Below are 51719 nucleotides of genomic sequence, written 5' to 3'. Positions count from 1 at the left end.
GTCCGGCGCCGTGGCGGCGCCCGCCCGGACGATCCAGCCGGCGCCGGAGGCGATGTCCTGGATGCGGCGGGCCAGCTCGGCGCGCTCCGGGCCGCTGCCCAGCCGCTTCGACACCGCCACGTCGCGCCCCAGCGGCGCGTGCACCAGGAAGCGGCCCGGCAGGGTGATGTCCATGGTCAGGGACGGTCCCTTGGCGCCGGTGGCATCGGCCTTCACCTGCACCAGCACGCTCTGGCCGGTGCGCAGCAGGTTGCCGATCCGCTCGCCCTTGGCCTTCGGACGCCCCTTCGGCCCGCGGGCGTCCAGGGCGGACAGAAGGCCCGACTTGCCGGTGCCGAGATCGACGAAGGCGCCGTCCAGCCCCGTCGCGATCCGCTCCACCCGGCCCAGGAACACATGGCCCAGCAGGGACGGGCGCGCCGCATGATCGATGTAGAGGTCGGTCAGCCGCCCGCCGGTCAGCACGGCGGCCCGCGTCAGCGGACCGTCGCGGTCGATCAGAATTTCCGTTCCGGCACCTGCCGAAAGGCCGCTCACGGGAGCGGGAACCCCACGCCGCGCAGCAGAGCCGCCACTTCGAACAGGGGCAGGCCGACCACGTTGCTGTAGGAGCCGCCGATCCAGCGGACATGGGCCGCCGCCCGGCCCTGGATCGCATAGCCGCCGGCCTTGCCCTGCCACTCGCCGGAGGCGAGGTAGGAGGCCGTCTCCTCGTGGGACAGCGACTTGAAGGTCACATCGGTGCGCACCAGCCGTTCCGACCGGCGCGGCGCCTCCCCCTCCCCCACGGGCGAAAGCAGCACGACGCCGCCGAACACCCGGTGCCGCCGCCCGGACAACAGGCCAAGGCAGGCGCGGGCCTGCTTCTCCTCCTCCGCCTTGGGCAGGATGCGGCGGCCGCAGGCGACGACCGTGTCGGCGGCCAGCACGAAGGCGCCGGGATGGCGCGCCGCCACGGCGGCGGCCTTCTCGCCGGCCAGACGCAGCGCGTGCTGGGGCGGAAGCTCCCGCGGCAGGGGCGATTCGTCGATGTCTGCGGGATCGACCGCGTCGGGCACCACGCCGATCTGGCGCAACAGGTCGAGCCGGCGGGGCGAGGCGGACGCCAGCACGAGCCGGGGGGTGGGTTCGGTGCTCATAACGCGGGGAGGATGGCCGGCGGCGGGAACCGGTTCAACGGAGGAAACCGGTTCAATCACTTGAACCGGAACGTGATCCGGCCCTTGGTCAGGTCGTAGGGCGTCATCTCGACGTTGACGCGGTCACCGGCCAGCACGCGGATGCGGTTCTTGCGCATCTTGCCGGAGGTGTGCGCCAGCACTTCATGCTCGTTGTCGAGCTTCACACGGAACATCGCGTTCGGCAGCAGCTCGACGACGGTCCCGGAAAACTCGATCAGATCTTCCTTTGCCATAGCCCCTTAAGTCCGTAACAGTTTCGAGGCAATAACTGACCTCCCAAAGCCGCCCGGTCAAGGGGGATTCCACCGGAGGCGGTGAACCGCCGGCGCGGGGGTTGGCCAATGCCTTCCAGATGGAACGGAACCACCCGGCGGTTCAGCCGAGCGGGTTTCCGTCGCCGTTCTCATACTCCGCCGCGCCGTCCGCGTCCATGCCCGGCGTGCTGCCGAGCGTCGCGGATTGGAAAGAACTGAGCGGCGACGGGCCGCCGTCCAGCCGGACGCGGGGTTCCGCGGCCTGCGCGATGCGCTCGAACATCTCTTTCTGGTCGGTGTCCATGCGGCGCGTCAGCCGCGCGACGGTCTCCGACGCCGTCAGCGCCCGGCCCGACGCCCGGTCGTAGAACAGGCCCTGGTTGCTCCGCGCCGCCGCGGGCAAAAGCTCCGCCGCGGCGGCCCGCGGCGACGACTCGGCGGCGCGGAGCAGCTTGGCCGCCCCGCCCACGCCCAGCACATAGGCGATGCGGCTTTCCGTTTCCGACACCGGACGCTTCAACCGGTCCTCCAACCGGCTGCGCCCCTCGGACAGGTAGCGCGCGGCCATGCCGGCGGACAGGTCCACATCGTGGCGCAGCGCCAGGATCTGGCGGCGCACCGCCGGGTCCTTGACGGAGGGGATGCCGTTGCGGCTCTGGATCGCGCTCGCCAGTTCCCCCTGGCCATAGGCGGAACCATGGCGGCGGAACAGATCCAGCCAAGTGCGCTCCAAAAACTGGAACGGCCCGGCGGCGGAGCTGGAGCGGTTGCGGGCCGCCGGGTCCAGCCCGCTTTCCTGGGTCGCCTGGGCGAGGATGGCGGTGAAGCTGTGGCCCGACAGCCCGGCGACCTGCTGCGCCGCCAGCACCACCTGCCCGGCGGCGGGATTGCTCGCCAGAGCGGCACCGATGGCTGTCGATGGGGTGGAAGCCAGCGCGGTGGCGTCGGGCTTGCGGGTGGGAAAAGGCACGCGCGTCCCGTCGGCAAGCTGGATGGGCGCCTCCGGCTTCGTCCCCGGCAGGGGCGGCGGCTTCTGCCCGTTGGCCAGCCGCCCGCGGGGGAGCGGCTGGAATTCGGCGAGCGCGCTTTGGAACGACCCGCCCGACGCGGCGCCGGCGGAGGGCAGCGGCGCGGGGACATCCGGCTTGCGCTCGGGAATCGGGGCGAGTGGGGGCAGCGCGACCTTCATGAAACACCGGAACCATCATACCGGAACCGCCACGGCGGAACCCATCGCCGCAACATTAGCACGGAGCCGTTAATTTTACTTAATCATTGGCCGGGATCAACCAAGGATGATCGATCGCCCGGCGCACCGGCCAACCGGAAGGGTGCGGCGTCCACCACGGTCCGGCGCCCATTTCCGTTCCAATGGTCGACGGCGGCCAGAAGGCGGCTTTTTTCCAGCGGCTTGGCCAGATGATCGTCCATGCCGGCCTGCCGGCAGCGCTCCACCTCCACCGCCAGCACCCCCGCCGACAGCGCCAGGATCGGAATGCTGCCCAGCGGGCCGGGCAGCGCCCGGATGCGCCGCGTCGCCTCCAGCCCGTCCATCACCGGCATCTGCACGTCCATCAGGACGAGGTCGTAGGCGCGCTCCTGCACCGCGGCCAGGGCGGCGGCGCCGTCCGGCACCGCGTCCACATGATGGCCGGCCCGCGTCAGCATGGTGATGACCAGATCGCGGTTCATCACCAGATCCTCGGCCAGCAGGATGCGCGCGCCGCGGCTGGACGGTTCATGGGCATGCAGCGGCCCGCCGTCGAGATCGTCCAGTTCCGGGGCGCTGGCGGGTTGCAGCGGCAGGCTGAACCAGAAGGTGCTGCCGACGCCGGCGCGGCTTTCCACACCGATCTCGCCGCCCATCAGCTCCACCAGACGGCGGCAGATCGCCAGCCCCAGCCCCGTGCCGCCGCGCCCGCGGTCCAACTGGCTGAAACGCTGGAACAGCTCGCGCTGGCGGTCCTCGGGCACGCCGATGCCGGTGTCGCTGACGGTGAAGGTGTAGCGGCGCGCCCCGCCCTCGTCGCCCATGGCCTTGACGGTCAGGCGGACGCTGCCGGTGTCGGTGAACTTCACCGCGTTGCCCAGCAGATTCAGCAGGATCTGGCGCACCCGGTCGGGATCGCCCAGCACATAGCCCCGTGCCGCCGCGGAGACGGAGGTCTGCATCTCCAGCCCCTTCTGCTCGGCGGTCAGCCGCACGATGGCCTGGCAGCGGTCGGCCAGATCGTCCAGCCGGAAGGGCACGCACACCAGATCCAGCTTGCCCGCCTCCAGCTTCGACAGGTCCAGCACGTCGTTGATGACGGTCAGCAGGGAGCGCCCGGCCTCACGCACCTGGGAGGCGTAGCGGCGCTGCTCCGCCGTCAGAGGCGTCTCCAGGAGCATTTCCGCGAATCCGATCACGCCGTTCATGGGCGTGCGGATCTCATGGCTCATGGTCGCCAGGAAGTCCTCCTTGGCGCGGCTGCCGGCGCGGGCCTCCTCCATGGCGGCGCGCAACTCGTGCTCGCGCCGTTTCAGGCGGCCCGACATGTCGTTGAAGGCGTTCGCCACCAGCCGGATCTCGTCCGGGGCGCCGCGGGCCTCCACCACCGTGCCGACGTCGCCGGCACCGATCCGGGTCGCCGCCTGGCTGAGAACGCGCATCCAGCGCAGGACCGAGGCGTGCAGCAGCGACCAGAGCGCCGCCACGCTGAGCAGCCCGACGATGCCGAGCAGGACCAGACCGCGCATCAGGTCGCGCTGGGCGTCGGCCACGATCGGCCCGGTCGGCATGCCCACGGCGAAGACGGTGTCGGTTTCCGCGGAACGGCGGAAGGCCCAGATGCGGGTGCGCCCGTCGGCGCTTTCGCTTTCGAACGCGCCGCTGCCTTCGGTCAGCATACGCTTGATGTACGGGAACTCCACAAGGCTGCGCCCGACCCAGCCTTCCGGATCGGGCTGGCGCGCGATCAGCACCCCGTGGCGGTCCAGCACCAGGATGCGCGCGTCGTCCTGCTTCGTCACCTTCACCAGATCGGTCAGCCAGGCCAGATCGATGGCCACGCCCAGGACCCGTTCGATCTCGCCGTTCACCAGCACCGGCTGGACCGCCAGGATCAACGGCTTCCCCGACCGCTTGCCGATCACCACGTCGCTCAGCACGAAGGATCTGGTGTCCAGCGCCCGCTGGAAATACTCACGCTCGCGCAGGCTGATGCCGGAACCGGGGCCGGTCGTGTCGCAAATGATCAGGCCGTTCGGGTCGGTCACCCAGACGCCGGTGGTCCAGCGGTGCTGCCGCGGCATCGGTGCCAGCGTGGCGACGCAGGCATCGGTGTTGGCGTGGCTGGAATCGCGGACCGCCGGCACCAGGGCGAGCACGCTCAGCAGGTTCCGGGCCTCCCCGATCAGGTCGCGCTGGCGCTCCACCCCGTCCTCGGTCAGATGGCGCGCGAGTTCGCGGGCGCTGTCCAGGCGCTGGTCGAGCTGCTGCTCGAAGAAGTACAGCGCCCCGGCCAAGGGCAGGGCAAGGGACGCCAGGACGACGCCCATCAGGCGCAGGCGGAGACTCCGCAAGCCGGCGGCACGGAACAAACGGGACGGCAAACCGGCGGACATCAGGCGGAGGACCCTCTCAAGGATCGCAGGAGTCTATTGAGGCGAATGCGCTCGCCTCGATGATACATCTCAACTTTACCTCAACCCAGCCTTGAAAAAGGCTTCGCGGAAGTTCGCCGTCAAACCGTCGGGCCGCGGGACAGCGGAAAGCGCTCCCTGATCTTGCCCAGCAGCCCGTCGCGCACCTTGCGGTACGCCTCCAGCATGGCTTCGCGGTTGCCGTCGACCAGGGTGGGGTCGAAGGTGTTCCAGAACTCCACGTCGCAGGCCATGGTGCGCGTCATCTCGATGGCGCGGTGCTGCGCCTCCGGCGACAGCGACACGATCAGGTCGAAGTTCGTGTCCTCCAGATCCTCGAAGCTGCGGCAACGGTGGCGGGACAGGTCGATTCCCATCTCCTCCATCACCACCACGGCGAAGGGATCGACCTCGTCCCCCTCGCGCACGCCGACCGAGTCGACGTAGACGCGCGTGCCATGGAAATGCCGCATGATCGCCGCCGCCATCGGCGAGCGGATCATGTTGTAGGTGCAGGCGAACAACACGCTCGTCACGGGGAGCGGTTGCAGCACCGGGGCCATGCGCCGCCCGACCCCGTCAGCCGCGGATATGAAGGACGCAGATCAGCGTGAACAGCCGCCGCGCCGTCTGGAGATCCATTTCCACCTTCCCGGCCAGCCGTTCGCGCAGCATCTCCGATCCTTCGTTGTGCAGGCCGCGGCGTCCCATGTCGATCGCCTCGATCTGCGAGGGCGTGGAGCGCTTGATGGCCTGATAGTAGCTTTCGCAGATCAGGAAATAGTCCCGGACGATGGACCGGAAGCCGGTCACCGGCAGGGTGATCTTGTCCAGCCCGCTGTCGTCGTCGCGCCGGACGTCGAAGACCAGCCGGTTGTCCTCGATGGACAGGTGCAGGTGATAGGGGCCGCAGTCCGCGTGGTCGCAGGGAAAGAACTCGTTGTCTTCGAGCAGGTCGAAGATGGCAACCGCGCGCTCATGCTCCACCTCCGGCTTGCGCCGGATCACGGTCTTTTCGTCGAGCGTCACATGGACGATACGGCGGTTGCCTTTCGCGCTCACCCCTGACCTCCTCCCGGCAGGCGCAGCGCCACCGACAGCGCATGCGCGTCCAGACCTTCCGACCGCGCCAGCGTCACCGCCGCCGGCCCGATCGCCTTCACGCTGTCCGCATCGCAGGCGACGAAGGTCGTCCGCTTCATGAAATCCAGCACGTTCAGGCCGGACGAGAAGCGCGCGGAGCGCGCCGTCGGCAGGACGTGATTCGGACCGGCGACGTAATCGCCGATGGCCTCCGGCGTGTGGCGGCCGAGGAAGATGGCCCCGGCGTTGCGGACCTTCGCGGCCAGCGCGTCGGGGTCCTCCACCGCCAGTTCCAGATGCTCCGGCGCCAAGCGGTCGATCAGGGCCGGCGAGTCGGCCATCAGGTCGCGCACCACGACGATGGCGCCGTGCTCCCGCCAGCTTTCCCCGGCGATGGCGGCGCGGGGCAGCGTCTCCAGATGCGTGTCCACCGCCTTGGCCACCGCGTCGCCGAAGGCCGCGTCGTCGGTGATCAGGATCGACTGGGCCGACGTGTCGTGCTCCGCCTGGGACAGCAGGTCCATGGCGATCCAGGCCGGGTCGTTGCGGTTGTCGGCGACCACCAGGATCTCCGACGGGCCGGCGATGCTGTCGATGCCGACGGTGCCGTAGACCAGCCGCTTGGCGGCGGCGACGAAGGCGTTGCCGGGGCCGACGATCTTGTCCACCGGGGCGATGGTCGCCGTGCCGTAGGCCAGCGCCGCCACGGCCTGGGCGCCGCCGATGCGGTAGATCTCGGTGATGCCGCAGCGCTTGGCGGCGGCCAGCACCAGCGGGTTGATCGCCCCGTCCGGAGTCGGCACCACCATGACGATGCGCTCCACCCCCGCCACCTTGGCCGGCAGCGCGTTCATCAGGACGGAGCTGGGGTAGGACGCCGTGCCGCCCGGCACATAGAGGCCGGCGGCCCCGACCGCCGTCCAGCGGGCGCCCAGCCGCACGCCCTGGGCGTCGCGGTAGTCGGTCGTCTCCGGCACCTGGAGCCGGTGGAAGCTCTCGATGCGCTCCGCCGCGGTGTCGAGCGCCCGCAGCAACTCGTCGCTGCACTTGCCAACCGCCGCGTCCACCTCCTCCTGGGAGATGCGCAGGGTGGCGGGGGTCAGCGTCTGGCGGTCCCAGCGGGCGGTGTAGTCGATCAGCGCCGCGTCGCCGCGCTTGCGCACCTCGTCGATGACGCCGGCGACCAGGGCCTGCACGTCCTCGCTGGTCTCGCGCTTGGCGTGCAGAAGCCCCTCGAAGCCTTCGGCGAAGCGGGGGTCCTGGGCATCAAGCCTGACGGGCATTCACAGCCTCCCGGAAGCGGTCGATCCAGCCGGAGATTTCCTCGGGCCGCGTCTTGAAGGCGGCCCGGTTGACGATGAGGCGGGAGGTGACGTCGGCGATGTGCTCGATCTCCACCAGCCCGTTCGCCTTTAGCGTCGAGCCGGTGGACACCAGATCGACGATGCGGCGGCACAGGCCGAGGGTGGGGGCAAGTTCCATCGCGCCGTTCAGTTTCACGCACTCCGCCTGCACCCCGCGCGCCGCGAAATGCTTCCTGGTGACCTCCGGGTATTTGGTCGCGACGCGCACGTGGCTCCAACGCGACGGATCGTCGCTCTCCCCCAGTTCGACGGGCTCGGCGACCGACAGGCGGCACTTGCCGATGCCGAGATCGAGCGGCGCGTAGATTTCCGGATAGTCGAATTCCATCAGCACGTCGTTGCCGGCCACGCCCAGATGGGCGGCGCCGAAGGCGACGAAGGTCGCCACGTCGAAGGACCGGACGCGGATGATGCTGAGATTCGGGACGTTGGTCGCAAAGCGCAGGAGCCGGCTGTCCTCGTTGTCGAACTCCGCTTCCGGCACGATGCCGGCGTGGGTGAGCAACGGGCGCAGCTCCTTCAGGATGCGTCCCTTGGGCAGGGCCAGAACCAGCGGCTGACCGGCCGGCGCATGGGATGGCGCATCGGTCGGTGTGCCGGGCGCCGGCGCGCCAAGAGCACGGGTATCGGCGGACAAAGAACTCTCCTCGGGCTGAACCGCTGCCCGGATATACCACATTCCGCGCCGCCGTCACGGTCTTAGGAGGCATAGTGCGGCGCAGGGCCGCTTTGCCGGGTGGAGACGCCCTCCGCGGCCCCCACCCCGGCCCTCCCCCGCTGCGCGCGGGAGGGGGACATTCGCGAAGCGGCGGCAATCCCCTTCCCTGCGTTGGCGGGAGGGTCAGGGTGGCGGCCGGGCCGACACCGCAGCGCCCCCGCGGAGCAAAAACAAATCTACATTGTTATATACGTCTTTTCACAAACTCTCATTCATTTTCCGCCTTGACCGAATGCCCAGCGACATTGTAGATAAATTCCCGGACGCCCAAGGGGGGCGCCCCGCGGCAATTTGATCGTCAGCTTGCGCCGCGTCACCAAACGCTAAAGCGCCACGATACCGGTCGTGGAACTCTGGAAGGAGTGACCGGAATGACCATGATGCCTCCCCCCTCCCCCGCCGACCGGACCGGCACCGCGATGGGCCTGTGTTGCCGAATGCGCAGCACCTCGTGTCGCCGCTGACCCCAGCGCGCCGACTCACATCCAGCCCAGCACCCGATCCGATCCGCACCGTTCCCGCGCGCCGAAGCGCCGCGGGCCGAGGGAGAACACCGTCATGAGCAGCTCCAGCGCCTACGCCATCGAAGTCCAGGGCCGGTCCGCCGGCATCGTCGTCGCCGGTCAGGGCGGCTTCACCTTCTTCGTGTCCGATTGGTCCTTCAAGGACCTCGACCGCAAGATCTTCCGCAACGTCGGACAGGCCGAGCGCGCCGCCCATCAACTGGCAGCCCGGCGCACCGGCGTGCGGCGGCGTTGACGCGCCCGCATTTCACACCGGTCCATCGCCCGATTCCGATATTCCACACCGCCCACATAAGGACCCGTTCCGTGAAAGCCTTTCTGACGTCTACTTTCACTGCCGCCTTCGCCGCCGCCCTTCTCACCTTCGCCACCGGCGCCGACGCCGCGTCGCTGAAGCTCGGCGTGTCCGCCGGCCCCTATGGCGAGATCCTGGAATACACGGCGAAGATCGCCGCCAAGGAGGGTTTGAAGGCGGAGGTGATCGAGTTCACCGACTGGAACATGCCCAACGCGGCGCTCCAGTCCGGCGACATCGACGCCAACAACTTCCAGCACCAGCCCTTCCTGGACAACCAGATCAAGCAGCGCGGCTACGACATCGTGCCGGTCGCCAAGAGCATCGTGGTGCCCATGGGCATCTACGGCAAGAAGGTCCAGTCGCTGGCCGACCTGAAGGAGGGAGCCAGCGTCTCCATCCCCAACGACCCGACCAACGGCGCCCGCGCGCTGTTCCTGCTGGCCAAGGCCGGGGTGATCGGGCTGAAGGACGGGGCGGGCCTGAACACCGGCATCGCCGACATCGCCGCCAACCCGAAGAAGATCAAGCTGGTGGAGCTGGACGCGGCGCAGCTTCCGCGCTCGCTGGACGACGTGGACGCCTCGGTCATCACCCTGAACTACGCGGTCCTGGCCGGGCTGAGCCCCAAGACCGCACTGGTTCTGGAGGATGACCAGTCGAAGTGGCACCTCGTCTGGGCCGTCCGCAAGGACCGCGCCGAGGACCCGGCGATCAAGCGCTTCATCGAGCTGTACCGCTCCGCCGAGGTGCGGGACTTCATCAACACCCGCTTCAACGGCACCATCATCCCGACCTGGTGACCGCAATCTATCCCTCCCCTCTCCCGCCCCGGGAGAGGGTGGCCCGAAGGGCCGGGTGAGGGTGCTGCCGAGGATCAGTGCACCGATCCGTGGCGGCACCCTCACCCTTCCCTCTCCCGGGGCGGGAAAGGGGAAAACAATGGCCAGAAAAACATTTCTTTTTCAGGAAGTTCCGTCCATGACCGGCCCCTCCCGCGGCACCGCCTCGATCTTCGACCGCGACCTCGCCCCCGATCCCGCGAATCACGTCCCGCTCAGCCCGCTCAGCTTCCTGAAGCGCGCCGCGAAGGTCTATCCGGACAAGCCGGCCATCCGCCATGGCCGCCGGACCATCACCTACGCGCAATTCCTGGACCGGGTGCGGCGCTTCGCCGGGGCTCTGCTCCGGGCCGGGGTGGGCCGCGGCGACACCGTATCGGTGCTGGCGCCCAACGTCCCGGCCCTGCTGGAGGCGCATTACGCGGTGCCGCTGGCCGGCGCGGTCCTGAACGCGCTGAACACCCGGCTGGACGCCGCGGCCATCGCCTTCATCCTGGAGCACAGCGAAACCAGCCTGCTGATCGTGGACCGCGAGCTGTCGCCGGTCGCCAAGGCCGCTCTGAGCCAGACGGGGCGCCCCATCACGCTGGTGGAGATCGCCGACGAACTGGTGCCGGACGCCCCCTCGCTGGGTGCGGTGGAGTATGAGGACTTCCTCGCCGCCGCCGAACCCGCCCCCTGGCACGGGCCGGACGACGAATGGCAGGCCATCGCCCTGAACTACACCAGCGGCACCACCGGCAACCCCAAGGGCGTCGTCTATCACCACCGCGGCGCCTATCTGAACGCGCTGGGCAACGCCTTCACCCTGAACGTCCGGCCCGAGAGCGTCTTCCTGTGGACGCTGCCGATGTTCCACTGCAACGGCTGGACCTACAGCTGGGCGGTGACCGCCGCGGGCGGCACCCATGTCTGCCTGCGCCGGGTGGAGCCGGCGGCCATCTTCGACGCCATCGCCGACCTCGGCGTCACCCACCTGTGCGGCGCGCCGATCGTGCTGAACATGCTGATCCACGCCCCGGCGGCGGTGCGGCGGCGCGCGCCCCGCCCGGTGATCGTGGGGACCGGCGGGGCGGCCCCGCCCTCCGCCGTCCTGGCCGGCATGGCGGCGCTGGGTTTCGAGGTGGTGCACATGTACGGGCTGACCGAATGCTACGGCCCGGCCACCGTCTGCGCCCCGCAGCCGGAATGGGACGCGCTGGATTCCGACGGGCTGGCCGTCCAGTTCGCGCGGCAGGGGGTGAACCACGTCGCGGTGGAGGACGCCGCGGTCCTCGACCGCGAGACCGGCCGGCCGGTCCCCGCCGACGCCCAGACCATCGGCGAGGTCGCGCTGCGCGGCAACACGGTGATGAAGGGCTATCTGAAGAACCCCGCGGCGACGCGGGAGGCGCTGAAGGACGGCTGGTTCCGCACCGGGGATCTGGGCGTGCTGCACCCCGACGGCTATATCGAGGTGAAGGACCGCAGCAAGGACATCATCATATCCGGCGGCGAGAACATCTCGTCCCTGGAGGTGGAGGAGGCGTTGTACCGGCACCCCGCCGTTCTGGAGGCCGCCGTGGTCGCCCGCCCCGACGACCGTTGGGGCGAGAGCCCCTGCGCCTTCGTGACGGTGAAGCCCGGCGCGGAGCGCCCGTCTGAGGCCGACATAATTCAATGGTGCCGGGACCGCATTGCGCACTACAAGGTGCCGCGTACCGTTGTGTTCAGCGACCTGCCGAAGACATCGACCGGCAAAATCCAAAAGACCGTCCTGCGCGACGCCGCCCGCGAGCTGGGAGAGCGTCGGGAGGCCCAGAGCGTATGATAACCTTCGAACAGCTTCAGAAAACCTACCCCTCCCGCGGAACCGGCACGCCGGTGCAGGCGCTCGCCGACATCGACCTGACCATCGGGCGCGGCGAGATCTACGGCATCATCGGGCGTTCGGGCGCCGGCAAGTCCACGCTGCTGCGCACCGTGAACCTGCTGGAGAAGCCGACCTCGGGCCGCGTGCTGGTGGACGGGGTGGACGTCACCGCCCTGTCGGCCCGCGAGCTGCGCGAGGCGCGGCACAGCATCGGCATGATCTTCCAGCACTTCAACCTGCTGTCCTCGCGCACGGTGTTCGACAACGTCGCCCTGCCGCTGGAGCTGGCCGGGGTGACGAAGGCGCAGATCCGCGAGACGGTGGAGCCGCTGCTCGATCTCGTCGGCCTCACCGACAAGCGCGACCGCTATCCGGCGGAGCTGTCGGGCGGGCAGAAGCAGCGCGTCGGCATCGCCCGCGCGCTGGCCAGCAAGCCCAAGGTGCTTCTGTCGGACGAGGCGACCTCCGCCCTGGACCCGGAGACGACGACCCAGATCCTCCACCTGCTGGCCGACATCAACAAGCGGCTGGGGCTGACCATCGTCCTGATCACCCACGAGATCGCCGTCATCAAGGAGATCTGCCACAAGGTGGCGGTGATGGAGAACGGGCGCATCATCGAGCAGGGGCCGGTCTTCGACGTCTTCGCCCACCCGAAGCACGAGACGACGAAGACCTTCGTCGATCCGGTGATCAACCGCGGCATTCCGGACAGCCTGCGCGCCCGCCTGTCGCCGACGCCGGTGGCGGGGTCGAACATCGTGCTGCGCATCACCTTCACGGGCGAGCGCGCGACCTCCCCGGTGATCAGCGCGATCAGCCGCAAGCTGAACCTGGACCTGAACATCTGGCACGGCCAGATCGACGAGATCCAGGGCGCGCCTTTCGGAACGCTGGTGGTGGAGGCCATCGGCAACCCGCAGTCCATCGAGGCGGCCATCAGCCTCCTGAACGTCAACAAGCTCGGTGTCGAGGTGCTTGGTCATGCTGTCCCCGGAAATCTACGCGCTGCTGTTTAAGGCGCTTCTCGACACGCTCTACATGGTGGCGGTGTCGGGCCTTCTGGGCACGGCGCTGGGCCTTCCGCTGGGCGTGCTCCTGGCCGTCACGGGCCGGGGGGAGCTGCTGCAGAACCTCACCTTCAACCGGATCGCCGGCGTGCTGGTGAACATGACGCGCTCCACCCCCTTCATCATCCTGGTGGTGGCGATCATTCCCTTCACCCGGCTGATCGCCGGCACCTCCATCGGCACCGCCGCGGCCATCGTGCCGCTGACGGTCGCCGCCGTGCCCTTCATCGCCCGCATCGTCGAGGGCGCCGTGCGCGAGGTGGACCGCGGCCTGATCGAGGCGGCGCAGTCCATGGGCGCCACGCCCTTCCAGATCATCCGCAAGGTCCTGCTGCCGGAGGCGATGCCGGCCATCGCGCTGGGCCTGACGCTGTCGGTGGTCAGCCTGATCGGCTATTCGGCGATGGTCGGGGCGGTCGGCGGCGGCGGTCTGGGCGACCTCGGCATCCGCTACGGCTACCAGCGCTTCCTGCCGGAGGTGATGCTGGCTGTGGTGATCGTGCTGATCGTGCTGGTGCAGATCGTTCAATCGACGGGCGACTGGATCGCCCGCCGCGTCAACAAACGCAACCTGAAGTCCTGAGGAGTTGGAGATGTTCCGTACCCGTGTGCTCGGCGCGGCCTTCGGCCTGGTGGCCGGCATCGCGACCCTGGCGACCGCCTTCGGCGCGTCCGCGGAAGCCCTGAAGATCGGCGTCACCCCCGGCCCGCACGCCCAGATCCTGGAGAAGGTGAAGCCGCTGGCCGCCAAGGAGGGCCTCGACCTGACGGTGCTGGAGTTCTCCGACTACGTCATCCCGAACCAGGCGCTGTCGCAGGGTGACCTCGACGTCAACTCCTTCCAGCACCAGCCCTATCTGGACAACCAGGTGAAGGACCGCGGCTACGCGCTGGTCAGCGTCGCCAAGACGGTGATCTTCCCGATGGGCATCTATTCCAAGACGGTGAAGAGCCTGGACGCGCTGCCGGACGGCGCCAAGGTCTCCATCCCCAACGACCCGACCAACGGCGGCCGCGCCCTGCTGCTGCTCCAGGCCAAGGGGCTGATCAAGGTGAAGGAGGGCGCGGGCCTGAAGGCGTCGCCGCTCGACATCGCCGACAACCCGAAGAAGCTCCAGATCCTGGAACTGGACGCCGCCCAGCTTCCGCGTTCGCTGGACGACGTGGCCGTGGCGGTCATCAACACCAACTACGCGCTGGAATCCGGCCTGGACCCGAACAAGGACGCCATCGCCCGCGAGGCCAGCGAGAGCCCCTACGCCAACATCATCGCCATCCGCAAGGCCGACCAGGACAAGCCCTGGGTCGCCAAGCTGGTGAAGATCTACCAGAGCGACGAGGTGAAGCAGTTCATCCTCGACCGCTTCAAGGGCGCCGTGGTTCCGGCCTGGTAAGCGTTTCCGGTTCCAACGGAAAGGCCCTTCCTCCTGCCGGGGGAAGGGCCTTTTTCTTTGGCGGCGGGGGCGCTGTCTTCGGGACGTTCTGCCCCCACCCCCTCAGTTGACCACCCGCCAGCTTCCGTCCGCCTGACGGCAGGCGGTGCCGTAGCCGGGTTGCGCCACGCCGCCGACCATGATCGTCGTCTGATACTCGCGGCAGAGCTGGCCGTTGCGCGCCACATAGGCCGGGCCGGTCGGGGTGGCGTTGACGACGGGCGCCGGCGGCTCGCTGAAGATCACCGTGGGCGGTGGGGCCGGAACGGGCGCCGGCTGCACATAGACCACCGGCGGCGGGGGCGGCACCACATAGACCGGCGGCGGATAGCCATGGAAATGACGGTGCGGCGGCGGATAGTCCGGATAGACCGGCCCGACGGACAGGAAGACCGACGACCGGGCCTCGGCGGAACCGGGCAGCGCCGCCACCCCCGCCGCCAGCATCAGGCCGAACACCACGCCACCGCAAACCGCACCGACGCGCCCGGACATGGAACGCACTCCCCATCGAATTCAGGTGCAAAATACTCCTAAAGCTTGAGCCCCGCCACACCGTCGAGAATGGCGCCGTCCGACAGGGAGCGCAGATCCACCTTCGCCCCGAACATGCGGGCGTTGGTCAGGTCCGTCTTCGTCAGGTCGCAGCCGGACAGGTTGGCGAAGGACAGGTCGGCGCCCGCGAAGTTCACCTCGCGCAGGCAGGCGCCGCGCAGGTCGGCGTAGCGCAGCCGCGCTCCCGACAGATCGGAATGCATCGACCGCCTCTCGTCGAAATAGAGCGGACGGAGGTTGGCCTTGCGCAGGTCGGCGTTGTTCAGCTTCGCGTTGCGCAGATTGACCCCGCGCAGGTCGCCGCTCACCAGCTTGGCGAGGCGCAGGTCGCCCTTCTCCAGAACCGCGGCCTGGAGCTGCACGCTGGTCAGGTCCAGCCCGTACAGCGTCGCCCCCACCGCCCGCAGCATGGTCAGGCAGGTGTGGGCCAGCGACGGGGCATGCCGCAGGTCGAAGCCCGACAGGTCGAGCGCCGTGCCCTCCGCCCCGCTGGACCCGACCCAACGGATGTGGTCGTGCAGAAGCTCGTCCAGCGGACGCCCGAGTTCGGCGACGACGCGGCCAACCGGGTCGTCGGTCAGGGCATCCTCCATGTCGGCGTCGGTCAGCTCCGTCATGACCATGTTGGCGCCGGTCAGCACCGCGCCGCGCAGGCAGGCGCCGCGGAGATCCGCCCCCGACAGATCCGCACCCTCCAGGTTGGATCCGGTGAAGTTGGCCCCCCGCATGGTGGCGCGCACCAGCTTGCACCCGCGCATCAGCGCGTCGGTGAAGTCGGTGTGGATCGCCATGGCACCGGACAGCCGGGCGTTGGTCAGGTTGGCGCCGGACAGGTCGGCCCCCGACGTTTCGGTCGGCTGGGCCTCCACCTGGATGATGCGCAGACTGCCGTCGCGGTCCTTCTCGGCCAGCGAGCCGTCCCGCAAATCAGCCTCGAACAGGTTGGCGCCGATCAGGATCGCCCCGCGCAGGCAGGCGCCGCGCAGGTCCGTCTTGATGAGGCTGGCGTTCACCAGATTGGCCAGCCGCAGGTCCGTGGCGAACATCGACGCGCAGTCCAGCCGCGCCCCGGCCAGGTTGGCCCCGCGCAGGCTGGCCCCTACGAAGTCGGCGTGGGCGAGGTCGCGCCCCTCCAGGTCCAGCCCGTTCAGGTCGAAAAAGGACAGCGTCGCCCGCGCGCCGCCGATGCGGGCGTTCCGGAACATCTCGTGCCGACGCACCACCGCATCGAGCTGAACCTGATCCAGACGGGTGAGAGGACGCTGCTGCATGGCCGTGTTCGCCTCCGATCACGGTCTCAGGGTACGCGTTGCGGCCTTCACGAATGATTAATGTAACCCTCGATAGGCGTGTCTGCCGGGCCTGCACCACCGGAAGGGGGGCCGGACGGGGGCCGGAACCCGGTTCACGCCGCGGACGGCTGGGTCTGGCGGAAGGGCATGCGCTCCGCCCCCAGGGCGTTCAGCGCGTCGCGGAGCACGTCGGGGGTGACCGGCTTGTGCAGCAGGCGGCAGCCCGCGGCCACCGCCTCGCGGATGCGCTCGGGGGCGGTGTCGCCGGTCAGGATGATGCCGGGGATGGGGCGCCCCTCCTGCTCGGCCGCGCGGGTGACCGTCTCCGCCCCCGTCAGCGGCCCGGGCAGGCGGAAGTCCGACAGGATCACGTCCGGACAGCGCGGCGCCCCGCGCAACGCCTCCAGCGCCGACGGTCCGTCCACGGCCACCAGGACATCGTGCCCCCAGCTCTCCAGAAGGAGCTGCATCCCGGCGCTCTGCACCGGGTCGTCCTCCACGATCAGGATCAGGCGGGCCGGACGATCCTCCGCACGCCCGGTCGACGCGGGCGCCAGCGCCGCATCCGTCCGCGCTTCGCTGGCCGCCAGCGGGACCATGACGGAGAAGACCGACCCCTGGCCCAGACGCGAGCGGACCTCGACCGCGTGGCCCAGCAGGGCCGCCTTGCGGCGCACCTTGGACAGCCCCAGCCCCAGGCCGCGGCGGCGGTCGCGCTCGGGATTGCCCAACTGCACGAAGTCTTCGAAGATGGCGTCCAGATGCTCCGCCGCGATGCCGGAGCCGGTGTCCCACACCTCGATGCGCAGCCACTGGCCGCGCCGCCGGCAGCCGACCACGATACCGCCCGCCGGTGTGTAGGTGATGGCGTTGCGCAGCAGGTCGCCCAGCATCCGGGTCAGCAGCGTGGCGTCCGTCCGCACCATCGCGTCGCACCCGCGCACGCGCAGTTCCAGCCGCTTGTCCGCCGCCAGCCCCCGGAATTCCGACGCCAAACCGCCCAGGACGGAGGCGATGGCCACATTGGCGATGTTCGGGCGGACCACCCCGGCGTCCAGCGTGGCGACCTCCAGCAGCGCGTGCAGCAGCTTCTCCCCGCTGTCCAGCGCCTCCCCCATCTTCTCGGCGATGGACCGTTCGCGCGTGTCCTTCAGCCGCTCCATCAGCAGGTGATGGAACAGGCGCAGCGCCTGGAAGGGTTGGCGCAGGTCGTGGTTGGCCGCCGACAGGAAGCGGGCCTTGGCCTGATTGGCGCGCTCCTTCTCGGACAGGGCGCGGACCAGCTTCTGGTTCAGCGACCGCAGGTCGGCGGTGCGCTCCTCCACGCGCTGCTCCAGCCGGGCGTTGGCGTCGCGCAGGGCGTCGCGGGCCGCCGCCTCGCGCCGCAGGCTGGCCCAGCCGAGCGCACCGAGCCCGAACAGCGCGACGACGCTGACACCGACCATCAGGAAGCCGTGCCGCAACCGGCTGCTCCAGGGCTCCAGGACGATGCTGCGCGGCAGGGCCACCGCCGCCACCGCCGGGAAATCGCGCATCCGCTTCAGGCCGATGACCGCACCCCGTCCATTCACGGACCAGTGGCCGTCGGCGCTCTCCGCCCCGGGTTCCAACACGGGAAGGGGGCCGAGCCCGACGTCGCCGATGCCGGTCAGCCGCGCGCCGTCCAACCGGAACAGGCCGGCGACGCTGTACCGCCCGTCACCGAACACGTCGAGCACGGTGTGCAGACTGGAGGAGGGAAGCGCCAGCAGGACCGCGCCGTCGAGGACGCCCCCGCGCCCCAGGATGCGCCGGACCAGCAGAATGGAATCGACCCCGTCCACCCGCCCGTGCAGAAGCTCCAGGCCGCCCCCCGCACCTTGCAGCACGCTGGAGACGCCGCCGTCCGGGTGGATCGAGGGGCCGAACACGGTCCGGCCGCCGCCGTCCAGGATGGACAGCGCACCGAACCGCGACGCCGCCAGAGCCTCCCCCAGCGCGCTGTCGGCCAGCGTCGCCAGCCCGCCCTCCTCCAGCCGGTCGGCCACCCGCGCCAGCGCGGCGGCGCCGCCGTCCAGCACCGCGTCGGCGTGCCCCTCCAGAAAGGCCGCGGCCTGCCGGGTGCCCTGTTCCGCCCGGTCGAGCGTGTTGACGTAATCGGCCAGCGACAACGCACCCCAGGCCACTCCGCCCAGCAGGGTCATCGCCAGGACGATGGCCGCCAGGATGGCTTTTGGGTGGAAGTTCAGCAGGGCGTTGACCGAAAGCCGGATCATGGGCAGGCGCGTTCTGGTGGGGCGGGGTTGGAGCGTCGCTTCCGGTCCGCCGGATGCACGATACCGCCGGGCACCGGCAGCGCGTGCGCCCGGGGCGTTGGCCGATTTGGGTGGTTCAGAGGCCATGGATCGCAGGTTGCCGGAAAGCAAGCCGCCGATGGGCCGGAAGGACCGGAGAAGCCCCCCCACCAGCCCTGTTCTTCACCAATCTCTTCAGGCTTTCAGCCCCAAAGGAGCGGTGACGGCACGGCAAGGCGAAAGTTTTCATTTAAGCCGCATCCACTTCCATGGCCTTTCGTCGGATGACTTCCGACTATATCCCAGAGATTTACTTAACTTTATTGTTCGGAACCGATGATAGCACGTCATAATTATCGGCGCGACTCGCCATGGCGACTATGACCATGCTCATACCGGACCCATTCTTTGGGTGAATGAGGGCGACATGGTTCGGCCAAGAGTTGAGACGCCGGCAAACGTCGGAAATTGCGCCGATGTCTGGATCACCGGGGCGGCTTGCGCGTTCCTGTGCTGCTTCATGCCGCAACGCGCCCACACGAGGTTCAACCGTGAAGAAGCCGCCGTTCGCTCCGAAGGTTTTCCGCCAGTCCCGCATCCGGGAGGGCCTGCCCTACCCGCTCGGCGCCACTTGGGACGGGCTGGGCGTCAACTTCGCGCTGTTTTCCGCCAACGCCACCAAAGTGGAGCTGTGCCTGTTCGACCAGGACGGGCGCCGCGAGCTGGAGCGGATCGAGCTGCCGGAATACACCGACGAGGTGTGGCACGGCTATCTTCCGGACGCCCGGCCCGGCACCGTCTACGGCTACCGCGTGCACGGCCCGTACGAGCCCAAGGCGGGCCACCGCTTCAACCCGAACAAGCTGCTGCTCGACCCCTACGCCAAGCATCTGGTCGGCCCGCTGCGCTGGTCGGACGCGCATTTCGGCTACCGCGTCGGCTCGCCGCGCGGCGACCTCTCCTTCGACCGGCGCGACAGCGCACCGGGGATGCCGAAATGCGCGGTGATCGATCCGGCCTTCACCTGGGGCCAGGACCGGCACCCGGCGGTCCCCTGGGAACGGTCGATCTTCTACGAGACCCATGTGCGCGGCTACACCATGCGGCACCCGGCGGTGCCCCCGCAGTACCGCGGCACCTTCGCCGGCCTCGCCCAGCAGGAGGTGGTCGAATACATCCGCTCGCTCGGCGTCACGGCGGTGGAGCTTCTGCCGGTCCACGCCTTCGTGGACGACCGCTATCTGCTGGAAAAGGGACTGCGCAACTACTGGGGCTACAACAGCATCTCCTTCTTCGCGCCCGATCCGCGCTATCTGGCCTCCGGCGCGATCCACGAGTTCAAGGAAATGGTCGCCCGCCTTCACGACGCCGGAATCGAGGTGATCCTGGATGTCGTCTACAACCACACCGCCGAAGGCAACGAGATGGGGCCGACGCTGTCCTTCAAGGGCATCGACAACGCCTCCTACTACCGGCTGGCGCCGGACCCGCGCTACTACATCAACGACACCGGCACGGGGAACACGCTGAACCTCGTGCATTCCCGCGTCCTCCAGATGGTCACCGATTCGCTCCGCTATTGGGTGACCGAGATGCATGTGGACGGCTTCCGCTTCGACCTCGCCACCATCCTGGCGCGGGAGACCTACGGCTTCGACCACAGCGGCGGCTTCCTCGACGCCTGCCGGCAGGACCCGGTGCTGTCGCGCGTCAAGCTGATCGCGGAGCCGTGGGATTGCGGCCCCGGCGGCTATCAGGTCGGCGGCTTCCCGCCGGGTTGGGCGGAGTGGAACGACAAGTTCCGCGACACCGTGCGCGCCTACTGGAAGGGCGACGAGGGAAAGCTGCCGGAACTGGCGACCCGCATGGCCGCCTCGGCGGACGTGTTCAACCGGCGGGGGCGCAAGCCCTGGGCCAGCGTCAACTTCGTCACCGCCCATGACGGCTTCACGCTGCACGACCTCGTGTCCTACAACGACAAGCACAACGACGCGAACGGCGAGGACAACCGCGACGGCCATTCCCACAACCTCTCCTGGAACCATGGGGCGGAGGGGCCGACCGACGATCCGGAAATCAACGCCCTGCGCTTCCGCCAGATGCGCAACCTGCTGGCCACGCTGCTGCTCTCCCAGGGCACGCCGATGATCCTGGCCGGCGACGAATTCGCCCGCAGCCAGAACGGCAACAACAACGCCTATTGCCAGGACAACGAGATCAGCTGGATCGACTGGGAGAACGTCGGCGACGAGGGCTGGGCGCTGACCGACTTCGTCCGCCACCTGATCGGCCTGCGGCAGAGCCATCCGCTGCTGCGCCGCGGGCGCTTCTTCACCGGTGCCTACAACCCCGACCTCGACGTGAAGGACGTCACCTGGATCACCCCCGCGGGGGAGGAAAAGACGACCGAGCAGTGGCAGGACCCCATGGCCCGCTGCCTGGGCATGCTGCTGGACGGGCGGGCGCAGGCCACCGGCATCAAGAAGGCGGCGTCCGACGCCACGCTGCTGCTCATCATCAACGCCTACCACGACGTGGTGCCCTTCAAGCTGCCGGAGGTCGCGGGCGGCAGCCGCTGGCTGACGCTGGTTGACACCACGGAGCCGGACCGGCTGGAGGTCGCCACCGCCCGCACCGGCGACGAGATCCCGGTCAACGGGCGGTCCCTGCTGCTGTTCGAGCTGATGCCGGACCGCCGGTCCGAGATCGGGCTGAAGGCCGCCGCGCGGGCCCTGCGCGCCGCCTCCGGGCCGGGCGAGCCCGTGCCGGCCATCGCGCCGGACAGCGGAGGCTCCGGCACCGTTCCCGCCGAGACGGTGCAGCAGCCGGGCGAATGAAGGCCGGGTCGGGACGACGCTAAGGGCGGTGCGGCAGGACGCCGCATCGCCTTTCCCACATTTTGTCTACAATTTTAGGTAAATCGACGATATCAAGACTTCGGACAATCCGCGTCGGGCCATTGCTTGTGTCCGCAACGCCGCAATTCCAGGAGGTTTGGGCATGTGTCATGGCGGCTACATCCGATTCCTGGTCGCGACCGAGGCCGATCCGGCCCTGCGCGCGGCGTTGCGGCGGGCGTCGCGCGGGATGCTGACGCTGGGTGATCTGGTGGATTTCGCCGCCGGCCACGGCTACCGCTTCACCGAAGCGGACATTCCTCTGACCGTGGCCCAACCCACCGGCTGCGGCGCCGAGTGAGGAAGCGGGCGAGGGTCACGGCGGCGGCGGCGTGGTGCTGGAACTGCCGCGGATCGTCAGCATGATGCCGTCGTCGGAGGGGAAGATGTCCTTCTCCGCATCACGCGGAATGGGAATTTTCTGACGCCGGCAGAAAAGCAGGAGGACGCCGAGCGTTTTGCTGGGCATGAAGGCAACGTCGCGCACCTTCGCGGCACCCTGCTGCACCATGACCACGACGCCCCCGTCGGATTTCGGAACGACGGAGGCGATCATTCCCATCGGAAGATCGGTCTGATTCGGCACCTTCTGATACCAGCCGAAGGCTTTCTTGAGGGCCGAGTTCGTGAAGACGAGATGACGGGTTTCGAAAATCATTCCGGACCAGTTTCAGGCCCGGCCGCCCTCCAGTTCCGGGTTCAACCGGAACGTGATCGCACGCCCCAGTTTGGAATCCCGCAGAAGGATCTGCTTGGTTTCCAGCAGCTTGATGGCCCGGTTGACGTTGGGCCGCTGCATGCCGAGCGCATCAGCCAGTTCGGACTGGAGCACCGGCACGGGACGGTCGAAATGGAGCCGCCGGCTCAGGTAGGTGAACACGCGAAGCGCCTCCAGGGTGATGTCCCGATCGGTCGAAACGGTCCTGGAGAGGAGGTCATGATGCTGCATGGCGGCCTCGGAACGCAAGTTGGCTCGGCGTCGCAGTGCGGCTGTGCACGCGCCGGGCGTATAATTTCGCCTGGCGCGCAGGTTACCTCGCATTTGTTGTCCGAATGTGTCGCGCGTGTTTCCAGATTGACATAATGGCGTGTTGCCCGAAGCGCCCCGCCGGAACCCTTTTCCCCGCCCCCCGTTCCCCGGATGCGACACCGTCACGTCAGGGAGAGGGGATCATGCACCGACTCGTGCTGTTGCGGCACGGTCAGAGCGTCTGGAACCGCTCGGATCTGTTCACCGGCTGGACCGACGTCGATCTGACCGAACAGGGGGTGGCCGAGACGCGCCACGCCGCCGGACTGCTGACGCAGGCCGGTTTCGATTTCGACGTGGCCTTCACCTCGGTCCTCAAGCGGGCGATCAAAACACTCGACATCGTTCTGGAGGAGATGGACCGCATGTGGCTGCCGGTGCACAAGCACTGGCGCCTGAACGAGCGCCATTACGGGGATTTGCAGGGGCTGAACAAGACGCAGACGGCGGCCCGCCACGGCGCCGATCAGGTCTTCCTGTGGCGGCGGAGCTGGGACGTCCCGCCCCCGCCCATCGAGCCCGACGACCCGCGTTCCGCGGTGTCGGACCGGCGCTACGCCGGGCTGGGCAAGGCCCACCTGCCGCGCGGCGAGAGCCTGAAGGACACCACGGAGCGGGTGATCCCCTTCTGGGAGGAGGGCATCTGCCCGGCCCTGCGGCTCGGCGCGCGGGTGCTGGTGTCGGCCCACGGCAACAGCCTGCGCGGCCTCGTCAAGCATCTGGACCGGGTGCCCGACCAGGACATCCCGCTGTTCGAAATCCCGACCAGCCGTCCATTGGTCTATGAATTGGGCGCCGACTTCGTTCCCCTGCGCCGCTATTTCCTGACCGAAGGCGGCGGGGCGGAGGAGATCACGTGGCCCCGCCGGGACGGGGGGCGATGAGGATCGGCAGCGCGGTCGCCTGATCGATCCCCATGCGGGTTCTCCGGAGCCAGACGTTCACCAGCCGTGGCCGATACCGGGATACCACTCGGCCTCTATGTAGTCGGCCTGGAAAAGCCCGCCCATGTCGCCCCAAGCCACGCACACCTTGATGATGTCCGCCGTGGGGTTGTCGTAGCGTTGGTACGCCATTGCGTTGTTCGACACCGTCCCTCCCGCGCCGAGCTTTCTCAGAACGAAGCGGATCAGCAGTTTCTCCAGGTTGATGGACTGACCGTCGACCGTTGCGACGAAACTGCCGAAAGGAGGCGGCGAAACCACGGTGGAACCGGGAACCGGCCAAGCCGCCTGCTGAGGAAGATATGTAGCCGGAGGCAAGCTGTTCCGCACGGAGACCGACCCCCAGGTTACCCCGATCCTCTGCATCTCCAAGTTGTGAAAGCCCATCTCCGTCACGGTGGCGAGCCGCGTGTTGAATCGGTTCTTGATGTTGCTTGAGATCCCGACGTAGCGGTTGTTCGTCTGCGTGTTCACGATGATGTAGATACCGGCCATATCCATGCCCGCCGGCAGGGCGGCATCGCTGAACGTTCCGTCAGCGAGTGCAGCCGGCGCCATGTCGCGGCAACTGTCGGATCTTCTCAAGTCGTAGAAAATATACCCCATCCTTTGCTCCCTTTCCCACCGGGGTGAATCGCCCGAAACGGGGATCACCGGCCACCCCAGAAGACGAGGGAGCAAAGAAGAACGTGAAATCGGAGCTGGGATGGGCCGGTTTCTACGACGAGGCGGGCCGCCGCTTCCGGTGCCCGGCACCGCCCTTGCCGCGGTCGCGGCCTGGAACCGGGTGGTGGAAATGCGGAAGGCGGCCCTCCGCACCGTCTTTTCCCCCGTTGCCCGCCTGGGGCTGCGGCGGCTGACCGCGCGCCCCGTCCGGACGCCGCCCGCGGCGGTCGCCCTGCCGTTCCTCCACCCGCCCGGCGTAGCAACTGTCGCAGACCCGGAAACGGTGGTTGGCCTTCAGCCGGGTGCCGCAGACCGGGCAGGCGCGGGCCAGCGAGCGTTCGGCCAGCGTCCGCTCGATGAAGGCGTTGAGCATGGCCCGGCGCTCCTGGCACAGATCCATCTCCGGATAGGCGTCGGGGAAGCGGTAGGCCAGCCACGCATAGGCGGTCAGCTCCTTCACCGCGCGCTCCGCCTTCTCCAGCTCCACGTCGGTGCCGACGCGGTGGTGGAAGCGCTCGGCGGCGTCGGGGGCGGAATTGCGCAGCCCCTTGCCCTGGTTCGTCGCCCACAACGCCAGAAGGCGCAGGTTGTTCTGGTCGCGCACGTCGATCGGGCAGCGCGCCAGCATGTCGCGCTCGGCCAGCGGCAGCTTCGCCCGGTCCACCGCGGCGGCGGCCTGGATGCGCTGCTCCAGGTCGGTCATGCGGAAGGTCTGGTTGGCGCGCAGAAGCTCCTGCCCGGCGGTGCGCAGCACCTTGGCGAGGCTGTCGGTGTCCAGCTCCCGCGCGATGGCCTCGACGTGGGACAGGTTGGGGCTGATCCAGGCGCGCGGGTCCTCCGGCGGAACCGGCGGGGTGGTCAGCGCCCGGCGCACCGGGTTGATGTTCTCCCCCTCCAGCACCGCGACGCGGCCTTCCTCATGCATGCCGAAGCGCCCGGCCCGCCCGCCGATCTGGCGGATCTCGGAGGAGTTCAGGTCGCGCTCCTCCCGCCCGTCATACTTGCGGGTGGTGGACAGAACGACGCGGGCGACCGGCAGGTTCAGCCCCATGCCGATGGCGTCGGTCGCCACCAGCACGTCCGCCGTGCCTTCGCGGAAGCGCCGCGCCTCGGCCCGCCGCACCTCCGGCGACAGGGCGCCGTAGATCACCGCCACCGTGTGGTCGCGGGCCAGCAGCTCGCGGCGCAGCCCCATCACGTCCTTGCGCGAGAAGGCGATCACCGCGTCGCCGCGGCGCACGCCGTCCAGGGCCACCCGCTCCTCCTGCACGCGCAGCGGCGATTTGCGGGTGAACTCCACGACCTCCAGCTCCTCCCCCAGGGCGGTGGCGAGGCGCTGGAGGTAGGGAATGGCGTCGGCGGAGCCGGTCATCAGGATTTCCGGGGCGGCCACGCCGGCCACCGCCTGGGTCCAGGCCCAGCCGCGGTCGGGGTCGCCGATCATCTGGATCTCGTCGATGACGCAGGCGCCCCAGACCTTCGAGGTGTTGACCATCTCGATGGTCGAGGAGGTGAAGGCCGCACCCGGCCGCACGTCGCGCTCCTCGCCGGTGACGAGGCTGCACGGGCGCCCGCGGGTTTCCAGCGCCTCCTGCCCTTCCAGCGCCAGCAGGCGCAGCGGGGCAAGGTAGCAGCCGCTCGGCGCCTCGGCCAGCCGGTCCATGGCGGCGTGGGTCTTGCCGGAGTTGGTCGGGCCGACGAACAGCCGCAGCTTGCGCACCATGGCGCGGGCCGTCGCGAAGCTGTCCAGATAGACGCCGAGGCCGGAAGCGTTCTCCAGCCGCTCCCGCCGGACCTTCAGGCCCGCCCGCGCCGCGGCGGTGGAGAAGGCTTCCTCCAGCGCGTCCAGCAGGGTCTGAAGGCGCGGGATGCGCCCGCCGAAGCCGATCACCCGGCCCAGCTCGTCGGCAAAGCCCTTGGGCCGCCACGCCTCGCCGAACCCGGCGGCGCGCTGCGCCATGGAGGCGAACCAGCCGTCCACCCGCCCGCGCGCCTTCTCGATGGCGGCGGAGGACAGGCAGGCCGCCTTGACCCGCTTGCCCAGCGCCTTGGCCTGCGGGCGGCCGAAGCCCTCCTCCGCGGTCATCAGGCTCCAGAGGTCCGCCTCGATGTCGGGCAGCGGGCCGAGCGCCACGCGGAAACGCAGCTTCAGCTTCCGGTCGGTGCCGGGAACCACCACCTCGTGGACGACGGCGACCGACCAGCGGGCCGGGGTGCTGTCGGCGTCCACCTCGATCCCGTCGCCGCGCACCACCGCGGCGATGGCGCGCAGCGCGTCGCGGCGGTCGAACTCGTCGGCGGTGCCCGGAGCGGTGCCGGGTTGGCGGGGGGTGGTTTCGTCATTGCTCATGGAAATGGTCTTCTTCCGTCGCCGGCCCGGACACGGGGGACTGGCGGTTCTTCGGGGGCTCCGCCGGGTTCTGGAACAGTGCAGCGCGGCGGATCGGACGCCCACCCCCAATTCTGCGCACCGGCGCCCCACGGGCGTACCTATATGGTCGGAGCGGTGGAATACGGCAAGCCGATTCAGGGGTTCCCCCGGCGTGCACGGGCTAATTCGCCTGAACTTCCCCCTCTCCCATCCCACCGCTGCGAAAAAGGGGCGGGTCCGGCCACATCATTCCCTGTTGTCCGCGCGGTCCTGTCGAAAGGGGTAACCGGCAACGAACTTGCCGCCTCCCCCCAATCGGAAGTGTTAGCAAGCAATATCGTCTTACTGCACCGCAAACCGTCGGGCATCATCGTTGCACAGACAACGTAACCGTCGTCGCTTCGCTGATTTTGGTTAGGAGATGTGCATGCCGACCCCTCGTGACGTCCTGGCACTGATCGAGAGAATACGGTGTATTTCTTGCGAGGACGAGCGCCATGCATTGATGAAGACATTATCTGCCGTCGAGCGTCCGACCATCCTGTCGTTCCTCAACGCTCACGGCGTGAACCTCTGCGCGGGGTCCTCCGCCGCCTGGTCGGCCTTCCGGGCCTCCGACGTCCTGCTGCGGGACGGCGTGGCGCTGGAGATGGCTCTGCCCTGGCTGGACCAGCCGGTCGGGCTGAACATGAACGGCACCGACTTCATCCCGCTGCTCCTGCGCCACCTGTCGCCGCGGCGGGTCGCCGTCTACGGCACCGCATCGCCCTGGCTGGACGAGGGGATCGAGCGGCTGAAGGAGCGGACCCCGCACGATTACGTCGATGCCCAGCACGGCTTCCATTCCGTGGAGCATTACATCGCCCGTGCCCGGGAGCTTCAACCCGACGTCATCGTCCTGGCCATGGGCATGCCCCGCCAGGAGGAGGTCGCGGTGCAACTCAAGCGCGCGCTGGACCATAGGGTGCTGATCGTCAACGGCGGCGCCATCATCGATTTCCTCGCCGGGCGCTTCACCCGGGCCCCCGCCGCCGTCCAGCGCATCGGGCTGGAATGGGCGTTCCGGCTGGTTCAGGAGCCCCGCCGGCTGTTCCGCCGCTATTGCGTCGGCGCCTTCGGCTTCGCCCACACCGTCCTGCTCATGCGCCGTGCCGCCATACGTTCTTCCGGGCGTTCTTCCGGCGCACCAGCACCAGCGCCCATGCATAAGGAGCTTTGAGACGTGGAAAACCTGCCCCAAGTCAATCACGGCGGCCACAATCAGGGTGGTTTGCCGGCTCCGGCTCCGGCATGGCCCGCCGCTCCCGGTCCGGCCCGGCGCAGCGAGTTCGAATCCCAGACCCCGTCCATGGGGCCGGACTTCCGCTTCATCCTGCGCGTGCTGGGCAGCCACAAATGGCTGATCGCCGCCATCGTGGTGGTGCTGACCGGCCTGTCGGCGCTGGCCGTCTCGACGCTGAAGGACCAGTACACCTCCGAAGCGCTCCTGCTGGTGGACAACCGGCAGGTCCGCATCGTGCGCGAGGTGGAGCAGGTTGTGGGCGCCATCCCCACTGAGGACGCCGCGATCCTGAGCGAGATCGAGATCCTGAAGTCGCCGCAGGTGCTGAACCAGGTGGTGAACGATCTTCAGCTCAATCAGCATCCGGAATTCAACCCGCCGGCGCAGGAGGACGAGACGCTCCCGCTCGTCGAACGGGTGGTGGCCTATGGCCGCGGCCTCGCCGACCGCTTCTGGGACGGCGCCCCGCCGGCCCCGGTCGCGTGGCTGCTGAGCCACGGCGACGAGGTGGCGCAGGACATCCGGGCGCGCGAGGCGCACGCGGCGCTGGGCAACGACCAGATCATCGCGCGCATCCACCGCAAGCTGGACGTCGCCATCGTCGGCCGGTCGCGCGTGATCCAGGTGCGCTTCACCTCCAAGGAGCCGCAGCTCAGCCGCGACGTGGTGGACGGCATCGTCCGACGCTACATGGAAACCCGCCAGCAGATGGACCGCGACCTGTCGACCAGCGCGATTTCCTGGCTGCAGGACCGCATCGTCCTGCTGCGCAAGGAGGTGGCCGAGGCCGACGCGAAGGTCGAGGAGGCCCGCGTCAAGGGCGGCCTGCTGAAGGGCGGCACCGGCCTGATGGCCCAGAACGAGCTTGAACAGACCCGCCTGCGCCTGACCGAGGCGTCGGCCATCCGCGCCCGCTCGGTCGCCCAGGCCGACGCGCTGGAGCGCAACCTGAAGGCCGGCAACTGGAACGCCATCGGCGGCAGCATCGCCTCCCCGGTCGTCGCCCAGCTCCGCGCCACCGTCGCCGCGATCTCCACCGAGATGGCCCAGCTCTCCCGCCAGTACGGTCCGAAGCACCCGCGCATCGTCGAGCTTCAGGGCCGCCTGAACGAGGCCAACAACTCGCTCCAGCAGGAAATCCGCCGCGAGATCAACGGCGTCCGCGAGGCCGCGCAGGTCGCGGTGGAGCAGGAGGGCGCGCTGCGGGCCATGATCACCCGCATGGAGGGCAGCTACGCCACCATGCAGGAGCAGGCGATCCCGCTGCGCACCCTGGAATCCGAAGCGACCGCCAAGCGCCAGCTTCTCGACAGCCTGCTGGGCCGTCTGGAGGAGGTCGAGGCCCAGAAGGACACCCGCGCCTTCCCCGCCGCCGTCAAGCTGGTCTCGGCGCCGCAGGTCCCGCACGAGCCGTCGGGTCCCTTCCGCATCCTGCTGCTGCTGGCCGGCTTCGTCGCAGCGCTCGCGCTCGCCGTCTTCAGCGTCTTCGGGCTGGAGCTTCTCCAGCGCCGCATCCACACCCCGGACGCCGTGCGCCGCATCCTGGGCGTCGGCACCGTCCACATCGTGCCGCACCACAGCGACCGCGGGGCCAAGGGGCGCCTCTACAAAATCTTCCAGCGCCATCCCTTCTCGCTGTTCAGCGAATCCCTGCGCGCCCTGTTCCGCAACCACCTGTCGGATCTCGGCCCGGTCGGCGCGCTGGCGGTGACCTCGGCCCGCCCGCAGGACGGCAAGACCTCGCTGACGCTGGCCGTGGCGCAGGTCGCCAGCCAGGCGGGACGCCGGGTGGTGGTGGTGGACACCGACTTCCGCCGCTCCCGCATGGAAGGGCTGTTCGACCTGTCTACCAAGAAGGGCCTGTCGGACTGGATCGCCGGCGACGCCATGCTGGACGAGATCGTCCACACCGCCGACGACGTGCCCTTCGCCATGGTGCCGGCGGGCAAGCTGAACCCGATGACGCTGGACCGCTTCAACGTCGATTGCCTCGTGCAGCTCATGGCCGGCCTGTCGCCCAGCTTCGATCTGGTGGTCTTCGACACCGCCCCGGCGCTGGCCGTGTCCGACGCCCGCATCGTCTGCGGTGCGGCTTCCAAGGTGCTGTTCGTCACCCGCTGGGGCCACACCACGGCGAGCGACCTGAACGCGGTGGCCGACCTGGGCCCGATCGACCACAGCAAGTTCGTCTGCGTGATGACCGACGTGAACCTGAAGAAGGCAGCCAGCAAGGGCTACCAGGGTCCGTACAACAGCTACGTCGCCACGCGGAAGTACTACGGCAACCCGACCCTGCGGGCGACGCCGTAACCGGACCTTCCGCAAGGCGCTCTTCCCTCTCCCGTCCCGGGAGAGGGTGGCGCCAAAGGGGCCGGGTGAGGGTAAGATCGAGGATCAAAGCCAGTTTCTCGGCAGTACCCTCACCCTTCCCGCGCTTTGCGCGGGCCCCTTCCCTCTCCCGGGACGGGAGAGGGAATTATCATGTCATCCCGAACCCCACGAGGCCCGACGCCCATGGCCCTGACCTCGCCCAGATCCGGCACCTTCCCCTTGTCCCGCCGCGCCGCGCTGCGCGCCGCCGCCGCCGCCGCGGTGCTGGCAAGCTGCAAGGCCGCCGCCGGCCCCTCCGTCGCCGAAGCCGCATCGTCGGCGGTCCCAGACCCGACGTTGCGCGACGCCTGCCGGGCCGCCGGCATCCTCCACGGCGCCGCCCGCGACCATCTGATCGAGCCGGAAGACCCCATGCTCGACACGCTGATGGCGCGGGAATGCGACGTGGTGACCCCGGAGAACGGCGGCAAATGGGCCGTCTTCCAGCCTCAGGAGGGCAACTTCGACTGGGGCCGCTTCGACGCCGGGGTAGAGCTGGCCCGCCGCATCGGCGCGAAGCCCAACTGGCACTGCGCCCTGTGGCAGCACATGGGCATGCCCGACTACATGATGCTGCCGGCCAGCCGCCAACGCGCGCTGGGCATCGGCGAGAGCGCCTATTTCTCGCCGGACGGCACCCTGTCCGAGGACAATTACTGGCCGCGCTTCACCGCCATGGTCGCGGCGGTCAAGCGGCGCTACGGCGACGGCTTCTACCGCATCGACGTGATGAACGAAGCCTTCTTCTGGGAGACCGAGCGCAGCCACCCCCAGGAGCAGGACCGCCACGGTTTCCGCAAGGGCATGTGGTGGGTGGTGGCCGGCGGCGCCAAGGGACCGGAGTGGCTCGACCCCTTCTTCCACCACATCCGGCGGGAGTTCCCCTCCGCCAAGCTGGTCATCAACGAATTCGGCATCGAGATCGACGAGGGCTGGCAGCAGCGCAAGCGCGCCTATTTCCAGACTTGGCTGACCGACGCGGTGAAGCGCGGCGTGCCGATCGACGGGGTGGGGCTGCAAAGCCATCTGATGGCCGGCAAACCCTACGACCGCGAGGGCATGCGGGGATTCCTGCGGGCCATGGACCGGCTGGGCCTGCCCATCCACGTCACAGAGTTCGACGTGAACGAGAAGCATCTGCCGCGCTCCTGGTCGCGGGCGGAGAAGGACCGCGCCATGGCCTTTCTGGCCGGGCAGTATCTGGGCGACATCGCCGGCAACGCGCGGCTGGCCGAGCTGTGCTGGTGGCACCTGCGCTCCGACCTGAACTACATCGCGCGGGAGATGCCGGAGTTGAAGCCCCACCCCTCCCCCTACGACGCCGCCTCGCGCCCGCTGCCGCTCTACGAGGCGTCGGTGCAGGCGCTGCGCGGGCGCGGCCGGTCCGGGTAAGGGGGAAGAGCGCGGTACCCCGCCCGGCCCCGCTACCTCGCCCGATCGCGCGGCCCGATCCGCCGTCCGCGCCTGTAAGGATTTCCGACAGCATCCTTAGATTAGCGGAACAGCACCGTTTCCCCCAACGAGGTGATCCGTGGACACGTTGACGTCGGATGAGCTGGTCGCCCGCTACAAGCGGAAGTTCGGTCTGGCCCCGAACTACCCCCTCAGCGAAACCATGGTCCGCCAGCACTGGGACCTGGAACGCCAACTTGCGCGCGAACTTCTGGACTCCCGCCGGGAGGAGCGCTGGACGGTGTTCGAGCGGAACTACACCACCCTGTACAGCGAATGCCCGTGGCTGAACGACGGGGTGGACACGGCGGCGCAGAACGACGAGCTGGACTTCCGCCATTTCCTGACTCTGCTGAAGGGCGCGCGGGACGTCTACGAGGTCGGTTCGGGCAAGGGGCGGCTGCTGAGCTATCTGGCCCGCCACGGCCACCGCTGCGTCGCCACCGAGATCACCCGCGAGCGCGGCGAGCGCTGGACGGACGAACGGTCCAACGTGACGTGGCGCTGCTGCGACGGCGTGAACCTCGCCGCCTTCGAACCGCGCGGCCATTACGACGCGGTCGTCTCCACCCACGTCATCGAGCATTTCCACCCCGAGGACGTGCCCCTGCATCTGTCCAACGTGCACGCCATCCTGAAACCGGGCGGGCGCTACGTGCTCAGCATGCCGCACAAGCACGCCGGGCCGATGGACCTGTCGGAGGTGTTCGGGCTGGACGAGCCGATCTGCATGCATCTGCGCGAATACACCTGGGCGGAGACGGAGCGGGCGCTGCGCGAGGCCGGCTTCACCCGGATGGAGGCGGTCTACGTCGCCCCGATGGCGGTCCGGAAGCGGTGGCACATCCATGGGTCCGGCACCGGCTATCTGGCCTATGTGAAGGCCATGGAGGCGGCGCTGGGGGCCATGCCGTTAACCTTGCGGCGCAAGCTCGGGAAGCTCGGCCAGCTCTATCTGTTCCGCCCGGAGGTCTTCATGGTGGCTCACAAAAGTCACGGGGCGTGAGTGGGCGCGGCAGGGGAATCTTTCTGTAACAAGACTTTACACATCCCTCCCCCCGTGGCCGGAAGGCCCCACTGTGGCGCGGGAACCGCAGTAAAGGCGGTTCGCCGCGCCTCATTCTTTTCACAGGCAGGCGTGGCTTTTGAGCCGCATTTCGCTAAAATCCGAAATATCTCGTTAACCACTTTGGACGAACCTGCCCTCTACCGAAAATGGAGAGAGGTTACTTCCAATGGCAACGACCACCACGGGTCTCGTCGACACGACCTTCGTCGTCAACGCCTCGGGGCAGGCTGCCGGCGGGATCTGGCCGCAGTTCCGGCTGCTCCTGGATGGTGTCAATCTGGGCGAGGCGACGGTCGGTTCGACCAGCGCCGGCCGCTACACCTTCAAGGCCCAGGTCGCTCCGGATCAGGCGCACAAGGTTCAGATCGTCTACTTCAACGACGGCTATGTGAACGGGCAGGACCGCAACCTGCTCGTCAAATCGCTGGAAGTGAACGGCAAGCCCGTCGCCTCCACCAGCGCGCTGGTCAGCTACGACCGCGGCGCCTCCGACGGCAAGGACGTGATTCCCGGCCAGGAAGGCATGTGGTGGGACGGTTCGCTCGATTTCGCGCTGACCAAGGACTATTTCCCGGTTCCGACGCCGACCGCTCCCGCCGGCAACACCAACGTCGTCCTGAACCTTCAGGGCAACCCGGCGGGCGGCACCAACGCGCATTTCAACCTGCTGATCGACGGCAAGAAGGTCGGCGAGGGCGTGGCCGGCACGACCGCCAAGGATTACGCCTTCTCGATCAACGCCACGGCGGACCAGGCGCACAAGGTCCAGATCCAGTACGACAACGACGGCTATGTGAACGGCCAGGACCGCAACCTGCTGGTCAACAAGATCACCATCAACGGCAAGTCGGTCCTGCCCACGGACAGCAACGTCACCTATGACAAGGGCGCGCTCGACGGCAAGGACGTGGTGAAGGGCCAGTCCGGCCTGTGGTGGAACGGCACGCTGGTGGTGGACGCCGACAAGAGCTACTTCCCCGGCTCCACGACTCCGACCACCCCGCCGGCCCCCACCCCGACGAAGCCGACCCTGACGGTCAGCGACGTGTCGGTGACGGAGCCGACCGGCAAGACCACCGGCATCGCGCCGGGCTTCCTGCACACCGACGGCGGCCAGATCATGGACAGCAGCGGCAAGGCCGTGAAGCTGACCGGCGTGAACTGGTTCGGGGCCGAGGGCTACGCCTTCGCGCCGCAGGGGCTGTGGATGGACAGCTACCAGAGCCACATGAACAAGATGCAGGAACTGGGCTTCAACGTCATCCGCCTGCCCTACTCCGACGCGATGCTGGACGCCGGGCGCAAGCCGACCGGCATCGACTACTCGAAGAACCCCGATCTGGCCGGCAAGACCAGCCTTGAGGTGTTCGACAAGATCATCGAGTACGCCGACAAGATCGGCATGAAGATCATCCTCGACCACCACCGCTCCGGCGACGGCGCGTCGGCCAACGAGAACGGGCTCTGGTACACCAGCCAGTACCCGGAATCGAAGATGATCGAAAACTGGAAGATGCTGGCGACCCGTTACAAGGGCAACGACGCCGTCATCGGCGCCGACCTGCACAACGAGCCGCACAACCCCGCCACCTGGGGCGACGGCGGCCCGAACGACTGGGCCCGTGCCGCGGAGCGCATCGGCAACGCCATCCAGTCGGTCAACAAGGACTGGCTGCTGATCGTCGAAGGCATCGAGACCTATCAGAACCAGTGGTACTGGTGGGGCGGCAACCTGCTGGGCGAGAAGAACTACGAGGTCAAGTTCAACACGCCGGACAAGCTGGTCTATTCGGTCCACGACTACGGCCCGTCGCTCTACATGATGGACTGGTTCAAGGCCGGCAACTTCCCGAACAACATGCCGGCCAAGTGGGACCAGATGTGGGGCCACTTCATCCAGAACGACGAGACTCCGATCCTGGTCGGCGAGTTCGGCAGCCGCATGGAAACCGCCATCGACAAGGCGTGGATGCCCAAGCTGGTCCAGTACATGAACGGTGACTGGAACGGCGACGGCAAGATCGACCTCGCCGCGGGCGACCAGGGGGCGAGCTGGACCTATTGGGCCTGGAGCCCCGGTTCGGGCGACACCGGCGGCATCATGAACGACAGCTGGCAGGTGGATTACAACAAGTACAACGCCATCAAGTCGGGCCTCTACAGCAGCACCGCCGCCAGCCCGGTCACCACCGACGCGGTGTTCACGGTGAAGCTGTCCCAGGCTTACAGCCAGGCGGTGACGGTGGACTACGCCACGGCGGACGGCACGGCGAAGGCCGGTTCGGACTATGTGGCGGCCAGCGGCAAGCTGACCTTCGCCGCCGGCGAGACCACCAAGACGGTCGCCGTCAAGGTGCTGAGCGACGACGTGACGGAGGGCGTCGAGAACTTCTCCCTGAAGCTCTCCAACCCGACGCAGGCGACCATCGCCGACGGCACCGGCGTGGGCACCATCAACCCGCCGGGCACCGCCCAGGCCCTGTCGGCGGACCTGCTGGCGCACAGCCTGTCCCAGGAGACCGCCGCCGTGCAGTCCGCCGGCAGCCAGCCGGCCTTCGACCCGTCCTCGGTCGATTTCTCGCAGATGGCGACGGTGGATGCCGTGAACCTGCTGCTGGAGCATCAGGCCGCGTAACGACCGCGGAAGCGGATATGACGACGGGCCGGCGGAGCGATCCGCCGGCCCGTTCCTTTTTCACGAGAGGCGCTTTCAGGAGACCGATTGCAGGCGGCGCACACGCCCCAGCAGCAGCTTGCCCAGCAGCGCCCGGCCCGCCGATCCCATGCCGGGGCCGAACACCGCGGCCACCAGGAACATCAGCACAAGCACCACCTTCTCCGCGGTGAAGGCCGGATCGATCTCGGTCCCGAACAGGTACCAGCCCACCCCATAGGCGAGGGCCGCCGGCACCAGAATCCAGCCGATGCGCACGGCGTTCAACGGCATCTCGTCGCGGCAGATGCGGCGGCGCACCGTCTCGGTCAGCACGATCTGGAAGACCTCCCGCCCGAGATTGGCGAGCGCGGCACCCAGCAGGCCCCACTGCCAGACCATGCCCAGGGCCAGCGCCGACCCCACCGCGAGGCTGGCCGCGGAGATCCAGGGCAGCACGCCGACGCGCTTGGCCTTCAGGATCGCCACCTCCGGATTCATCCTCACCCCATGCAGCACATAGGCCAGCACCAGGAAGGGCATGCTGGCCAGCACCGGGGTGTAGTCGGCGGACGCGATCAGCCACAGGATCTCCGGCGCGGTCAGCGCCAACCCCAGCCCGGCCCCGGTCAGCAGCACGACGAACAGGTGGAAGACGAAATCCGCCTGGGCGTGGTCCGCCGCGCCATGCTGCGCCTCCAGCCGGCTGACCGACCAGATTTGCAGGAAGGAGGCGGTCAGGAACATGAAGAGGATCTGCGACAGCCGCATCCCGAAGGCGAACAGACCCACCGCCGCCGTGGACAGCAGGATGTTCAGCAGCCAGCGCGAGACGAAGTTGTTGGCGATGTCCAGAAGCGACTGCGGCGCGTAGGGCAGCCCCAGCACCGCCACCCGCTTCAGGATCGGGAAGGAGAAGGAAACCCCCGTGTCCCTCAGGATCGCCACGACCAGCAGCACGCCCAGCGCCAGGAAGGACGCGCCGTTCGCCAGGAAGATGCCCTCCACCCCAAGGCCGAGCGCCCACAGGAACAGCAGGTTGAAGGCCAGCAGCGCAACCACTTTCGCCAGCGACACCAGCAGGCACAGGCCCGACCGCTTGCGCGCCCGGTAATAGGCCAGCGCCAGCTCGAACAGGGTGGTGAGCGCGACGCCGGCCAGCGCGATCGCCATCACCGCCGCGTGGCCGGGGGAGCCGAACATCGCCCAGCTTCCCGCCATCCCCAGCGGCCAGGCCAGCCCGACCATCGCCACGGACGTCCCGACCACCGCCAGCAGGCAGGTGCTGGCGACGCGCCTCCGGTCGCCCTCCTCCGCATGTTCGAAATAGACGGCGGTGAAGGCGTTGTTCATGCCGATCATCAGCATGACCGCCAGCAGGTCGGCGACCACCACCACCAGCGCGTAGACACCGAATTCGGAAGGGCTGAGAAGCCGGGTGTAGAGCGGCAGGAGCAGAAGCCCGGCAGCCCGGTTGACCACGTTGGCCAGCATGAACAGCCAACCGTGCTTCAGGATCGTCGCTGCTTCGGACGCCATCAGGAACTCCGCCTAGAACTCCGCCGAGAACTCCGGTGGGGCGGCGCTGCCGCACCCGCGAACGCAATTGGGATGATTGGAACCGGAATGGGAGGTTTCAACTTCACGTTGGCGTCTTCACCTTCTTCTTCGGACTTATTCCGATGGCACCCCGTGCCCCCACTCCGGCCCTCCCCCGCTTTCGCAGGGGAGGGAGATTCATGCGAAGCGGCGGCAGTCCCCTCCCCTGCGAAAGCGGGCGAGGGCCGGAGTGGGGGCAAGGCTCCAACGCACAATCCACCCAGGGTGCAAACCCGTCCCACCGCGATCAACGGAGCTTTGGAGAGGCCCGGTCATCCGTAATCGTCCGCCGGCTTCTTACGGGATACGTCCGCGCTGCGGGCCATACGGGACGGGCACGCCACCCGGAACAACGCGCCGCCATCCGGCACCGCACCCGGCCATAGGAGGCGGGGAACATCCTCCCTTTACCACCAAATTGCGGGGAGGATGGTGGTAGGCGGAGCGAAGCCGGAGCAGCGCCGCCGCCGATCCGGATGATCCGGACGAAGTCATCCGCCTTTCTTAATCTCTTCAAATACGCCCAACGGAAACCACTCATCATGTAAGGGGTATTGCCGCCGGCTGAGGAAGCCTCTTGTGATTTGTTGATTAACGGCAGCCTCTATCCTAATTCGTGGACAACAGCGCAACCCCCTGATCTGTCTGCACGGGGGTAAGGAACGCGCTGATATTTGTGTGTCTTTCGGAACACAGGAAGACTCAAAGAAAAAGCTGATGTGAGGCCGTCTCACGCTGCGGCGCGTTAGGTCAGGCGCGAGGCGGATGGCATTCCGTTTCACACATAAATGGGACCTGCGATGAGCAAACTCGACCCAGAAGCGGTCATCAATCTGGCCCCGGTGAAGAAGACGGCCATGCCGGCGGTGGGACCCGGGCTGCTGCTGGCGCTGTCCGACGGCTTCATGCTCGCCCTGCTCGGCTGGACGCTGCTCCGGCTGTTCGGCAGCGACGCCCTGTCCGCGGAGGCGGACCTGTCGCAGCGCGCCCTGGTCACCGGCCTGATGCTGGTGCCGCTGGTGAAATCGGTCTTCGGAATCTACTCGCTCGGCCGTTTCGACTATCTGGAGCGGACCCGCCGCACTTTCCAGGCGGCCCTGCTGTCGGTCGCCGTGCTGGCCGTGCCCTTCATCGTCATGGACGGCTTCCGTTCCTTTTTCGTGGAGGCGCTGTCGGTCGCCCTGGTCGGCTTCGCCATCACCTACGCCGCCGATCTGCTGCTGGTGCACGGCCTGATGGCCAGCGCCCTGAACTGGCGCACCCCGGTGGTGATCGTCGGCGCCGGCCCGCAGGGGGCCGCCATCGCGGAAAAGCTGCAACGGCTGCCCTGGCTGGGCATGCGCCCGGTCTGCTTCTTCGACGACGACGACACGCTGTGGCAGACCCGCGTCGCCAACCTGCCGGTGGTCGGCTCGACGGAGCTTCTCGCCAAGTCCCCAGCCTACGCCCAACAGGCCCAGGCGGCCATCGTCGCCGACATCGGGCGCCACGGTGCGGACCTGACGGCGCTGGTCGCGCGGCTGCCCTTCAAACAGGTCTATTGCCTGCTGGGCGAGGGCAACGTCAGCGCCGTGGACGCCACCTACCACAACCTGCACGGCTCGCTGGCGCTGCGCGTCTCGGTCCGCCCGCCGACCAGCTACCTGCGCATCCGCCGCGCCCTGGACATCCTGCTGTCGGGCATCCTGCTGGTGGCGGTGGCGCCGCTGATGCTGGGCATCGCCGCGGCGATCCGGCTGGACAGCCCCGGCCCGGTCATGTTCCGCCAGAAGCGCTGGGCCGGCGGCGACAAGACCTTCGACGTGCTGAAGTTCCGCTCGATGCACATCAACGCGGAAGAGCATCTCCAGCGCCTTCTGGAGAACGATCCGAAGATGCGCGAAGAGTACATGACCTACCACAAGCTGACCTACGACCCGCGCATCACCCCGGTCGGCCGCTTCCTGCGCAAGACCTCGCTCGACGAGCTGCCGCAACTCTGGAACATCCTGACGGGCGACATGAGCCTGATCGGTCCGCGCGCCTACATGCCGAAGGAACTGCCGGAGGTCGGCGCCTCGGCGGAAGTCATCGGTTCCGTCCGTCCGGGCCTGACCGGCTACTGGCAGGTGTCGGGCCGCCACCGCACCACCTTCCAGGAGCGCGTCGCCATGGACGTCTTCTACGTCCGCAACTGCGGCCTGCTGTTCGACTTCTACATCCTGTGCAAGACCGCGGTGATCGTCCTGAAAGGCGACGGGTCATGACCCCGCGGCGCTCCATCCGGGCCCCTCTTCCCACGCGGGAGAGGGGCTTTCCCTTTTCTGGAGCGAGCCTTCCCACGCCCTCCCGGACCCGCAAGATCGGGGTGTCCGGCCCAACCGGAGGTAGCCCCGACGGGGGCGGCCTCCTTCGGCCTAACGCCTCCGCCCGGCTACAGGTCCGGGCATCGGGTTGGCATCTTCAGAGTGCGATGCGGTGTGCGCCCGATGGGCGTTCACTGCCCATCACAGCCCTTTTCACCGGAACAGCGGCCCCATGAAAGTCCTCGAAGTTCTGGAAAAGAGCGTCACCGTCTTCTGCATCGTCTCGTTCGGCGGCTCGGTGCTTCCGGCGCTGCTGACCGGCGGCGGCACGACCGATCCGGACGCGCCCGGCGCCGTCATCTATTTCATGGCCGTCTACGTCATGATCCTGGCGCTGATCGCGGCGCGGCCCAGCCTGGCCTTCCGCCTGCCGACGGGCAGCCCGGCGGTGTCGCTGATCGTGGCGCTGGCCTTCCTGTCGGCCCTGTGGTCGATCTATCCGGACGTGACGCTGCGCCGCGCGGTGGCCTTCCTGTTCACCACGGCCTTCGCGGTCTATCTGGCCCTGCGCTACAGCTTCCCGGAGATCGTCCGGATGCTGGCGACCGGCCTGTCGATCCTGATGGTGCTGTCCTACGTCTCGGTCTTCGCGATGCCGGCGGTCGGGCTGGACAGCGAACAGCATGTCGGCGCCTGGAAGGGCATCTTCTGGCAGAAGAACGTCACGGGCCGCATGATGGTGTGGCTGGTGCTCTGCCTGCTCTGGCTCGACTGGACGCGCGAGGGCAAGCGCTGGGTGGTCCGCCCGTTGCTGCTGATGGCCCTGCTGCTGATCGTGATGAGCCGGTCGGGCACGGGTCTGGTCACCTCGATCCTGGTCGCCGGCCTGCTGCTCGCCAGCGGCTTCGTGCGCGGCGGCATCCGCAGCTTCGCGCCGGCCATGGCCTTCATCCTGCTGGTCGCCGTGGTCGGCATCACCAGCGGCACGACCTTCTGGCACGACATCCTCTACATGCTGGGCCGCGACCCGACGCTGACCGGACGCACGGTGCTGTGGGAGCACACGCTGATGTCGATCCAGGACCGCTTCCTGCTCGGCTGGGGCTACGGCGCCTACTGGTACGGGGCCTATGGGCCGGGCAGCACCTTCACCCAGGGCTGGGGCATCAACTCCGCCCACAACGGCTGGATCGAGGCGTGGCTGGACCTGGGCCTGCCCGGCGTGATCCTGACGGCGATGCTGATGGGCCGCCTGCTGATCCAGGGCTTCGCCGCCGTCCGCTACAGCGGGAACCGCGCCGAGCCGGCCTGGATCTTCACCGTCGGCTGCGCGCTGATGCTGATCTCCATTTCGGAAAGCGTGTTCCTGGAACGCCACTCGCTGAACTGGATCGTGCTGGTGGTCGCGGTGACCCGCCTCGTGCAGCGCCGCCGCTGGGCCAAGATGCAGGCCCGGATGCAGGACCGGCACACCGCGCCGCAAGCCGCCTTCGCCAGTTCCTCCCCTTACGGAACCTCCTACGCCGCGCCTCCGTCCGCCGGCTGGAGCGGTCCGGCCCGGCCCGGCTGACGGAAGGAGGCCCCCTCATGTTCCGCCCCGAATCTCCGTCGCGACAGAAGGTAATGTCATGACGTCCCCGCAAGAGATGGTCACCGTCGTCATTCCCACCCGCAACCGGCCCGACATGGTGGCGCGGGCGGTGGAAAGCGCCCTGGCCCAGACCTACGCCCCGCTGGAGGTCGTCGTCGTCATCGACGGCCCCGACCCCGCCACCGAGGAGCGCCTGAGGGCGTTCGGCGATCCCCGGCTGACCGTGATCCCGCTGGAACGGAACCGCGGCGCCGCCGGAGCCCGCAATCTGGGCGTGGAGCGTGCGCAGGGCGCCTGGATCGCCTTCCTCGACGACGACGACGAATGGATGCCCGGCAAGATCGCCCTGCAGATGGCCGCCCGTCCCCCGGGCGTGCGCTACCCGATCATGAGCTGCCGCTGCAAGGTCGTGACGGCCCGCGGCGACTTCGAATGGCCGCGCCGGCTGTGCACCCCGCGGGACCGGATCGGCGACTACCTGTTCGTCCGGCACGGGCTGTTCAAGGGCGAGACCTTCGCCCCCACCACCACGCTGCTGGCGCCGAAGGCGCTTCTGCTGCGCCAGCCCATCCCGAAATCGGCCTTCGACGACTGGGAATGGCTGATCGCCTGCGGGCGGATCGAAAGCTGCGCCCTGGTCACCGTGCCGGAGGTGCTGGCCGTCCACTACACGGAATCGGACCGCATCACCCTGTCCACCTGCCACAACATCGACATGGCCCTGAACTGGGCGGAATCGATGCGGCCCATGCTGTCGCCGCGCGCCTACGCCAGCCTGCTTCTCCAGGCCACCGGCGGGGAGCAGGCGGCGCGCACGCCGGCGGTGCGCAAGCGCATCCTGAAATCGGCGTTGCGGGACGGCGCGCCGACCCCGATGGCGCTGACCACCTTCCTGATGCATTCGCTGATGCCGGTCGGGCTGCGGCGCCGGCTGCGTCAGGCCATCTTCTCGGCTCCCGGCACGGCGTGAGGACAGCATGGCTTTCAAGCGCAAGAAGGCTGCTGCCCGCGCCTGCGTTGTCTTCGCCACCCCCGGCGCCCTGGATGGCGGCGGGGGGATCGGGCGGATGACCGGCTACATCGTCGATGCCTTCCGCAACAGCCCGTCCGCCCCGGAGACGGTGGTGCTGGACACCCGCGGCACCGGCAGCGTGTTCCTGTCGCCGCTGTATCTGGCGGGCACGCTGGCCCGGCTGGGCGCGCTGATGGTTCTGCGCCGGCCCTCGGTCGTGCACATCAACGTGTCGGAAAACGCCAGCTTCTGGCGCAAGGCGGTGGTGCAGCTCTTCGCCGGGCTGTTCTCCTGCCCCACGGTGGTGCATCTGCACGGCGCCTCCTTCGTCGAGTATTTCAACAAGGGACCGGTGTCCCGCGCGATCAGCCGCTGGCTGTTCGACCGCTGCGGCATCGCGCTGGTGCTGGGCGAGAGCTGGCGCAGCTTCCTGGTCCAGTCGGTCGGGACGGACCCGCACAAGGTGCGGGTGCTCTACAACGCGGTGCCGGACATCGGCGCCGACCTGCCCGTCCGCGCGGCCCCGCCGCCGGGGGCGATCGTGTCGCTCCTGGTGCTGGCCAACCTGTCGGAGCGCAAGGGCATCGGCACGCTGCTGCGCGCCTGCCACCTGATGAAGGAGCAGGGTTTCCGCTTCCGCGTGACCATCGGCGGCGGCGGCGACGTGGAGGGCTACCGCCGCATGGCCGCGGAGCTGGGCGTGGACGGCGAATGCCGCTTCGAAGGCTGGATCTCGCGCGAACAGGCGCACGGCCATCTGCGCGACCACGACATGCTGCTGCTGCCCTCGACCCACGAAGGGCTTCCCATGGTGATCCTGGAGGCGCTGTCCGCCGGCATGCCGGTGGTCACCACCCCGGTCGGCTCGATCCCGGAGGTGCTGACCGACGGGGAGACCGCGCGCATCGTCCCGGTCAACGACCCGGAGGCGCTGGCCCGGGCGGTCCGCGACCTCGCCGCCCACCCGGCGCTCTACACCCGCCTGTCGGTGGAGGGGCGCCGGCTGTTCCTGGAGAAGTTCGTGATCGAGGCCTACGGCCGCAGCCTTCAGGACCTCTATGCGGAGCTTGCCCGCCCCGACGCGGTGCGGCGCCCGTCTCTGGGGGCGCTGCCCGACGCCGCGGCGGCCAAGCCGTCGCTGACCCGCGCGGGCCGGCAGTAGGACCCATTGTTCCGCGGCGCCTTCATTTCTTCCTCCCTGAAGCCTCGCGAGGGGAGCGCGACAGTCAGGAGCGGATATGATCTACATCGTTTCACCCGGCGGAACGCTCGAAAAGGGCGGCATGGGGCGGATCGTCGACAACTTCACGGCGGACCTGAAGCAGCACCGGCCCGACGTGAAGTTCGAGGTGATCGACAGCTACGGGCCGGACGCGAAATTCCATCTGATGCCTTTCTACTTCGCCGCCGCGATGCTGCGCCTGTTCGGCTGCTTCGTGACCGGCAAGGCCCAGCTCGTGCACATCCACATGGCGGAGTACGGCAGCGTGCTGCGCAAGGGGCTGATCGTCGCCATGGCCTCGCTGTTCCGGGTGCCGGTCGTCCTGCATCTGCACGGCGGCCGCTTCCCCAAGCATTACGAGGACGCCAGGCCGCCGTCGCGCTGGGCCATCCGCCACATGATGGCGATGACCAGCGAGGTGGTGGTGCTGGGCGAATACTGGCGCAACTGGGTGGTGACCACCTTCCCCACCGTGGGCCGCGTGACCCTGCTGCACAACGCCGTGCCGGGGCCGGAGGCGATCCCGGACCGCGCCGGGGACGGGCCGGTGCGCCTGCTGTTCCTGGGGCGCCTGATCAAGCTGAAGGGCATCGACGTCCTGCTGGACGCGCTGGCGTCGGACGTCTGCCGCAGCCGGTCCTGGCACCTGACCATCGCCGGCGACGGCGATCTGGAGTGCTACCGCGCGCAGGCCAGGACCCTGGGGCTGGAAGACCGCGTGCGCTTCACCGGCTGGCTCGACCAGGCGGGCTGCCGGAAGGAGCTGGTGCAGGCCCATGTGCTGGTCCAGCCCTCCATGTTCGAAGGCTTGCCGATGTCGGTGCTGGAAGCCATGGCCAACGGCCTGACCATCGTCGCCACCCCGGTCGGCAGCGTGGGCGACGCCATCGCCGACGAGGAGACCGGCCTGCTGGTTCCGCCGGGCGACCGGGCGGCGCTGGCCGAGGCGCTGGCCCGCGTGATCGACGACGCGGAGCTGCGCCGCCGCCTGGGCCGGGGCGCACGCCTGCGCTTCGAGCGGCAGTTCGACATCGCCGTCTACCGGGAACGCATCATCGAGATCTACCGCCGCAACGCCCGCGGCTGGATGTCCGATCCGTCGCACGCCGCACCGCTCGGCCCGCGCCGGGCGCGCTCCGGCTGACGGCAGGCAAAAGCGCCGGAAACAAGGCGCCGGAACCACAGCAGAGGTCCAATCCCCATGAAGCAAGCCATCGCGGCCGGAATCGTGCGCTGGACGGGAGTCGGCGCCCTGTTCCGCAATCTGTTCGCGCGCCGGAACGTGACCATCGTCGTCTATCACGACCCGGACCCGGAGGTCATGCGCGCCCATCTCGCCTGGTACGCCGAACGCTACAGCTTCACCACGCTGGACGCGGTGGCCGACGCGCTGGAGAGCGGGCGGTGGGGTGACCTGCCGCCCTATCCGCTGGTCGTCACCTTCGACGACGGCCACCGTAACAACGCCCGCCTCGAACCGCTGTTCCGCGAGTTCGGGGTGCGCCCGACCGTTTATCTGTGCAGCCGCGTGGTCGGCACCGCCCGCCCCTATTGGTGGAAGACCGCCGCCGCCGGACGGATCGGCGTGGAGACGCTGAAGCGCGTTCCCGATCCCGAGCGCCGCCGCCGTCTGACCGAGGCCGGCGACGATCCGGACCTGGACGGCGCCGACCGCCAGTCGCTGACCTGGGACGAGGTGCGGCATCTGGCCTCCGTCGCCGATTACGGCGCCCACACCCGCACCCACCCGATCCTCCTGCAATGCGACGACCGGCGCTGCGCCGAGGAGATCGCGCTCTGCCGGACGGAGCTGGAGGAGGCGACCGGCCTGCCCTGCCGCCATTTCGCCTTCCCCAACGGCGATTTCAGCGACCGCGAGGTGGCGATCATCCGGCAGGCGGGCTACCGCACCGCACGCACCATCGATCCGGGCTGGAACGGCCCGAAGTCCGACCCGCTGCGCCTGCGCGCCGTGCCCATTTCCGACGACGCTTCGGTGGACTGGCTGTCCGTCCAGGTGACCGGCATCCCGGCCTGGCTGCGCAAGCGCAAGGGCGGCGGCGTCACGCCCGCTCCGGCGCCGACGCACGGCGATCCGCTGCCGGCGGCGTGATTCCCGCCAAGGCGTTCCCCTGGGCCCCCAGCAACCATGACGGGAGCCGTAGGCCCAGCCTACGCCGCAAGTCAGAGAGGGTTCCCCAAGAGTACGAGAAGGTATTCCCCCCTCAATTGCAATGCTCCTGAGTGGTTAGCCACTGTCTTCACCGCCCGATCGTCCTTTGCACTCTCGAAAACACCGCAATTGAATGCAATAAAGAATGACGTACTCGGCGGCGTTGCCGGAACCTCTCTGCAAGGAACGGGAATTTGCTTTCCTGATCCCACGCAACGAGGCGGTAACACCGAAAGGAACGGATCGGCCCCTTTGGATTAATCCTCCCTTGGGGCCGGCCTCTCCGTCCCGATCTGCCGGCCAAGGATCGACGATCAAACCCACAGGAGTTGCCAGCGACATGCGGACCGCCACCACCACCGAGACGACGACCCTGAGCGCACCCGCCACCCAGGAAATCCGCGCCTTCATCGTGGAGAACTTCCTGCTGGGCAGCGACTCCGGCTTCGACAACGCCGAATCCCTGCTGGAGACCGGCATCATCGACTCCACCGGCATCATGCATGTCGTGGCCTTCCTGGAGGAGCACTTCGGCATCCTCGTGGAGGACGAGGACATGGTGGCCGACAACCTGGAATCGGTCAGCCGCATCGCCGCCTACGTCGAGCGCAAGCGCGCCCTGAAGGACGCGGCCTGATCCTCCGCCGGACGGACCAGACCATCGGGACAGACACCGAAGCCAGGCAAGGGAACAGCGTCATGGCGCACCTGCTTCATCAGTTCCTCAGCGAAACCGCCGCCAGCCGGCCGCATCACACCGCGCTGATCGCGGGCGACACCGCCGCCACCTTCGCCGAGCTGGACCGCCAGAGCGACGCCGTCGCCTGCGCGCTCCAGTCCGCCGGGGTGGTGCGCGGCGACCGCGTGGCGGTGATGCTGGAGAACTCGATCGAGTATGTCGCCGGGCTGTTCGGCGCGCTGAAGGCCGGCGCCGTCTATGTCCCCGTCAACCCGTCCACCAAGGCGGACAAGCTGGCCTACATCCTGACCGACGCCGGCGTGCGGGCGCTGATCGCTCCCGCCGCGCTCGCCCGGCAGGTTGTGCCGGCGGCTGGCGAGGCGCCTCACCTCGTCACCACGCTGTGGGTTGGGCCCGCCGTGCCGGCCGGGGCCGGCGGGCTCTCCTTCACCGACATCGTGGCCGCCCACCCATCCGCCGCGGCGGATGGCAAACCGCTCGACCGGGGCCTGATCGACCAGGATCTGGCCGCCATCCTCTACACCTCCGGAACCACCGGGCGGCCCAAGGGCGTGATGCTCAGCCACGCCGCGCTGGTGAACACCACCTGGTCGATCTCCACCTATCTGGAGAACACGCCCGACGACGTCGTGATGTGCGTCCTGCCGCTGACCTTCGGGTACGGCCTGTCGCAGGTCCTGACCGGGGCGCGGGTCGGCTTCACGGTGGTTCTGGAACGTTCCTTCGCCTTTCCGGCGGAAACGCTGGCGCGCATGGTGAAGCACCGCATCACCGGCCTGCCCGGCGTGCCGACCTTCTTCTCCACCCTTCTGGGGATGGAGGCTCTGAAGACCGCCGACCTGTCCTCCCTGCGCTACCTGACCAACGCGGCGGCCCCCCTGCCCACCGCCCACATCGACCGTCTGCGCGAGCGCTTCCCGGACGCCGCCTTCTACTCGATGTACGGCATGACGGAATGCTGCACCCGCATCTGCTACCTCGACCCGCGGGACCTCGGCGCCAAGACCGCTTCGGTGGGCCGGGCCATCCCCAACTGCGAAGCCTATGTGGTGGACGAGCTGGGCAACCGCGCCGCACCGGGCGAGGTGGGCGAGCTGGTGGTGCGCGGCGCCAACGTGATGCGCGGCTACTGGAACCGCCCGGAGGAAACCGCCAGACGCCTGCGCAGCGGGCCGCAGGGCGAGACGCTGCTCTACACCGGCGACCTCTTCACCATGGACGCCGACGGCTGCCTCTACTTCGTCAGCCGCAAGGACGACGTGTTCAAGTGCCGCGGCGAGAAGGTCAGCCCCAAGGAGGTCGAGAACGCCCTCTACGAGCTGGAAGCCGTGGTCGAGGCCGCCGTTCTCGGCGTGCCCGACCCCGCCGACGGCATGGCGGTGAAGGCTTATCTGGTCGTCCGCCCCGGCGCCACCCTGACGGAAACGGCGATCCGCCAGCACTGCCGGGGCCGGTTGGAAAGCCATCTGGTGCCCAAATTCATCGAGATCCGCGACGAGCTGCCGAAGACCGAGTCCGGCAAGATCAAGCGCGCGATGCTCGCCGAAACCGCCTGACCCTTTTCCGCTGGACCATCTTCCCGCTGGACCACGACACACAGGAGAGCGTGCGATGTGTGGTGTCGCCGGAGTTCTCGCCGGGCCGCGCGCCGAGCCCGCCGGACTCGACGAACTGAAGCGCATGATCGCCATGATCGGGCACCGCGGCCCGGACGGCTACGGCTTCTACCGCGACGGGCGGATCGGGCTGGCCCACGCGCGCCTCAGCATCGTCGGTCTGGCCGGCGGCTTCCAGCCGATCCACAACGAGGAGCGGACGCTGTGGATCACCTTCAACGGCGAGATCTTCAACCACGTCGAACTGCGGCGTGACCTGGAGGCGCGCGGGCACCGCTTCTACACCCGCACCGACACCGAGGTGGTCGTCCACGCCTTCGAGGAATACGGCCCCGCCGCCTGGGCCAAGCTGAACGGCCAGTTCGCCATCGGCCTTTGGGACGCCGCGAAGCGGGAGCTGTGGCTGGTCCGCGACCGGCTGGGCATCCTGCCGCTGTTCTACGCCCGCAGCGGCGACCATCTGGCCTTCGCGTCGGAGGCCAAGGCCCTGTTCGGCGGCGGGCGGATCGAGCCGCGCTTCGACGCCGCCCGGCTGGCCCAGGTCTTCACCCATTGGAGCGTCGCCCCCCAGGGCAGCGTCTTCGCCGGGGTGCAGAGCGTGCCGCCGGCCACCGCCATCCGCATCGACGCCGACCTGCGCCTGCACGAGGCCCGCTATTGGGAGCCGGACATGGCCGGCGATCCCGCCCTGTCCCGCCTCACGCTGGACGAGGCGGCGGACCGGCTGGAGGAAAAGCTGCTCGACGCCATCCGCCTGCGGCTGCGCGCCGACGTGCCGGTCGGCGTCTACATCAGCGGCGGTTTGGACAGCTCCGTCATCGCGGCGCTGGCCCGCAAGCTCGACACCACGCAGATGCACAGCTTCGGCGTGCGCTTCGCCGACACCGCCTTCGACGAGACCCCGCAACAGCGGCTGGTCGCCAACCATGTCGGGACCGAGCATCACGACATCCTCTGCGGGGCGGAGGACATCCAGGCGGCCCTGCCCGACGTGATCTGGCACGGCGAATCGCCGCTGGTCCGCACCGCCCCGGCGCCGCTGTTCCTGCTCTCCCGCCTCGTCCGCGACAGCGGCATCCGCGTCGTGTTGTCCGGCGAGGGCGCCGACGAGTGGCTGGCCGGCTACGACATCTTCAAGGAGGACAAGGTCCGCCGCTTCTGGGCACGGCAGCCGCACTCCACGGCGCGCCCGAAGCTTCTCAGCCGCATCCACCCCTACGCCGCGGCCAACGGCCAGAAGGACAGCCCGCTCTGGCAGGCTTTCTGGAAGCGCGGCATGGCGGAGACGGACGATCCCTTCTACGCCCACCGCATCCGCTGGCAGAACACCGCCTGGACCCAGCGCCTGCTGGCGGCGGACGTGCGCTCCGCGGCCAACGCGCAGGCGTTCGATCAGGCGGTGGCCGCCCATCTGCCCGCCGGCTGGTCGCGCTGGAGCCCGCTCGCCCGCACCCAGTGGACGGAGATCGCCGCCTTCATGTCGCCTTACCTGCTGACCAGCCAGGGCGACCGGGTGGCGATGGCCCACAGCATCGAGGTCCGCTATCCCTTCCTCGACCCGGAGGTGGACGACCTCTGCGCCGCCCTGCCCGACCGGGTCAAGATGCTGGGGCTGCGCGACAAGCTGGCGCTGCGCCGCGTCGCCTCGCGTCTGCTGCCGGCGGAGATCTTCCACCGTCCGAAGCGCCCCTACCGCGCCCCGATGACCACCGCCCTCTTCGGCGCCCAGGCCCCGGCCTATGTCCAGGACCTGCTGTCCGAGGAGTCGCTGAACCGCTACGGGCTGGTGGACGCCGCCGGCGTCGCCGCGCTGGCCGCCAAGGCCCACCGCCAGGACGGCCGCATGGCCGGCGAGCGCGAGGAGATGGCGCTGGTCGGCGTGCTCACCCTCCAGATGCTCGCCCGGAACGTGCTGGACGAGCTGCCGGGCCGGGCCTCGTCGCTCCGCGCCCGCTTGGACGCCGCGCCCATCCACATTCTCGAAGAGCATTTGGACAGCGCCGCCGCCTGATCCGGCGCAGTCCCCAGGCACAGTCCCATCCAACAGTCGATGCAACAACGCCAACCGGGAAAACCGACACCATGCTGAACGCCCTGCATCCCTTCGACGCCAACGCCCTCTCGCTCGACTGCGCGGCTGCGGCGCGGGAGATCGAACAGTTCATCCAGCGCACCGTCGCCCACGACCTGAAGCGCCAGGGCGTCGTGCTCGGCGTGTCCGGCGGCATCGACAGCTCGGTCTGCGCGGCGCTGGCCGTGCGCGCGCTGGGGCCGGACCGCGTGCTGGCCATCCTGATGCCGGAGAAGGAATCCTCGCCCGACAGCACCCGCCGGGGCCGGCTGCTCTGCGAGAGCCTGGGCGTCGAGCCGATCATGGAAAACATCACGGCGCCGCTGACCGCGCTCGGCTGCTACGACCGCCGCGACAGCGCCATCCGCCGCCTGTTCCCGGAATACGGGCCGGGCTGGAAGCAGAAGATCGGGCTGGCCGCCGGACTGCTCGACGCCGACCGCGTCAACTACTTCACCATGACGGTGGAGTCGCCGGAGGGCGACCGCCAGACCAGCCGCATGCCGGTGGACGTCTATCTGTCGGTGGTCGCCGCCACCAACCTGAAGCAGCGCGTCCGCAAAACCATGGAATACACCCACGCCGACCGGCTGAACTATTCCGTGCTCGGCACGCCGAACCGGCTGGAGTATGAGCTGGGCTTCTTCGTGCGCGGCGGCGACGGTCTGGCCGACCTGAAGCCGATCGCCCACCTGTTCAAGACGCAGGTCTACCAGATGGCCGCCTACCTCGGCCTGCCCGACGACATCCAGAGCCAGTCGCCGAGCACCGACACCTACACCCTGCCGCAGTCGCAGGAGGAGTTCTACTACGCCATCCCCTACGACAAGCTGGATCTGGCGCTCTGCGCCTATGGCCGCGGCGTGCCGGAGGACGAGGCGGCCCGCGCCCTGAACCTGTCCGTCGATCAGGTTCGCCGCGTCTACAAGGACATCGTCCTGAAACGCCGCACCTCGGGCCGCATCCTGCGCAACGCCGCGCTGGTGCAGCCGGTCGAGGTTGACGGGAGCGACGCATGACCGCAATGCCCTGGCTTCAGCGGGGTGTGGAACGGTTCCTGTCCGAAGACCGCGTCGCGCTGGAGTCCTTCCAGCGCGACCACTTCGGCGCGGACTCCCCGCTGCTGGACGGCGCCCATTTCCACTGGCTGTTCGAGGAACCGCCCACTCCCGATCCGGAGGGGATGCAGCTCTGGGTCTGCAAGCGGAACGGGGGGATCGTCGGCCAGCAGGCGGGCATCCCCTTTGCGCTGAAGGTGGGGGGGCGGGTGCGCCGCGCCTCCTGGGCGATCGACCTGATGGTCGCCCCGGAATGGCGGCTGCGCGGCGTCGGGCCGGGCCTGTCAGAGACCCACGCCGCCGCCAGCGAGGTGAGCGTCTCCCTGTCGATGACCGACGCCGCCTACAAGTCCTACAAGCGCGCGGGCTGGCTGGATCTGGGGAACATCCCGACCTACCTGCGCGTGATCGACCCGCCGCGCTGCCTGCGCGTCAGCCCCTATGACGGTGGGCTCGCCCGCATGATGGCGCGGCTGGGCAAACCGGCGATGAGCGCCGCCTCGGTCGTCGGCCACACAGCGGCCCGGACCTTCGGCGCCCGACTGGTTGAGGTGGACCGCTTCGACGAGCGCATGGACGGCCTGTGGGAGGCCGCGGCCCCGCAACATCTCTGCGCCGCCCGGCGCGACCACGCCTTCCTTCAATGGCGCTTCGACAAGATCGCCAACGCGGCGCGACACCGCCGCTTCCTGATCATGCGCCGCGACACGGTGATGGCCTATGTGGTGTTGCGGGTGGACCGCTGGCGCGGCGAGAGCGTCGGGGTGGTCTGCGATTACCTGGCCCGTCCGGGCTGGCTGATGCCCGCCTTCGCCCTTCTGGTCGAGCGCGGCCGGCGGGAGCGGATGGCCGCCCTGGTCTGCCGGACGCTGAACGCCCAGGCCGCACGCCCCCTGTCGGTGATGGGCTTCCTGTGCCTGAAGAACGGTCTGCGCCAGCCGACCCGGATGATGGCCCGGCCCGCGGCGGACCGTGCGGAACTGACCCCGTTGGTCGGCGACCCGAAGAACTGGTTCGTCACCGCAGCCGACAGCGACATGGGCTTCAAGGACTTGGGCGAGTAAAACTTGGGCGAGTAAGACTTGGGCCAGGAAAAGCCCGAACGACAAGGGCGCCCGCATCGTCGCGGGCGCCCTTGTCGTTCGGGTCGTGCACAAAGTCGAGAATGTGAGGATGCATCATCCAGTTCATGAGCGGTTTGCCGCTGCACGCGACGTTCATGAAGGATCAAGCCGATCGAGCGATTAGTAAGGCTCAGCTTCAGGCGTTGCCGCCGGTCCACATGCCTCCTATCGACG

42 protein-coding genes are annotated in these 51719 nt (G+C 68.7%); 25 read left to right on the top strand and 17 right to left on the bottom strand.

Annotated features, from left to right (window positions below):
- The 9 genes from QSG27_RS06235 to hisG form a co-directional block, all read right to left on the bottom strand.
- The coding region (locus QSG27_RS06235) for a ribonuclease E/G (RefSeq protein ID WP_306704287.1) at positions 1-537 on the bottom strand (537 nt) is incomplete at its 3' end.
- The gene (locus QSG27_RS06230) at positions 534-1139 is read right to left on the bottom strand and encodes a Maf family protein (protein ID WP_306704285.1); all 606 of its coding nucleotides are present in this window, start codon (positions 1137-1139) and stop codon (positions 534-536) included. The genes QSG27_RS06235 and QSG27_RS06230, both read right to left, overlap by 4 nt.
- A 56-nt stretch (positions 1140-1195) precedes the next feature.
- Positions 1196-1414, bottom strand: coding sequence for a translation initiation factor IF-1 (infA, locus tag QSG27_RS06225; protein ID WP_014198195.1), 219 nt, complete (start codon positions 1412-1414; stop codon positions 1196-1198).
- Between the two features lie 142 nt (positions 1415-1556).
- The gene (locus QSG27_RS06220; protein WP_306704277.1) at positions 1557-2624 is read right to left on the bottom strand and encodes a lysozyme family protein; all 1068 of its coding nucleotides are present in this window, start codon (positions 2622-2624) and stop codon (positions 1557-1559) included.
- 83 nt (positions 2625-2707) lie between these two features.
- Positions 2708-4999 (bottom strand): hybrid sensor histidine kinase/response regulator, encoded by a 2292-nt coding sequence (locus QSG27_RS06215; RefSeq protein ID WP_306704275.1) that lies wholly within the window; start codon positions 4997-4999, stop codon positions 2708-2710.
- Positions 5000-5160: 161 nt separating this feature from the next.
- Positions 5161-5622 (bottom strand): arsenate-mycothiol transferase ArsC, encoded by a 462-nt coding sequence (locus tag QSG27_RS06210; protein WP_306704273.1) that lies wholly within the window; start codon positions 5620-5622, stop codon positions 5161-5163.
- Between the two features lie 16 nt (positions 5623-5638).
- Complete coding sequence (locus QSG27_RS06205) at positions 5639-6121, bottom strand: UPF0262 family protein (RefSeq protein WP_306704271.1); 483 nt, start codon at positions 6119-6121, stop codon at positions 5639-5641.
- The gene (gene hisD, locus QSG27_RS06200) at positions 6118-7425 is read right to left on the bottom strand and encodes a histidinol dehydrogenase (protein WP_306704269.1); all 1308 of its coding nucleotides are present in this window, start codon (positions 7423-7425) and stop codon (positions 6118-6120) included. The genes QSG27_RS06205 and hisD overlap by 4 nt, the downstream gene beginning before the upstream one ends.
- Positions 7409-8143 (bottom strand): ATP phosphoribosyltransferase, encoded by a 735-nt coding sequence (hisG, locus tag QSG27_RS06195; protein WP_306704267.1) that lies wholly within the window; start codon positions 8141-8143, stop codon positions 7409-7411. The genes hisD and hisG overlap by 17 nt, the downstream gene beginning before the upstream one ends.
- Positions 8144-8782: 639 nt before the next feature.
- Between hisG and QSG27_RS06190 the strand changes: the two genes are divergently transcribed.
- The 6 genes from QSG27_RS06190 to QSG27_RS06165 all read left to right on the top strand — a co-directional run bounded on the left by QSG27_RS06190 (position 8783) and on the right by QSG27_RS06165 (position 14201).
- Positions 8783-8983 carry a hypothetical protein gene (locus tag QSG27_RS06190; protein WP_306704265.1) on the top strand — a complete coding sequence of 67 codons (201 nt, stop codon included), beginning with the start codon at positions 8783-8785 and terminating at the stop codon, positions 8981-8983.
- A 71-nt stretch (positions 8984-9054) separates the two neighbouring features.
- Positions 9055-9846: a MetQ/NlpA family ABC transporter substrate-binding protein gene (locus tag QSG27_RS06185; RefSeq protein WP_306704263.1), complete on the top strand. Its 792-nt coding sequence runs from the start codon at positions 9055-9057 to the stop codon at positions 9844-9846.
- Between the two features lie 178 nt (positions 9847-10024).
- Entirely contained in the window at positions 10025-11695 is a 1671-nt protein-coding gene (locus QSG27_RS06180) for an acyl-CoA synthetase (RefSeq protein WP_306704261.1), read from the top strand.
- On the top strand, positions 11692-12756 hold the full coding sequence (locus tag QSG27_RS06175) for a methionine ABC transporter ATP-binding protein (RefSeq protein WP_306704259.1): 1065 nt from the start codon (positions 11692-11694) through the stop codon (positions 12754-12756). The genes QSG27_RS06180 and QSG27_RS06175 overlap by 4 nt, the downstream gene beginning before the upstream one ends.
- Complete coding sequence (locus tag QSG27_RS06170) at positions 12722-13390, top strand: methionine ABC transporter permease (RefSeq protein ID WP_094304189.1); 669 nt, start codon at positions 12722-12724, stop codon at positions 13388-13390. The genes QSG27_RS06175 and QSG27_RS06170 overlap by 35 nt, the downstream gene beginning before the upstream one ends.
- A gap of 10 nt (positions 13391-13400) precedes the next feature.
- Complete coding sequence (locus tag QSG27_RS06165; RefSeq protein ID WP_306704254.1) at positions 13401-14201, top strand: MetQ/NlpA family ABC transporter substrate-binding protein; 801 nt, start codon at positions 13401-13403, stop codon at positions 14199-14201.
- A gap of 102 nt (positions 14202-14303) precedes the next feature.
- Here QSG27_RS06165 and QSG27_RS06160 read toward each other — a convergent pair whose 3' ends face one another.
- From QSG27_RS06160 to QSG27_RS06150, 3 genes are all read right to left on the bottom strand, one after another.
- The gene (locus QSG27_RS06160) at positions 14304-14735 is read right to left on the bottom strand and encodes a hypothetical protein (RefSeq protein WP_306704252.1); all 432 of its coding nucleotides are present in this window, start codon (positions 14733-14735) and stop codon (positions 14304-14306) included.
- A gap of 38 nt (positions 14736-14773) precedes the next feature.
- Positions 14774-16066 (bottom strand): pentapeptide repeat-containing protein, encoded by a 1293-nt coding sequence (locus QSG27_RS06155; RefSeq protein WP_306704250.1) that lies wholly within the window; start codon positions 16064-16066, stop codon positions 14774-14776.
- A gap of 134 nt (positions 16067-16200) precedes the next feature.
- Complete coding sequence (locus QSG27_RS06150) at positions 16201-18342, bottom strand: hybrid sensor histidine kinase/response regulator (protein ID WP_306704249.1); 2142 nt, start codon at positions 18340-18342, stop codon at positions 16201-16203.
- Positions 18343-18911: 569 nt separating this feature from the next.
- On the opposite strand from QSG27_RS06150, the gene glgX reads away from it, so the two are divergent.
- Together glgX and QSG27_RS06140 are read left to right on the top strand one after the other, a co-directional pair.
- Positions 18912-21197: a glycogen debranching protein GlgX gene (glgX, locus tag QSG27_RS06145; protein WP_306704248.1), complete on the top strand. Its 2286-nt coding sequence runs from the start codon at positions 18912-18914 to the stop codon at positions 21195-21197.
- Between the two features lie 163 nt (positions 21198-21360).
- Positions 21361-21558, top strand: a complete 198-nt coding sequence (locus QSG27_RS06140) for a Nif11-like leader peptide family natural product precursor (RefSeq protein WP_306704247.1) — start codon at positions 21361-21363, stop codon at positions 21556-21558.
- A 15-nt stretch (positions 21559-21573) separates the two neighbouring features.
- Here the strand turns inward: QSG27_RS06140 and QSG27_RS06135 are convergent, their stop codons facing one another.
- Both QSG27_RS06135 and QSG27_RS06130 read right to left on the bottom strand, forming a co-directional pair.
- Positions 21574-21915 (bottom strand): hypothetical protein, encoded by a 342-nt coding sequence (locus QSG27_RS06135; RefSeq protein WP_306704246.1) that lies wholly within the window; start codon positions 21913-21915, stop codon positions 21574-21576.
- 12 nt (positions 21916-21927) lie between these two features.
- On the bottom strand, positions 21928-22224 hold the full coding sequence (locus QSG27_RS06130) for a cyclic nucleotide-binding domain-containing protein (RefSeq protein WP_014198175.1): 297 nt from the start codon (positions 22222-22224) through the stop codon (positions 21928-21930).
- A 206-nt stretch (positions 22225-22430) separates the two neighbouring features.
- On the opposite strand from QSG27_RS06130, the gene gpmA reads away from it, so the two are divergent.
- A complete protein-coding gene (gene gpmA, locus QSG27_RS06125) occupies positions 22431-23171 on the top strand; it encodes a 2,3-diphosphoglycerate-dependent phosphoglycerate mutase (protein WP_306704245.1) in 741 nt (246 codons plus the stop codon).
- Positions 23172-23228: 57 nt separating this feature from the next.
- Here the strand turns inward: gpmA and QSG27_RS06120 are convergent, their stop codons facing one another.
- Both QSG27_RS06120 and QSG27_RS06115 read right to left on the bottom strand, forming a co-directional pair.
- A complete protein-coding gene (locus QSG27_RS06120) occupies positions 23229-23837 on the bottom strand; it encodes a GIY-YIG nuclease family protein (protein WP_306704244.1) in 609 nt (202 codons plus the stop codon).
- A 112-nt stretch (positions 23838-23949) separates the two neighbouring features.
- Entirely contained in the window at positions 23950-26247 is a 2298-nt protein-coding gene (locus QSG27_RS06115; RefSeq protein ID WP_306704243.1) for a helicase-related protein, read from the bottom strand.
- Between the two features lie 526 nt (positions 26248-26773).
- Here QSG27_RS06115 and QSG27_RS06110 point away from each other — a divergent pair.
- From QSG27_RS06110 to QSG27_RS06090, 5 genes are all read left to right on the top strand, one after another.
- The gene (locus QSG27_RS06110) at positions 26774-27487 is read left to right on the top strand and encodes a WecB/TagA/CpsF family glycosyltransferase (protein WP_306704242.1); all 714 of its coding nucleotides are present in this window, start codon (positions 26774-26776) and stop codon (positions 27485-27487) included.
- A gap of 3 nt (positions 27488-27490) precedes the next feature.
- Positions 27491-29860: a GumC family protein gene (locus QSG27_RS06105; RefSeq protein WP_306704241.1), complete on the top strand. Its 2370-nt coding sequence runs from the start codon at positions 27491-27493 to the stop codon at positions 29858-29860.
- A gap of 204 nt (positions 29861-30064) precedes the next feature.
- Positions 30065-31312, top strand: a complete 1248-nt coding sequence (locus tag QSG27_RS06100; RefSeq protein ID WP_306704240.1) for an endo-1,4-beta-xylanase — start codon at positions 30065-30067, stop codon at positions 31310-31312.
- Positions 31313-31451: 139 nt separating this feature from the next.
- Complete coding sequence (locus QSG27_RS06095; protein ID WP_306704239.1) at positions 31452-32378, top strand: class I SAM-dependent methyltransferase; 927 nt, start codon at positions 31452-31454, stop codon at positions 32376-32378.
- A 229-nt stretch (positions 32379-32607) separates the two neighbouring features.
- Positions 32608-35076 carry a cellulase family glycosylhydrolase gene (locus QSG27_RS06090; RefSeq protein ID WP_306704238.1) on the top strand — a complete coding sequence of 823 codons (2469 nt, stop codon included), beginning with the start codon at positions 32608-32610 and terminating at the stop codon, positions 35074-35076.
- 75 nt (positions 35077-35151) lie between these two features.
- Here QSG27_RS06090 and QSG27_RS06085 read toward each other — a convergent pair whose 3' ends face one another.
- Positions 35152-36633 (bottom strand): lipopolysaccharide biosynthesis protein, encoded by a 1482-nt coding sequence (locus QSG27_RS06085; RefSeq protein ID WP_306704237.1) that lies wholly within the window; start codon positions 36631-36633, stop codon positions 35152-35154.
- A gap of 860 nt (positions 36634-37493) precedes the next feature.
- Here QSG27_RS06085 and QSG27_RS06080 point away from each other — a divergent pair.
- The 11 genes from QSG27_RS06080 (at position 37494) to QSG27_RS06030 (ending at position 51485) form a co-directional block, all read left to right on the top strand.
- Positions 37494-38939, top strand: coding sequence for an exopolysaccharide biosynthesis polyprenyl glycosylphosphotransferase (locus QSG27_RS06080; RefSeq protein WP_306704236.1), 1446 nt, complete (start codon positions 37494-37496; stop codon positions 38937-38939).
- Positions 38940-39210: 271 nt separating this feature from the next.
- A complete protein-coding gene (locus tag QSG27_RS06075; RefSeq protein ID WP_306704235.1) occupies positions 39211-40548 on the top strand; it encodes an O-antigen ligase family protein in 1338 nt (445 codons plus the stop codon).
- A 58-nt stretch (positions 40549-40606) separates the two neighbouring features.
- Entirely contained in the window at positions 40607-41539 is a 933-nt protein-coding gene (locus tag QSG27_RS06070; protein ID WP_306704234.1) for a glycosyltransferase family 2 protein, read from the top strand.
- A gap of 7 nt (positions 41540-41546) precedes the next feature.
- On the top strand, positions 41547-42743 hold the full coding sequence (locus QSG27_RS06065; protein WP_306704233.1) for a glycosyltransferase family 4 protein: 1197 nt from the start codon (positions 41547-41549) through the stop codon (positions 42741-42743).
- Between the two features lie 76 nt (positions 42744-42819).
- A complete protein-coding gene (locus QSG27_RS06060; RefSeq protein WP_306704232.1) occupies positions 42820-43947 on the top strand; it encodes a glycosyltransferase family 4 protein in 1128 nt (375 codons plus the stop codon).
- A 57-nt stretch (positions 43948-44004) separates the two neighbouring features.
- Complete coding sequence (locus QSG27_RS06055) at positions 44005-44916, top strand: polysaccharide deacetylase family protein (protein ID WP_306704231.1); 912 nt, start codon at positions 44005-44007, stop codon at positions 44914-44916.
- A gap of 400 nt (positions 44917-45316) precedes the next feature.
- A complete protein-coding gene (locus QSG27_RS06050) occupies positions 45317-45613 on the top strand; it encodes an acyl carrier protein (protein ID WP_306704230.1) in 297 nt (98 codons plus the stop codon).
- 62 nt (positions 45614-45675) lie between these two features.
- Entirely contained in the window at positions 45676-47232 is a 1557-nt protein-coding gene (locus tag QSG27_RS06045) for a class I adenylate-forming enzyme family protein (protein WP_306704229.1), read from the top strand.
- A 55-nt stretch (positions 47233-47287) separates the two neighbouring features.
- Complete coding sequence (asnB, locus tag QSG27_RS06040) at positions 47288-49303, top strand: asparagine synthase (glutamine-hydrolyzing) (RefSeq protein ID WP_306704228.1); 2016 nt, start codon at positions 47288-47290, stop codon at positions 49301-49303.
- Between the two features lie 71 nt (positions 49304-49374).
- A complete protein-coding gene (gene nadE / locus QSG27_RS06035; RefSeq protein ID WP_306704227.1) occupies positions 49375-50382 on the top strand; it encodes an NAD(+) synthase in 1008 nt (335 codons plus the stop codon).
- A complete protein-coding gene (locus QSG27_RS06030; protein ID WP_306704226.1) occupies positions 50379-51485 on the top strand; it encodes a GNAT family N-acetyltransferase in 1107 nt (368 codons plus the stop codon). Before nadE ends, QSG27_RS06030 begins: the two co-directional genes overlap by 4 nt.
- Positions 51486-51719: the final 234 nt, after the last annotated feature.

The organism is Azospirillum isscasi (assembly GCF_030849505.1).
Taxonomy (GTDB): domain Bacteria; phylum Pseudomonadota; class Alphaproteobacteria; order Azospirillales; family Azospirillaceae; genus Azospirillum; species Azospirillum isscasi.
Note: the sequence above shows the minus strand (reverse complement) of the source record. Positions and strands in the feature narration are given on the sequence as shown.

What these genes read in the sequence shown, in the direction of transcription:
- QSG27_RS06230 (WP_306704285.1), bottom strand. Translation starts at nt 1,139, where the DNA reads ATGAGCACCGAACCCACCCCCCGGCTCGTGCTGGCGTCCGCCTCGCCC.
- infA (WP_014198195.1), bottom strand. Translation starts at nt 1,414, where the DNA reads ATGGCAAAGGAAGATCTGATCGAGTTTTCCGGGACCGTCGTCGAGCTG.
- QSG27_RS06220 (WP_306704277.1), bottom strand. Translation starts at nt 2,624, where the DNA reads ATGAAGGTCGCGCTGCCCCCACTCGCCCCGATTCCCGAGCGCAAGCCG.
- QSG27_RS06210 (WP_306704273.1), bottom strand. Translation starts at nt 5,622, where the DNA reads ATGGCCCCGGTGCTGCAACCGCTCCCCGTGACGAGCGTGTTGTTCGCC.
- hisD (WP_306704269.1), bottom strand. Translation starts at nt 7,425, where the DNA reads ATGCCCGTCAGGCTTGATGCCCAGGACCCCCGCTTCGCCGAAGGCTTC.
- QSG27_RS06190 (WP_306704265.1), top strand. Translation starts at nt 8,783, where the DNA reads ATGAGCAGCTCCAGCGCCTACGCCATCGAAGTCCAGGGCCGGTCCGCC.
- QSG27_RS06180 (WP_306704261.1), top strand. Translation starts at nt 10,025, where the DNA reads ATGACCGGCCCCTCCCGCGGCACCGCCTCGATCTTCGACCGCGACCTC.
- QSG27_RS06175 (WP_306704259.1), top strand. Translation starts at nt 11,692, where the DNA reads ATGATAACCTTCGAACAGCTTCAGAAAACCTACCCCTCCCGCGGAACC.
- QSG27_RS06170 (WP_094304189.1), top strand. Translation starts at nt 12,722, where the DNA reads ATGCTGTCCCCGGAAATCTACGCGCTGCTGTTTAAGGCGCTTCTCGAC.
- QSG27_RS06165 (WP_306704254.1), top strand. Translation starts at nt 13,401, where the DNA reads ATGTTCCGTACCCGTGTGCTCGGCGCGGCCTTCGGCCTGGTGGCCGGC.
- QSG27_RS06160 (WP_306704252.1), bottom strand. Translation starts at nt 14,735, where the DNA reads ATGTCCGGGCGCGTCGGTGCGGTTTGCGGTGGCGTGGTGTTCGGCCTG.
- QSG27_RS06155 (WP_306704250.1), bottom strand. Translation starts at nt 16,066, where the DNA reads ATGCAGCAGCGTCCTCTCACCCGTCTGGATCAGGTTCAGCTCGATGCG.
- QSG27_RS06150 (WP_306704249.1), bottom strand. Translation starts at nt 18,342, where the DNA reads ATGATCCGGCTTTCGGTCAACGCCCTGCTGAACTTCCACCCAAAAGCC.
- QSG27_RS06140 (WP_306704247.1), top strand. Translation starts at nt 21,361, where the DNA reads ATGTGTCATGGCGGCTACATCCGATTCCTGGTCGCGACCGAGGCCGAT.
- QSG27_RS06135 (WP_306704246.1), bottom strand. Translation starts at nt 21,915, where the DNA reads ATGATTTTCGAAACCCGTCATCTCGTCTTCACGAACTCGGCCCTCAAG.
- gpmA (WP_306704245.1), top strand. Translation starts at nt 22,431, where the DNA reads ATGCACCGACTCGTGCTGTTGCGGCACGGTCAGAGCGTCTGGAACCGC.
- QSG27_RS06120 (WP_306704244.1), bottom strand. Translation starts at nt 23,837, where the DNA reads ATGGGGTATATTTTCTACGACTTGAGAAGATCCGACAGTTGCCGCGAC.
- QSG27_RS06115 (WP_306704243.1), bottom strand. Translation starts at nt 26,247, where the DNA reads ATGAGCAATGACGAAACCACCCCCCGCCAACCCGGCACCGCTCCGGGC.
- QSG27_RS06110 (WP_306704242.1), top strand. Translation starts at nt 26,774, where the DNA reads ATGAAGACATTATCTGCCGTCGAGCGTCCGACCATCCTGTCGTTCCTC.
- QSG27_RS06100 (WP_306704240.1), top strand. Translation starts at nt 30,065, where the DNA reads ATGGCCCTGACCTCGCCCAGATCCGGCACCTTCCCCTTGTCCCGCCGC.
- QSG27_RS06090 (WP_306704238.1), top strand. Translation starts at nt 32,608, where the DNA reads ATGGCAACGACCACCACGGGTCTCGTCGACACGACCTTCGTCGTCAAC.
- QSG27_RS06085 (WP_306704237.1), bottom strand. Translation starts at nt 36,633, where the DNA reads ATGGCGTCCGAAGCAGCGACGATCCTGAAGCACGGTTGGCTGTTCATG.
- QSG27_RS06080 (WP_306704236.1), top strand. Translation starts at nt 37,494, where the DNA reads ATGAGCAAACTCGACCCAGAAGCGGTCATCAATCTGGCCCCGGTGAAG.
- QSG27_RS06075 (WP_306704235.1), top strand. Translation starts at nt 39,211, where the DNA reads ATGAAAGTCCTCGAAGTTCTGGAAAAGAGCGTCACCGTCTTCTGCATC.
- QSG27_RS06070 (WP_306704234.1), top strand. Translation starts at nt 40,607, where the DNA reads ATGACGTCCCCGCAAGAGATGGTCACCGTCGTCATTCCCACCCGCAAC.
- QSG27_RS06065 (WP_306704233.1), top strand. Translation starts at nt 41,547, where the DNA reads ATGGCTTTCAAGCGCAAGAAGGCTGCTGCCCGCGCCTGCGTTGTCTTC.
- QSG27_RS06060 (WP_306704232.1), top strand. Translation starts at nt 42,820, where the DNA reads ATGATCTACATCGTTTCACCCGGCGGAACGCTCGAAAAGGGCGGCATG.
- QSG27_RS06055 (WP_306704231.1), top strand. Translation starts at nt 44,005, where the DNA reads ATGAAGCAAGCCATCGCGGCCGGAATCGTGCGCTGGACGGGAGTCGGC.
- QSG27_RS06050 (WP_306704230.1), top strand. Translation starts at nt 45,317, where the DNA reads ATGCGGACCGCCACCACCACCGAGACGACGACCCTGAGCGCACCCGCC.
- QSG27_RS06045 (WP_306704229.1), top strand. Translation starts at nt 45,676, where the DNA reads ATGGCGCACCTGCTTCATCAGTTCCTCAGCGAAACCGCCGCCAGCCGG.
- asnB (WP_306704228.1), top strand. Translation starts at nt 47,288, where the DNA reads ATGTGTGGTGTCGCCGGAGTTCTCGCCGGGCCGCGCGCCGAGCCCGCC.
- nadE (WP_306704227.1), top strand. Translation starts at nt 49,375, where the DNA reads ATGCTGAACGCCCTGCATCCCTTCGACGCCAACGCCCTCTCGCTCGAC.
- QSG27_RS06030 (WP_306704226.1), top strand. Translation starts at nt 50,379, where the DNA reads ATGACCGCAATGCCCTGGCTTCAGCGGGGTGTGGAACGGTTCCTGTCC.